Consider the following 52,294-nt stretch of genomic DNA (forward strand, 5'->3'; position numbering starts at 1 on the left):
CCGCCCCAGCGCTCCGACAGCAGCGGCACGATCACCGTCACCATGAAGGCGCCGATCTTGGCGAAGAACAGGCGGTAGCCGTTGGCGGACAAGGTCTCCTGCGGGTCCTTGGACAAGGCGCTGGGCAGCGAGATGTACGGAATGCCGACGCCCGCCGTCATGATGGTCATGATGATGTAGGTCGAATAGGCCCAAACCAGCTTGGCGCTGTAGCCCCAGTCCGGCGTGGTGAACACGAAGAACACGCTGAGGCCATACGGCACGGCCAACAGCAGCAGCCACGGACGGTAACGCCCCCAGCGGCTGGTAAAGCGGTCGGTGATCTGGCCCATGGTCAGGTCGGCCATCGCACCGACGAACTTCACCACGCCGAACATCATCGCCAGGTCGACCGTCTTCAGGCCGTAGATATCGGTGTAGAAGAAGGTGATGATCAACATCATCGACGAAATCACCACGTTCAGCGCCATGTCGCCGGCGCCAAAGCCCACTTTTTCCAGCAACGATAATTTTTGATTCGACATCGGATACTCCAACAGGTTGTCGTCCCCGCCTGCGCGGGGACGACGTCAACACAACAAGACGGGACCGTCGGGGCTTACATCTGCCAGCGCACGGCAGCCGAGACCGAACGTCCGATCTGCAGCGTACCGAAATTGGTCAACTGCGGCGTCCCAGCATTGCCGAAGTGGTAGTACTGCTGCTGCATTTCGTTGGTCAGATTGACACCACTGATATCGACCGACATCCTGTCGTTGATTTTATAGGAGACTTGCATGTCCACACTCTTTTCCGGATGACGCCAGATGCCAATCGGATTGGCAAACAAGGCCGCTTCGTTTCTGGCCAGGAAACCGGAGCGCCAGACATAGGACAAGCGCGCGCTGATCGGGCCCTTTTCGTAAGCCAGGGTGGCGTTGTAGGAGCTGTGCGACACGCCGAAGAACGGTGTCTCGAGCTGCGAGACAATGACGCCAGCATCATTGGCGTCAGGTACGTTCTGCGACGAGCTGAGTCGCGTATAGCTGCCCTGGATGCCCAGACCGTCCAGCAGGCTCGGCAGCCCCTTCGGGAAGTAGATCAAGCCGAGCTCGGCGCCTTTGATGTCGCCGTTGGAGGCGTTGACCGGCGAGTTGATGACGTAGTCATAGCCGTTCGTATGGTCGCCGCCCGAGGTCGAGTTGCGGTACGGGTCGTTCGCCGGATCGACGTGAACCTTGTGACGCAGACTCACGACCAAGCCGTCGATCTTGCGCTTGAACAGAGTGCCGTAGAGTGCGCTGTCTTTCTGGAAATACCACTCCCCCGTCAGATCGAGGTTGGTGGAGCGCGTCGGTTTCAGGTCAGGATTGCCGCCGCTGCCCGAGCCATAACCCACCTTCGACACGTCGTCGCCGAGTTGCAGGACAGGATTCAGATCACCGAAGTTAGGGCGGCGCAGGGTTTGACCATAGTTAAAGCGCATCACGACGTCCTTGGATGGGTCGTAAATCAGGGTCATGCTGGGCAGGAACTTGCTGGTCGACTTGCTGGCACCGGACGGCGTGACCGCCTTGGTGGTGGCGTCAACCTTATAGAAGTTCATGTCGGTATCGACCTTAACGTAGCGCATGCCGAAATTGCCGCGCAGGCGATGGCCGAACAGCTCGTTCTGGGTATTCCCCATCACGAACAGGTTCTTGGTCTTTTCATCGACGTCGAACGTCTTCTGCAGGCTCAGTTTGTCCGTGGTCAGGAAGTTCGCATCGGCCGAGTTATACAGCTTGCGCCACTCGTCGATATGGTCGCGGATGTAGTAGGCATTGGGCTCCACCCATGTGCGCGGAACGTCCGAGATGGCGGTGCCGAAGTTCGAGTTGGTGGAGGAATACGCCGAACCCAGCGAGGCCAGGTTGCGGCCCAGGAAGGCCGATTGGGTCCGGTTAGCCTCCGACGCCTTGCGGTCGTCGAAGCGCGCACCAAAGTGGATCGACTGCAGCGGCCCCCAGTCGGCATCGTAGACGCCCCCCAGACTGGCCGTCGCGGCGCTGCCCTTATTGCGGTTGGCGGTATCGTAGAACTGCGCAACATTCCACTTGGTCGGGTCGGTCAGGTCGGCATTGTTATTGAAACGGAACGCCGTGTTGTTGCCGCCGTCATTGAAGTCGACCGAAATAGACGGTGCGACGCGATCAATCCGGGTGGCAGTGAATTCCGAGTGGAAGGTGCTGGTCTGGTACGACAGATCACCTTCCAGCTTCAGCTTGTCGCTAATGTCCCATTTGCCGTTCAGGGCATAGACGTAGGAATCGGTTGCCGACGTGGTGTAGTCGCCGCTGTTGAAACCATAGACGTTATTGACGTTACGGCTCTTGATGATGTTCGTTCCCGGGAACGTCGTAATCGAGCTCGCAGGGTTGCTGCCGAGATCACCCCACCAGTCGACAAAGCTGAACAGCAGCTGGTTGAAGGACTTGTCACGATAGCCGTTGTACATCGATTCGAAGGTGTAGACCGAATCACTGTTCGGCTTCCACTGCAAGGCGATGTTGGCCGCAGGACGCTCCCGCTCGCCCTTAACGTCGCTCTGGAAAACGGCGTCGCGCGCCAGATAGTAAGGATAAGCCTTGCCGTTGAAATCCAGCGTCGAACCCGCTGCCGTCGGCAAGCCGGTATGGGTGCCAGGCGTCCAGATGTTGTTGTCGAAGATGCGCTGCAAGGGCGTGTAACCGGCGGGAACTTCGGCGGCGTTGGGGCTGGTAAACGGCACCATGGCGCCCGGCGTCACGCTTTCATTGCGGTATTTCGTCTTGACTTCCGACAGGTTGACCAGGGCGCCGACTTCGCCGATGCCGGTTTGCCAGCGGTTGCTGAACATGCCGCTGAGCTGCGGGTTGGCCTTTTTGGCGGGATCGAGATAGGTTTCACGCGCCGACAGCGAGATTTTCTGCCCCTTGAAATCGAACGGCCGCAGCGACTTCACGTCAACCTGGCCGGCAATGCCGGTTTCCAGCTGGCTGGCGTCGCGCGTCTTGTAGACGTCAATCTGGCGAACCAGGGTCGAGGGAATGTCCTGGAGCGCGACCTGCGCGCCGGACGCCGTGAAAATAGTGCGGCCGTTCCAGGTGGTCTGGACGTCGGGCAGGCCACGGATGGACAAGGTGCCGACTTCGCCGCCGGAGCGGTCGGTGACCTGGATGCCCGTCACCCGTTGCAGCGCTTCGACCACGTTGTTGTCGGGCAGCTTGCCAATGTCTTCGGCAACGATCGATTCCACGACCTGGTCGCTGGTGCGCTTGATCGCCAGGCTCTTGATCAGCGATGCCTTGACGCCCGTGACGACCACGGTCGCGGCCTCAGTCGGTTCGGTCGTTTCGGCAGCCGCTTGCGCCCACACCGAGGCGCTGCTGAGCAGGCCGGCCGCGGCCAGTGCGGCGACGCCGCTTTTCAGGACAAGGCGATGCTTCGCCTGGGACTCGACTGTCCCGGTCATTTGCTTGTTCATATGTCTCCAGTGTTATCTGTTTTATGGTTTTTGCAGCTACCTCGGAAATCATCTTATGGGCTGGTCAAAAAACAAACCAATCAATTTTTTCCGGTTTTTGATATCAAAAAAAGTATCGCCACAGGGGAAGAAAACCAAAAAAAAGCCCGCGCTCGGCGGGCTTCATGCATTTTTTGCATGGATTTACTGGAACGCGACCTCGGTGAAGCTGCGTAACTTGCGGCTGTGAAGCTTGTCCACGCCCAAGGCGCGCAGCAGCTCCAGCGCCCGGATGCCGATGCGCAGGTGTTGGTCGACCCGCTCGCGATAAAACTGGTTCGCCATGCCCGGCAACTTGATCTCACCATGCATCGGTTTGTCGCTCACACACAACAAAGTCCCGTACGGCACGCGGAAACGGAAGCCGTTGGCGGCGATGGTGGCGCTTTCCATGTCCAGCGCGATCGCCCTGCTCTGGCTGAAACGGCGCTCCGGCGTGCGCTGCGGCAGCAGCTCCCAGTTGCGGTTGTCGGTGCTGGCGACGGTACCGGTGCGCATCACGCGCTTGAGGTCGTGGCCGGTCAGCTGCGTGACCTCGGCCACGGCGGCCTCGATCGCCACCTGCACCTCGGCCAGCGGCGGGATCGGCACCCACAGCGGCAAGTCCTCGTCGAGCACGTGGTCTTCGCGCACATAGCCGTGCGCCAGCACGTAGTCGCCCAGCTGCTGGGTGTTGCGCAGGCCGGCGCAATGGCCCAGCATCAGCCAGGCATGCGGGCGCAGCACGGCGATGTGGTCGGTGATGGTCTTGGCGTTGGCCGGGCCGACGCCGATGTTGACCATCGAAATGCCGGTGCCGTCGGCGCGGATCAGGTGGTAGCCCGGCATCTGCGGCAGGCGCGGCAGCGGCGCGCCGTGCGCGTCGTTGGCCTGCACCGCCTGGCCGACGCGACGCGTGACCAGATTGCCCGGCTCGATGAAGGCGATGTAGTCGTCGCCCGGCGCGCCGGCGGCCTGGCCCATCAGCTCGTGGCCGAGCTTGACGAATTCGTCGATATAAAACTGGTAGTTGGTGAACAGCACAAACTTCTGGAAGTGCTCGCACGAGGTGCCGGTGTAGTGGCGCAGCCGTTGCAGCGAATAGTCCACGCGCGGCGCCGTGAACAGCGACAGCGGTTGCGCCTCGCCCGGCGGCGGCTCGTGGGTGCCGTTGGCGATGCCGTCGTCCATCGCGGCAAGGTTGGGCAGATCAAATACGTCGCGCATCAACAGGCGCCGCTCGGCGCTCATATTGCCTTCAATGTGTTCGTGCTCGGCGAACGAAAAATGGATAGGGATAGGCTGCGAACTGGTGCCCACCTCGATGCGCAGGTGATGGCTGCCGTGATTCTTCAACAGCAGCTTGAACTGTTGCTGGTAGTAGCGCGCGAACAGGTCGGGCCGGGTCAGCGTGGTTTCGTAGGTGCCGGGGCCGGCCACGAAGCCGAACGCCAGCGTCGAATCGGCGCGGGCCACGGTGTCGGTATGGACCCGCACGAACGGGTAGCAGCCGCGCACGTGCTCGCCGACGTCCTCGCCGGCGACAAAGCGTTTCATGGCGTCGCGCAGGTGGGCGACGTTGGCCTCGTAGATGGCCAACACCTGTTCATAAGCGGCAATCGGATCGTCAAATTGCATGGGGGCGATAAACGGACGGCTCGGTGACATGCGGCTCCTTCGTGACACAGGGGAAGATCCCATGATTCTTATTGTAAAGGCTGGCAGCGGAACTTGCATTCTTCCTCTATTGGAACGCACAGCCGTACCGTACAATGACACCCGCCAACACAAAATAAAGTATCAGCATGAATGACCCAGTAACGCCGCACATTCCACAATCGCATCCAGACATTCTTTACGGGAAACCGCAAAGCGAGTTGCTGCGCGAGGAAATCCTGGCGGACCTGCTGGAAGCTAGCGCCGCCCGCACCCCCGACCACACCGCGCTGATCTTCGGCGAGCGCCGTCTCAGCTATCGCGAATTGAACGCGCAGGCCGACCTGGTCGCCGCGCGCCTGATCGACGCCGGCGTGCAGCCGGGCCAGATCGTTGGCCTGTGGCTGCCGCGCGGGATCGAGCTGCTGGTGCTGCAGGCGGGCATCGCCAAGGCCGGCGCGGCCTGGCTGCCGGTCGACGAGGACATCCCGGTCGACCGCCTGCAAGTGTGCCTGGACGACGCCGACGGCGCCGGCGTGCTGACCTGCGCCGCCTTTGCGCCGCGCCTGGCCGACCTTGGCCGTCCCGTGTGGACCGCCGAAACGCTGCTGGCCGCCCCCGCCGCCGGCGCCAACTTGTCGCGCCGCGGCGCCGTCTCGCCCGACGTGCCGGCCTACGTCATCTACACTTCCGGCTCGACCGGCAAGCCGAAAGGCATCCTGATCACCCAGCGCAGCATCTGCCACTTCCTGCGCAGCGAGAACGCGGTGCTCGGCGTCACGGCCGACGACAAGGTGTACCAGGGCTTCTCGGTGGCCTTCGATATGTCGTTCGAAGAGATCTGGATCGCCTACCTGGTCGGCGCCACGCTGTGGATCGGCCCCAAGGAAATCAGCGGCGACCCGGAAACGCTGCCGCGCATGCTGGACCAGAACCAGGTCACCGTGCTGCACGCCGTGCCTACCCTGCTGGCGCTGTTCAATCAGGAAGTGCCCAGCCTGCGCCTGATCAACCTGGGCGGCGAGATGTGCCCGGAATCGCTGGTGGAGCGCTGGTCGCGCGCCGGCCGGCAAATGTTCAACACCTACGGCCCGACCGAGGCGACGGTGTCGGCCAGCCTGGCGCGCCTGCAGCCGGGCCATCCGGTCACCATCGGCACGCCGCTGCCCAACTACGGCCTGCTGGTGATCGACACCAACGCCATGCCGGCGCTGCGCCTGCTGCCGCGCGGCGAGATCGGTGAGCTGTGCATCACCGGCCCTGGCCTGGCGGCCGGCTACCTGGGCCGCCCCGACCTGACCGAGGAAAAATTCCTTGTCAATCCGTGGTCCAGCGGCCAGCACGACGCCCGCCTGTACCGCACCGGCGACCTGGCCCGCATCGACGCCGACGGCGAAGTGCAGTGCCTCGGCCGCGCCGACGACCAGGTAAAGATCCGCGGCTTCCGCGTGGAACTAGGCGAGATCGAAGCCGTGCTGGCGCAGCAGGAAGGCGTGGGCACCGTCGCCGTCCTGCTGCGCAAGGACGATGGCATCGACCAGTTGGTGGCCTACATCGTGCCCGAAGCCGGCGCTGTGCTGGACACAAAGTCCCTGCGCGCCAGCCTGGCCGCCAAGCTGCCGCCGTACATGGTTCCCGGTCGCTATGAAATGCAGGAAGCCATGCCGCGCCTGACCTCCGGCAAGATCGACCGCAAGGCGCTCAAGGCCATGCCGCTGAGCGCCCCGCCGGCCGGCGGCAACGAAGACTCCGACCTGCCCGAAACCCCGGCCGAGGTGGCGCTGTTCGCCGCGCTGGCCGCATTGTTCCCCGGCCAGCCGGTGCTGCGCCAGGCCGACTTCTTCACCGACCTCGGCGGCCACTCCTTCTTCGCCGCGCGCCTGGCCTCGGCCCTGCGCGCCGATCCACGCTACGCCCACATCACCGTGCGCGACATCTACCAGCAGCGCCAGATCGGCAAGATCGCCCTGGTGCTGGCCGACGCGCCCGCGGCGGCCGAGGTGGAAGCCGAATGGACGCCGCCCTCCTCGCTCAAGCGCTGGACCTGCGGTCTGGCGCAAGTGGTCGCGATGCCGGCGCTGGTGGCGCTGCGCATGGCACAGTGGCTGGCGCCGTTCTTCACCTACCACTTCTTCACCGGCGATCCGGGCGACTCGGTGGCGCGCGCGATCGCCGCCTCGGTGGGCGTGTTCCTGCTGGCGACCATCGGCGAATTCGGCATCGCCATCGCCGGCAAGTGGCTGATCGCCGGCCGCCTGAAAGCCGGCGACTATCCGCTGTGGGGCATCACCTACTACCGCTGGTGGCTGGCCGACCGGCTGGTGGAGGCGGCGCCGGCTTACCTGCTGAGCGGTTCCTCGCTCAGCGCCTGGTGGCTGCGCGCGCTGGGCGCCAAGGTGGGTAAGGATGTCATCATCGGCTCGATGACCTTGCGCTCGCCCGATCTGCTCAGCATCGGCGACAACGTCAGCATCGGCAACGCCGTCAATTTCGAGAACGCCCGCGTGCAGCGCGGCCGCCTGCTGCTGGGCCAGATCACGCTGGAAGACGACACCTGCGTCAGCTCCTTCGCCGTCCTGGAAGGCAATACGCATATCGAAGCGCTGGGCCATCTGGAAGGCCAATCGGCGCTCAGCGACGGCATGCGCGTGCCGGCCGGCCGCGTCTGGGCCGGCTCGCCGGCGCGCGACACCGGCGCCTTCGACACCACCCGCCTGCCGCCGCGCCCCCAGGTCAGCGCCGCGCGCCGCATGGGCGAAGGCGTGTTCTTCGTCTTCGGCATCCTGCTGATCGTCACGCTGTTCTTCATGCCGGTGTTCCCGAGCTTCGTGCTGATCGACTGGTTCGATGAACAGGGCTGGCTGCCGTGGATACAGGGCGACGACCTGCGCATCCAGCTGCTGCGCTACTTCCTGCTGGCCTTCCCCGCCAGTACGGTGCTGATCGTGCTGACGGCGTTGCTGTCGGCCGGCATCCGCTGGAGCGTGCTGCCACGCCTGCATCCGGGCCGCTCGGCCGTTCACAGCAACACCTACTGCGCCAAATGGCTGGTGAGCCAGATCCAGGAATCGAGCCTCAACGTCCTGCACGGCATTTACGCCACGGTGTTCGCGCCGTACTGGTATCGCCTGCTGGGCGCCAAGGTCGGCAAGGATGCGGAAATCTCCACCGCCCTGGGCGTGGTTCCGGACATGCTGACCCTGGGCGACGAAACCTTCATCGCCGACGCAGTGATGCTGGGCGACGAGGAAATCGACGGCGGCTGGATGATCATGAAGCCGACCGTGATTTCCAACCGCAGCTTTGTCGGCAACGGCGCCTACATCCCGGACGGCACCATCCTGCCGGAGAGTGTGCTGATCGGCGTGCACTCGCGCGCGCCGGACAACGACCAGATGAAGAGCGGCGACACCTGGCTCGGCTCCCCGCCGATCAACCTGCCCGCGCGCGAGCAGACCAGCGGCTACCCCGAGAACCTGACCTTCCATCCGTCGCCGATGCGCCGCCTGGGCCGCGGCCTGATCGAGGCGTTCCGCATCGTCGCGCCGCACGCGCTGGTGATCGCGGTGGGCTACACGCTGGTGCTGGCGGTGATGCCGGCAGCCGGCGCCGGCCGCTGGTCGGAAGTGACGTGGGACCTGACCCTGGCGGGCCTGGGCTACGGCATCGGCAATTACTTCTTCGTGGTGCTGTTGAAATGGCTGCTGATCGGCCGCTATCGCAAACAGTCGGAGCCGATGTGGACGCCGTTTGTCTGGCTGTCCGAAGGCGTGACCAATCTGTATGAGGGCATCGCCGTGCCGAACTTCATGCGCTACCTGCGCGGCACGCCGTGGCTGCCGCTGGCGTTCAATATGCTGGGTTCCAAAATCGGCAAGGGCGTCTACCTGGACACCACCGACATCACGGAATTCGACTGCGTCCACATCGGCGACCACAGCGAACTCAATGCGCTGACCTGCCCGCAGACCCATTTGTTCGAAGACCGCGTGATGAAGATCGACCATGTCACCATCGGCAAGGGCGTCTACATGGGGCCGCGCAGCGCGGTGCTGTACAGCGCCGTGCTCGGCGACAACGCCCGTCTCGGCGCGCTGACGCTGGTGATGAAGGGCGAGCAGATTCCCGCCAACGGTTACTGGGCAGGCTGCCCGGCGGCGCCGGCACGATGAGCGCGCTCATAGTCTCCCCCTGGCCCGGCCCCGTGCCGGCGCCGCAGGACGGCCTGTTCGTGATAGACGTTTCCACCAGCGTGGAGCGGCCACGCGCGCGCGAACAAATCCGTTCGGCGGCACGTGACGCGCTGGCCTCGGTGCTGGGCGTCGACGCCAATGAAATCCTCATCGACAGCACGCCCGGCCAGGTGCCGCGCATCACGCTGGCGGGCGCCGAATGCGCCATCGGCTGCTCATTCACCCACGAAGACGGCTACTCGCTGGCCGCCATCAACCTGAATGGCGCGGTCGGCGTCGATTTGATGCGGGTGGAGGAAGTCTTCGACTGGCAGGCGGTGGCGCGCGACTATTTGGGGCCGGAAGTCTGCGCCGAACTGGCCGCGACGCCCGCCGCCGAACACACGCTCGCCTTCGTTCTCGCCTGGACCAGGCACGAGGCCGTGCTCAAATACCATGGCGTTCAACTTGCCGAATGGTCGGATGAGATTGCGGCGCTGGCGGCACCCACGCGATCCACCCTGCTCCCAAATAATCTGGTGGTCTCACTGGCTTGCCAATCTTTGGACCCAACCAAGTGAACATCGCGATGACAGGCCTGCTGATGGCGCTGGCCGGAATAGCCAGCGCCGCCGACTGTGGCGCCGACAAACTGGGCACCGCCCGCACCCTCACGCTGAAACGCGAGGCCGCGCTATTCGGCGCCTCGCAGCACGCGCCGCTGCCGCTGAAAAAGGGCGAGGTCGTGCTGACCTTCGACGACGGCCCGGTGCCGGAAACCACACCGCTGGTATTGAAGGCATTGGCGGACCAATGCGCGCGAGCCACCTTCTTCATGGTCGGCGCCAATCTGGAGAAATCGCCTGAGCTGGCGCGGCGGGTTGTGGCGGAAGGCCATTCGGCCGGAGTGCACAGCCAGACGCACCCGCATCTGTCCGCGATGAGCGTGCCGGAGCAGCTGAACGACTTCCGTCAGGTGCAGGCAGCCTACCGGACTGTGTTCGGCAAGACCACGCCAGCCTATCGCTTCCCGTTTTTGGAGGAGACGCCCGCCATGCTGGGGGCGCTCAAGGAAGCCGGCATCACCGTGGTATCGATAGACCTCGGCATCAACGACTGGCTGCCGGAGGATACGACCGACATCCTGGTCCAGCGCCTCGTCAAAAGCCTGGACGCCACCGGCGGCGGCATCATCCTCATGCACGACGTGAACGTGCCGACAGCGCAGGCGCTGCCGGCGCTGCTCAAACTACTCAAACAGCGCAGCTACAGCGTGGTGCATCTGGAGTGGGATTAGGCCGCTGCGTCGAGGAAGAAGATGGCGGTGACTTTGGCCGGGGTCTTCTCGGTAGGCTTGTCGATCTGGACCTGGGCGCAGTCCTCGGCCACCAGGCTGCGCCAGTTGCCGACGCCGGCGGCGGAAAAGATGGTGTGCGCCTTGGAGCTCATGCTCATGTCGATCGCCAGGCGCGCATTGCGCTCGCCGGTCTTGGCGTAGTTCACGCCGCGCAGTTCGATGCCGAAGGCGGTCAGCCAAGGCTCCCACAGGCCCGATTCCACACCCTTGACGATGCGGTTCATCATTTCTTCAAGCGTCAGGCCCTTTTTCACCACGGCGCGCAGCAGCGCCAGCGACGGCGCATGGCGCGCATCGGTGCTCTGCTTGCCGGCGCCGCTCTCGCCGATCGCCTTGATTTCCTTGGAAAACCCCGCATCGCGCTCGGTGTAGTCGCGCATGCGCGAGTAAAACTCGGCGTTCAGGAAGGGATTCGCTACGCGGCCCGTAGGCGCGGGCGCTGCTTGTTTTTTGTTCGTCATGATCTGGCCTTAATGTGTAAGGCCGTAGTTTAACCGACTCGGAAGGCTTCGACGACAATCCTGGTCGCTTCGGCCAGGATCTCGCTGCGCGCCTTGTCGTCCTTGCCGGGCTGGGTGAGGTAGATCACCAGCACGATCGGCGCCCTGCCCGGTTGCCAGATCACGCCGATATCGTTGGTGCTGCCATAGTCGCCGGTGCCGGTCTTGTCGGCCACCAGGCTGCCGGACGGCACGCCGGCGCGGATGCGGGTGTCGCCGGTGGTATTCCCCAGCATCCAGTCCTTGAGCTGCTTGCGCTGCGCCACGCCCAGGCCGTCGCCCAGCAGCAGCTTGTGCAGCGACTCCGCCATCGAGGCTGGCGTGGTGGTGTCGCGCGGATCGCCGGGCAGCGCGGAGTTGAGCTCCGTTTCGATGCGGTCCAGCCGGAACTCCATGTCGCCTATCGAGCGCGCGTAGGCCGTCACTGCGGCCGGTCCGCCGATCTGCTGCATCAGCAGGTTGGCCGCCGTGTTGTCGCTGGTCTGGATGGTGGCTTCGCACAGCGCCGCCACCGTCATGCCTTTTCCGACATGTTTTTCGGTGACGGGCGAATACGTCACCAGGTCTTTTTTGGTGTAGCGCACGTGCCTCTTCAGCAGCGCCGGCTCCCTGGCCAGCACGGCGGCCGACAGCATCATCTTGAACGTGCTGCAGAACGGGAAGCGCTCGTCGGCGCGATGCAGCAACTGGCGGCCGTCGGCCGTATTCAGCGCGGCCACGCCCAGGCGGCCGCCCGATTCGCCCTCCAGCCTGGCCAGCAGCGACGCCGCCGAATGCGGCGCGGAGGCCGGGGCGGAATCGAGCAAATCGGCGGCGCGGGCGAAGGGAGCGGCGGCAAGCGCCAGGATCAGGGCACGGCGGGTGGCGAAAACAGTCATGGTGCGCGGGTATAAGTTAAGCAATGTTTTGCATATTACCAGCCGTTTCTTAAGCTCGTATTCAATTGAACGCACCCCATTTTGCGGCGGATGTAGACTCTTTGGATGGCCCCTCAAGTCCTCATCGTCGGCGCCGGCCCCACCGGCCTGGTACTCGCTATCCGCCTGGCGCGGCATGGGGTGGGCGTGCGCATCATCGACAAGAACAGCGGTCCTGGCCAGGCTTCACGCGCGATGGCGGTGCATGCGCGCACGCTGGAGTTCTATCGCCAGCTGGGCTTTGCCGACGTCGTCGTCAACCTCGGCATCAAGATCGAAGCCATCCACCTGCGCGAAGGCGGCGAAGACGTCGCCGAACTGCCGCTCAAGGATATCGGCGCCGGCCTCAGTCCCTATCCCTTCGTGCTGGCTTTCCCGCAGGACGACCACGAACGCTTCCTGGTCGAGCAGCTCAAGGCCATGGGCGTGGAGGTCGAATGGAACACCGAGCTCGAATCGTTCACGCAGGACGAATGGGGCGTGCGCGCCGTGCTGGAGCGCGACGGCGACCGCATCGCCTGCAGCAGCGCCTACCTGTGCGGCTGCGACGGCGCGCGCAGCCGCGTGCGCGAATCGCTGAAGTTCGATTTCAGCGGCGGCACCTACGAGCATTTGTACTACGTGGCCGACGTCAAAACCTCCGGCCCGGAGAATCGCGACCTGGTCGGCCATCTCGGCGCCAACACCTTTGCGCTGATGCTGCCGGTGCGCTCGCGCGGCATGCAGCGACTGATCGGCATCCTGCCGCCGCAAGCGGAAGCGCTGCCCGAGCCAAACTTTGAAGATGTCCGCCCGGTGCTGGAGCCGCTGCTGGGCATCAAGGTGGAACAGGTCAACTGGTTCTCCACGTATCGCGTGCATCACCGGGTGGCGTCGCAGTTCCGCTCCGATCGCTGCTTCCTGGGCGGCGACGCGGCCCACATCCACAGCCCCGCCGGCGGCCAGGGCATGAACACCGGCATCGGCGACGCCGTCAACCTGTCGTGGAAACTGGCCCAGGTGCTGCAAGGCCGCGCCGAGTCCACCTTGCTCGACACTTATCAGGCCGAGCGCATCGTCTTCGCGCGCAAACTGGTGGCCACCACCGACCGCGCCTTCCAGATGATCGTCTCGCAGGGCGCCGGCGGCCAGCTGCTGCGCGGCTGGCTGATGCCGCATGTGTTCCCGGTGCTGGCCGGCTTTGCGGCCGCGCGCCGCACGCTGTTCAAGACCTTGTCGCAGGTGCAGATCCATTATCCCGACAGCCATCTGAGCGCAGGCCGCGCCGGCGACGTGATCGGCGGCGACCGCCTGCCGTGGGTGCCGCAACCGGACGGCGAAGACAACTTCAGCGCGCTGCAAACGCTGGACTGGCAGCTGCATGTTTACGGCCAGCCATCGGCCTTGCTGGGCGCCGCCGCGCGCGAAGTGTCGCTGCCGCTGCATGTCTACCCGTGGAGCGATGCCGCCGACGACGCCGGCCTGCTGCGCGACGCCGCCTACCTGATCCGTCCCGACATGCACGTGGCGCTGGCCCTGCCGCGCCAGGAACTCGACACCCTGCGCAACCTGGTGGAACGCTATCACCTGCGCTTCGCCCCCGCCAAAACTGATTGACACGCTTCCCGCCGTCGGGCTAAGGTCGTCCTCGCACGAATTCTTAGCCCGCCCATAAAGGATGTCATGAACAATCAGCCCCAGAATTTCTCCCGCCGCGACCTGCTGCTGTCCGCCTTGTCCGCCACTGCCGTCAGCGCGTTGCCCGGCTTCGCACTGGCGCAGGCTGCGCCGGCCGACGCCCGGTTCTCCACGCTGCTGGATAACTTCGCCGACGAGATTCTGCGGCTGGCGCCGACCAGCGCCACCTCGCTGGGCATCGACAAGGGCGCGCGTGCCGGCCTGAAGGCGCAACTGGAAGATTTGTCCCCGGTCGGCGACGCCGCCTGGGCCGCGCAGGTCAAGTCCATGCTGGGCCGCCTGTCCGCGCTGGACCGCAACGCCCTCGGCGCCGAGGCGCAGATCCGATATGACACCGTGCGCTATGCCGCCACCGAAGGCGTCGCCGGTTTGCGCTTTTCCTTCGGTGGCGCCGCCAGCGGTTTCTTTGGCGGCACCGCGCCCTTCCCCGTCACGCAGCAGGACGGCGCGCTGACCCGCATTCCCGAATTCCTCGATTCGCAGCACCAGATCGCCAACGCCGCCGACGCCGAGGCCTATCTCGAACGTGTGGCCGGCATGGCGCGCATGCTGGACCAGGAAACCGCCCGCATCGTCGACCAGGCCGGGCAAGGCATCATGCCGCCGGACTTCATCGCCCGCACCGCCTTGGGCCAGTTGAAGGAATACCGCAAGACCGCCGTCGCCGCGCAAAAGCTGGTCACCTCGATCAGCGAACGCACCGGGAAGCTGGGCATCGCCGGCGACTGGAACGCGCGCGCCGCCAAGCTGGTGGAAGGCGCGGTCTATCCGGCGCTGGACCGGCAGATCGCCGCCTTCGCCAGGGCCACCGCCAAGGCAACCAGCGTCGCTGGCGTGCACCGCCTGCCGGATGGCGCCGCGTATTACGAATGGGCGCTCAAACTGGGCACCTCCACCAGCCATAGCGCCAGCGAGATCCACGCGATCGGACTGGAACAGAACAAGCAGCTGCAGGCGCGCATCCACGCCATCCTCAAGGCCCAGGGCATCACGCAAGGCACGGTGGGCGCGCGCTTGCAGGCGCTGGCCAAGGACCCCAAGCGCTTCTACGCAGACAACGACCAGGGCCGCGAACAGCTGATCGCATATTGCAATGAGCGCGTGAACGCCGTGCGCGCGCTGATGCCGAAGATCTCGCACATGGACTTGAAGGTGCCGCTGCAGATCAAGCGTGTGCCGGTCGATATCGAAGCCGGCGCCGCGCTGGGGTATATGAACTTTGCCTCGCTGGATGGTTCGCGTCCGGCGATCTACTACATCAACCTGAAGTCGACGACGCTGTGGCCGAAGTCCGAACTGGCCACGCTGACCGCGCACGAAGGCTTGCCGGGCCACGCTTTCCAGGGCGCCTATCTGGCCGAGCATCACGACGAGCTACCGTTGATTTCTTCGCTGATGGGCTTTAACGCCTTCGTCGAAGGTTGGGCGCTCTACGCCGAACAACTGGTCGACGAATTCGGCCTGTACGTCAACGATCCGTTCAGCCAGATCGGCTATCTGCAAGCGCAGCAGTTCCGCGCCTGCCGCCTGGTGGTCGATACCGGCATCCACGCGATGAAGTGGACGCGCCAGCAGGCGATCCGTTTCCTGGTCGAGAACACCGGGCGCGGCCTGCAGGCGATGACCAGCGAGATCGACCGCTATTGCGTGTCGCCGGGCCAAGCCTGCGGCTACAAGATGGGCCACAACGAAATCCTGCGCCAGCGCGAACGCGCCAAGGCCGCGCTGGGCGGCAAGTTCGACCTGGCCGGCTTCAACGACGCGCTGTTGCAAAGCTGCGGCGTGCCGCTGACGGTGCTGCCGACGGTGGTGGACCGCTACATCAACGACGTGAAGAAGACTTGAGTTGCAATAGCTCAGATTGGGTGTCGCACATAAAGGCGGTGGGGGATCGGCAAACAGGCTGTGTTTGATCATCGAAACCAAGTCGGAAGCGGTTAGTCAACATCATGCCCGAACTGACTTGATTTTTCGAAATGCCCCCCTAGTCATCAATAACGACCCGCCTCAATTTACTTGAACGATCACCTGACCGCTGGAAAGATGAACTGCTACTGCTACTGCTACTGCTACTGCTACTGCTACTGCTACTGCTACTGCTACTGCTACTGCTACTGCTACTGCTACTGCTACTGCTGCTACTCGATGCCATTGTCGGGCGTGGCGTTTGGGTGCGTATGGTCGCAGGCGAGTCGGCTGTTCCAAAATTCCGAAGAGCGACCGCTTTGTGGTCGGTATAAACAGGTCGGGTTTCCGAGCCCAGGACTCTTGTCTCAAAAAGAAAACGATTACGCCTTACAAAAATACGATCCAATCTGCTCTCCTTTTGGCCGTAGGTGGTTCCGGCGTTCAGAGGGACTTCGTCAAAATAAGCTGTGACCGGTGGGGTCTTATATAGGTTGAAGTCACCGATGACGACATCAACGCCCGATCCCATGCATGCAGGCATCACCACTTTAAAATATGCTAGCGCCAGGGGTTGAGCCTCATGGTCGACTTTAGCGCTGGGACCTGGAGCGTGCAATACCGCCACTCTGACTTTAAAGGATCCACAGGCTACGTCAACCACCAAAGGTGTACGAATTCGCCCCGCATCAAAAACCGGAACCGTTTTCTCGGGGCGCTCGCCACGAAGGTCGTGTGTCGCTCGTGCAGCATCAGCGTTCATGGAATTTTTACGAAGAATGCCCCGTCTTTCCTGCCGAAAGTCGCGTTCAAGACTTGCCGAAACCCTTGACGTAAAATCGGATGCAGTACTGGAAGAGCTTGAACTCGACGCTTCCGATTCGTCATCCACGGATGCCATAGGGATAGCTAGTTTAGTGTACTCCGTCACCGTCAGGCCCGCGCCTCCATAAATACACACCACATTTTCCTGCGTATGGCTGTTACCTCCGAGGTTGAAGCACTGGAATGAATGCTGCTTGTCGATGGCGTTCCTGATTTTTATTGCCACTTGTTCAGGAGCGCCCTTATTTTCAAGAATGAAAAAAACAAAGGGAGTTTGAGTCTGATTGTAGATCTGTGTCGCGATGTCTTGCGCATTTTCCTCAGTGATCTTTGTACGAGGTTTATTTTCCTCACCTGTGTTACGTTGCAGATTCCAACAGATAATGTTCATGGAGATTTCCCTAAGAGGCGCTTCAGGGTCGGGCTTCAGGGCTCCAGGGTCAGTTCCGGCAAAGTACTATTTGGCGCGTTGCCGGAACTGACCCCATTGCTTCGGGAACTGCCCCCATTGCTTTCGTAGTAGATCTGGCTGCTATATCGCCGTATTTAGGATTTCTATTTTATTACGGCGATATGCTCGCAACGCTGCCGGCACTACGCTCAGCGGCAACCCCGCATGGATGACGATTAACCACCATAGGCTATTGGTCGAAGCATAGGCAATCGTAAAAACGAACGCAGACGCAATCGAGGCAGTCAACTGTTTGGCAGATTGGTAGCCATGGCCTATTCCATAAGCAAAAGCAGAGACTGTGACAGCAATTGGCAAACCAACGCAGGACGTTAGAAACAGCAAAATGAAACCACGGTAGAGGACTTCCCATCCGGCCGTCATGAGCGTCATGCTGACGACAAAGGCTGCGGTTTCGGCAGCTGTATGCGGCCATGGGAAGGGCGAGTCCAATAGCTTGCGCTCGTTCTTGGCACGGGTCTCCGCCGTGTAACGATGCTCAATAATGCTCCCGGCGACGAAAAGCCCCCCCAACAGCAGCGCAGAAAAGCCCAGGCCCCACGCACCTGCGTTCGACAGGGGCATATCAAACCCGATGTCGCGAACGGTGTAACCCGCTTGCCATGAGCCAATCAAAAGAACTCCCAGCATCACCAAAACAGGCCAGCTCATGGACCAATAACGAAGCATTTGTGCTCGAGGCGGCTTATCTTTCTTCGGGTATAGACTGCGCCACATGTTGAGCGATGGACCGATGATTAACAGGTATGTCGCAAGCAAAATATTCAGCATAGTCAGATTCCGCCCAAGTAGGCGGCAAGCAGACCATCGGAACTTTCGATCCTTAAGACGTCCATGATCGATTCCAGCTCAGCGCCGAAATGTTCGCGCCCTTCGGTGTCCTCGTTCTCAACCAAACATAGTGACCGCTGGAACTCGGCAAGAACCCAGAGCTTTGACGGGTTGGCTTGAACTCCATCGATCAATCGACCAAGCAAGTCATTGAGAACAGTTGACAGACGTTGCTTCTCTTCAGCTGTGTTTTCTCCTGGAAGAGAACCAAACTTTTCTACCATTTTAAGGATGTGTAGCTTTGTCACCGTCGATTCATCAATCTCGATGGGTGCGTCAATGACTTCGACAAGGGGGTCATAATTCATATGAGAATTTCAATTTAATTTGGTGAATGGCGGATCTTGGCCGGCAGCAGCATAACATTTTGCCATGATGAAAAGCTCACAGATTCCCACGCACCTCGCGGGTATAATTATCTTTTTGCCACTGCTGATACCAGCGAGGACACTATGACAGAGAAGACATTGAATTCCAAGGTTGATGCCTACGTCAGCAAGCCCGGCCAATGGCAAGACGCCTACAAAAAGCTGCGCACCATCGCCCTCGACTGCGACCTGAGCGAGGACTTCAAATGGGGCCATCCCTGCTATACGCTCAACGACCAGAACATCGTGCTGATCCACGGCTTCAAGGAATACTGCGCGCTGCTGTTCTTCAAAGGCGCGCTGATGCAGGACCCCAAGGGCATCCTGATCCAGCAAACCGAGAACGTGCAGGCGGGGCGCCAGATCCGCTTCACCAGCGCCGAAGAAATCGCCAAGATGGCGTCGACCTTGAAGGCCTACATCCGCGAAGCCATCAAGGTGGAACAGTCCGGCGCGCAAGTGGAATTCAAGAAGACCGCTGAATTCGCCATGCCGGAAGAATTCCTGAACAGGCTGGAAGAATCGCCCGAACTGCAAGAAGCCTTCGCCGCCCTGACGCCGGGCCGGCAACGCGGCTACCTGCTCCACTTCTCCTCGGCCAAGCAAGCCAAGACCCGCGAGGCGAGAGTGAACAAATGTATTCCGCACATCCTCAAAGGAAAAGGCTTGGACGACTAGGTCCTGCCCCGTCATCGAACCGCCAGCGCATACCCGGCATTTCCCTTGGGGATGTTGTAGACGCCAAAGTCGCAGCTGAACACGCTCCACGCATCGCCGGGACTGGCCGCATTGGTGGACGAGGTCCAATAGTACTGGAACGTCGCGAAATTGGAAAAGCTGGCGGGCTGGGAAGCGATGCCCGCCGCAGAGCTGTTGAACGACTCGTTGAAATAGTCCGCCATATTGCCCTGCGCGCGATCGGCCAGGCTCTGCATTTCCTTCCGGTTCGGCATTCTCCACGCGCCCGCGACGGAACCATCCGTCAGGCCGCACTGGCCGCTGGCAAGCGTGCTGATCGTGCCGAGAGCCGCCGCCCAGCTCTGTTGGATGCAATCCGCTTTCTTCAACCAGACCAGGCCGGTGGCCGTGTCCGTTACCGTGCCGTTGCCATTGTCGCGCATGCGTGGCGCGGGTAGCGGCGCGCCCTTCTCCAGCGAGCCGTCGTCGCCGCTGGCGTAGAAAACGTAGAACCCCGTCGCCAGCAGCCTGGCCGCTCCTGTGCTCGTACCCTTGACCGCCCATACCGCGTTCGTCGAAGTCGCCTTGATGTTGAGATTGGAGCTGGCGGTGTCGTTGATGTGGCGCCCGTCCAGCATGCGGATCGCCCATGCGTTCGACGATCCGCCCTGTCCACCGTAGTAGCTGGTCGAGGTCCAATAGATGCCGGTCGACACGGACGTGAACGGGTTGCCGGTCGTTAGCGCCGGATTGCTGGCGGAGACGTCGACCAGGCTTTCAAGCTCCACCAGGTTGGGCAAGCGCCAATCGCCGGCCTTGGAACCATCCGTCAATCCGCACGCTCCGCTCGCCAACTGGTTGGCCTCCGTCAGCGCGTTCGCCCACAGCGCCGCATTTAAGCAACCTGCGTTTTTCAACCAGACCAGCCCGGTCAAGTTGTCGCTGACCGTGCCGTCTTGATTGTCGGTGTAACGCCTGCCCGGAAAGACCACGCCTTTTTTCAGCGCCCCATCGTCGCCGGCAACGTAGCTGCTCGCTTGCCCGGTCGATGCGACACTCGCCGGCGGATTGCTGCCGTCGTAGGCATTGAAGTTTGCACCCGTGATGGAATTATTAACCGTCGAATTCAAATTAACGACGTTGAACATGATGCCGGAACCGCCATTGGGATTCGAAAACGAACCGTTGTATTCAGCCCGCGTCACGGCGGCGCCGCTATTGACGTACCAACTCTTTCCCGATGGGTCCCACACATAGCCGAGCCGGTCGCCCGACACGTTCGCGGCCATGAACGGATTGAACGCGTATCCGGCCTTCGATGCGGAGAACTGGTAATTGATCTTGCAGGACAAGGTGCAGGACGTCTCCAGGCCGCTAACGCTGTAATTCCCGTTGGCGTCGGTGGCGACGGTTGCGACGACTCGGTTGGTATTGGTCTGGAACACCGTCACGGCGGCGCCGGCCAGCGGCGCGCCCTTGAACATGACCGTGCCGGAGGCGGTGTTCGTCGGCACAGGAACAAAGGGCTGGGTGTTGCCCCCTGAACCGCCGCCGCCCCCACCGCAAGCGTTGATCAGGCTAGCGCCAAGCACAACAAGCAGCAAACGGATGCGCCCCATTGTTTTCTCCTTCTTTTTTCCTAGTCTAGTCCGCTTCCGGAGCCGACGCCACTTCAAGATGCTAAACTCTTGCCTCTACGCGGGGAACTTTTAATAGATTCGGATGAAAACCATAGCCATCATCGGCGGCGGCGTCACCGGCGTCACCACTGCCTACGCGCTTGCCAGAAGAGGCTACGCCGTCACGCTGCTGGAGCGCCATCGCTACGCCGCGATGGAAACCTCGTTCGCCAACGGCGGCCAGCTGTCCGCCTCCAACGCCGAAGCCTGGAACCACCGCAGCACCATCATCAAAGGCCTGAAGTGGATGCTGAAGAACGATGCGCCGCTGCTGGTCAGTCCGAAACCCAGCTGGCATAAGCTGTCCTGGTTCGCCGAGTTCGTCGCCGCCCTGCCCCACTACCGCGACAACACCATCGCCACCACCAGGCTGGCCGTGGCCGCGCGCGAGCATCTGTTCAGCTGGGCCGCGCAGGAAGGCATAGACTTCAACCACAAGCGCGCGGGCATCCTGCACATCCATCGCGACCGCGCCGATTTCGAACACGCGGCCGAGGTATCCAGGCTGCTGGCGCAAGGCGGCCTGCCACGGCGCGCCGTCACACCAGAGGAGATGCGCGCCCTCGAACCCACGCTGACCGGCCAGTTCTACGGCGGCCACTACACCGAAAGCGACAGCTCCGGCGACATCCACAAATTCACCGCCGGCCTGGCGCAAGCGGCGCAGCGGCTGGGCGTGGACCTGCGCTTCGAGCAGCACGTGAGCAAAGTGCGCGCCGACGCCAGCGGCGCCTTCATCACCACCACCCAAGACGGCGCCGACGATACCCAGCGCTACGATGCGATGGTGGTCTGCGCCGGCACCGCCAGCCGCGAACTGGCTGCCATGCTGGGCGACCGCGTCAACGTCTATCCGGTCAAGGGCTATTCGATCACCGTGCACCTGAACGACGCCGCCAGCCAGGCCGCAGCACCCAACGTCAGCCTGGTCGACGATGCCACCAAACTGGTCGCCAGCCGCCTGGGCACGGACCGCCTGCGCGTGGCCGGCACGGCGGAGTTCAACGGCTACAACCGCGACATCCGCGCCGACCGCATCGCGCCGCTGCACAATTGGGTGCAACAATGCTTCCCTGGCATCTGCACGCGCGACGTCACGCCGTGGGCCGGCCTGCGTCCGATGATGCCGAACCTGATGCCGCGCGTGGGCCGCGGCAAGGCGCCCACCGTGTTCTACAACACCGGCCACGGCCACCTGGGCTGGACTTTATCGGCCGCCACGGCCGACATCATCGCCGACACGGTGCTGGCCGCAGTGGGCGCTGCAACGCCATCCGTTAGACTACGTACCGCGCAGGGCTTGAAAATGGCGTAAACTGCCACTATATTCAGCCTGTTCCTACAAGGAGATCTGACATGACGGCAAAATCTTTCGCACGTATGACCCTGCTGGCCGGCGCTTTGGCGCTGGCGATGCCGGCGTTTGCGGCCGAACCTACGATACACGATGTTTATGTAGCCGCAGAAGCAGGCAAGTACAGCGACGCCCAGGCACTGATGGACCAGGTCCTGAAGGCCCACCCGAACAGCGCCACCGCGCACTTCGTGGAGGCCGAGCTGCTGGCCAAGCAAGGCAAGTTCGCCGCCGCACAGGGCGAACTGGCGACGGCCGAACGGCTGTCGCCCGGCTTGCCGAAGGTCAATCCAGGCGCGCTGGCCAAGCTGCGCACGCTGCTGGCCGACGGCCAGAAACCGAAAGCCAATTACTCGCAGCAGCAGCCGGCCCGCAGCAACGCCGGCTACAGCAACGGCAACTACGGCGCACCGCAGAGCAGCGGCATCCCCTGGGGCACCATCCTGATCCTCGGTGGCGGCCTGATCGGCTTTATCTGGCTGGCGACGCGCTTCATGTCGCGCCGTAACGCGCAGCCGAACGACGGCTACAACAATCCTGCCGGCTTCAACCCTGGCGGCGCACCGGCGCCCGGCTATGCGCCAGGCGCCTATCCGCAGCAGGGTTATCCGCAGCCGGGCTACGGCCAGCCGCAACAAGGTAGCGGTATGGGCTCGCGCATCATGGGCGGCCTGGCGACCGGCGCCGCGGTAGGCGCGGGTATCGTCGCGGGTGAAGCGCTGGCGCGCCAGTTCACCGGCGGCAACCACGATTCGGGCAACAGCAGCCAACCGCGCAACGACATCGTCTATGACGATCCGTCCCGCGACGAACTGCTGCGCCGCGATGACATGGGCGGCAACGACTTCGGCGTTAGCGGCGGCTGGGACGATTCCGGCAGCGGCGGCGGTGGCGGCGACAGCGGCGGCGGTGGCGGTGGCGACTGGGATTAATCCCGGCTCACCTCCCACTTCACGGGGCGCGGCGTTCGCCCGCCCCGGCAGCTTCCATCGCAAGATCCCAATACGGCGGATCGCCGAAATACTCCTTCAAATGACGTATCAGCAGCTGGGCCTTGGCCTGGTTGGAACGGCCCGGCATGTGCACGGCGTGCACGGCGGACTCGTATGGATCGCGCCTGCCCGATGCGGCGCCGCGCACCACCGGCGCCATCGGGAACACCGGCACCAGCTGGCCGGCGACGATGGCGTCGCTCACCAGCCAGTTCGCCAGATGCACCAGTCCCGCACCACCGATGGCCGCGTGCAGCAGCGAATCGGTGTCGTCGCAGCGCAGCTTGCCCTTGACGGCCAGCGGCTGGTTCTGGTTCACCCCATCGAAGCGCCACCAGCCGCGCGGCGCCGAGCGCCCGGTCACGGTCAGGCATTGGTGGTTGAGCAGGTCCAGCGGCGTTTGCGGCCAGCCGTGGCGTTCCAGATAGGCCGGGCTGGCGCTGACCACGCGGTGCTGGATCGCCAGCCGGGTCGCCACCAGGCCGCTGTCGGGCAGCACGCCTGCGCGCACCGCCACATCGACCCGGCGCGCGGACAGGTCGACGATATCGTCGCTGACATGCAGCTCCACCTCCAGCAGCGGACAGTGCCGCAGGAATTCGGCGATGGCCGGCGCCACGTGCAGGCGTCCGAAGGCGGCGGGCGCGGTCACCGTCAGCAGGCCGCGCGGCTCGCTGTCAAGCTCCTGCACGGCGGCCTTGCCTTCGGCCAGTTCGGCCAGGATGTTGCGCGCGCGCGGCAGGAAGCGTTCGCCGGCGTCGGTCAACAGCATCTGCCGCGAGCCGCGCAGCAGCAGGCGCGCCCCAACATCGGCCTCCAGCGCGTCCAGCTTGCGCGATACCGAAGACACCGCCATCTTCAGCTCCGCCGCCGCGCGGGACAGACTGCCGTGCTCCACCACCGCCAACAGGCACTTCAGGCAATCGATCATTTCACTTCCTCTCTTTGCAATTCACGCAAATATCATTTGCATTTTTGTATATTGTGCCATTTTTTGCAAAGATGCATACTATGTTTAGTAAATTCATTAACGAGGACTTTTATGCAACTCTTACAAAAACTCAGCCCGCTTGCCGCCGCCCTGGCTTTCACCTTCAGCGCCCCCGCCATGGCCGCCGCGCCACTGGCCGGCACCAATGCGCCCGGCTTCTTCCGCATCATGCTGGGCGATTTTGAAGTGACCGCGATCAGCGACGGCACCGTCGACCTGCCGATGAACAAGCTGCTGCAGCAGCCCGCAGCCAAGACCGACCAGGAACTGGCCCGCGCCTACTTGGGCAACCCGGTGGAGACCTCGGTCACCGGCTACCTGGTCAACACCGGCGCCAAGCTGGTGCTGATCGACGCGGGCGCCGGCAACCTGTTCGGCCCGACGCTGGGCAAGCTGCTGGCCAACCTGAAAGCCTCGGGCTACCAGCCGGAGCAAGTTGACGAAGTGCTGATCACCCATATGCACCCTGACCACGTGGGCGGCCTTGCGGCCAACGGCCAGGCGGCCTTCCCCAACGCCACCATCCGCGCCGACAAGCACGACACCGACTTCTGGCTCAGCCAGGCCAATATGGACCAGGCGCCGGCCGACAGCAAGGGATTCTTCCAGGGCGCGATGACGTCGCTGGCGCCCTACGTCGCCAATCAGCACCTGCAGCCCTTCAATGGCGCCAGCGAGATCACGCCGGGCATCCGCGCCGTCGCCAGCTATGGCCACACGCCGGGCCACATCAGCTACATGGTGGAAAGCAAAGGCAAGAAGTTGGTGGTGATGGGTGACCTGATCCACGCCGGCGCCGTCCAGTTCGACCACCCGGAAGTGACCATCGGCTTCGACACCGATCCGAAGACCGCCGCCCAAGCCCGCAAACAAGTCTTCACGGCGGCAGCCAAGGATAGCGAACTGATAGGCGCGGCCCACCTGCCCTTCCCTGGCCTGGGCCACTTGCGCAGCACCGGCAAGGCTTACCAGTGGGTGCCGGCAAATTACACCCAGCTGCGTTAAACTGGCCGACATGGAAACCCGTGACATCTCTCGCCCCATCAGCGTGCTGGTGGTTGATGACCATCCCTTGCTGCGCACGGGTTTGGGCGAAGCCATCGCCAGCCAGGACGACATGCGCCTGGTCGGTGAGGCCAGCAACGGCCGCGAGGCCGTCGAACAGCACGAGGCCCTGCGGCCCGATGTCACCATCATGGACATCGTCATGCCGGAGATGTGCGGCGTCACCGCGCTGCAGGCGATACGGCGCGCGCATCCCGGCGCACGCGTCGTCATGCTGACCACCTACAAGGGCGACGTGCAGATCCTGCGCGCCGTGCAGGCCGGCGCCGCGGGCTTTTTGTTGAAGAGTACCTTGCGCAAGGAATTGCTCGATACGATACGCGGCGTGCACCAGGGGCAGCGCCGCATCCCGCCGGAGATCGCGATGGAACTGGCCCAGCACATGGGCCAGGGCCCGTTAAGCGCGCGTGAAACGGAAGTGTTGAGTCATGCCGCCAATGGCCATTCCAACCGGCGCATCGCCGAACGGCTGTCGATATCGGAAGAGACGGTGAAGGCGCACATGAAGAACGTGCTGTCCAAGCTGGCCGCGAACGATCGCACCCATGCGGTGACGATCGCCCTCAAGCGCGGCATCATGTCGATCTAGTCGCTGGCCGCGCTGGCCAGCCAGATCAGCAGCACGCATGGCAGCAGCAGGCCGTTAAAGCCGGCCTGCATGAACGCCAGCGCGCCGCTGATGCACCCCACGGCAAACGCCAGCACCGGCCAGGCCAGCTTCTTCAGGCGCCCGCGCGCGTCGGCGTCGCCGCGCAGCGTGTCCACCAGATCGATCACCAATTGGGTCACGTTGCCGGTCATGACGGTGGTGGCGGCCGCCTTCCCCAGCAGCAGTTTGCCGTAGGCGTTTTGCACCGCCATCGCGCCCGCGCACAGCATGCCGGTCAACAAGGTCAGCGGCGCATTGGGTGCGTCGATGGGCGCGCCCACCCAGGCGCTGGCGACGCTGCCCACCATCAGCAAGGCCTGGAGCAAAAAGCTGTTGCGCAGCTGGCGGCCGCCGGTGCGCTCCCAGTGCAGTATCAGCAAACGCGCCAGCGCCACGAACAGCACGAACACCGGGAACACCAGCAGCTTAAGCAGGATGTCCGGCGACGGCCGCGCGATGGCCCTGCCGATCAGCACGAAGTTGCCGGTGACGTGGGCCGTGAACAGGCCAAACAGTCCGACGAAGCCCAGCGTGTCGACATAGCCGGCCAGGAAACCCAGCGCCATGCTTTGTTTGGTCTCGCCACGCTCCATCAGCTCTCCTTTTGAATGTCGTGCCACGCCACCAGCAGAAAGGCGCCGGCCAGGCCCAGGTGTTCATAGAAACCGTTGGCCGCCATGAAGCGTTCCGGCCCGGCCATTTCCCAGTAGCGGTTGGCGACGAAGGTGGCCATCAGCGTGAACGCGGCCAGGTAGCCGGCGCCCAGCCAGCGGTAGTAGCCGCACAAGATCATCAGCGAGGCGCCCAGTTCGCCGGCGATCACCAGCGCGGCCATCGGGCCGGCCGGCGACAGGCCGAAGTGCCGCATCTCGCCGATGGCCGAAGGGAAATCCAGCAGCTTGTTGATGCCGCCTTGCAGATAAGCGGCACAGATCAGCAGCAGGAAGATCCAGCGCAGCCACGGTGCGCGCAAAGGCTGAAGCAGCGCCGCCATCACACCGCCCAGCAGGCGCAACCCAGCGCGCCCCAGAAGCTCTTCAAGTCCGACGTCGGCAGCTTGCTGGCCCACGCGCCGGCATGCTGGTGGCCGTGGACGTTGCACTGGTTGGCGCAACCGCAGGCGGCCTGCTGCTGGCGCAGTTGCTGCTGCTCGCGCTTGCGCTGTTCCAGTTCCTTCAGCGCGGCACGGTTGTTGCCAATCTGTTCGCCCCAGCCGGCATAGCCGCCGAAGCGGCGCACCGGCGACCAATCCGGCATGGCCGGCGGCGGCGGCTCGTCGTGGCTGGCGAATTCACCGGCCGCGTAGACGATCTTGCCGCCGACGATGGTCAGGCGCGACGTCATGTCGGCGATCTCGCTTTCGGCGCAGGCGTAGAAGTCCTTGTCGGGCACGATCAGGTCGGCCAGCTGGCCCGCTTCGATGCGGCCCTTCTTGCCCACTTCGTTGGAGAACCAGGTGGTGTTCTCGGTCCACATGCGCAGCGCCGTTTCGCGGTCCAGGCAATTGGCGCGCGGGTACATCTGCATGCCGCCCACGGTCTTGCCGGTGATGAGCCACGCCAGCGACACCCATGGATTGTACGAGGCCACGCGCGTGGCGTCGGTGCCGGCCGAGACCTTCACGCCGGCCTCCAGGATTTTCTTGACCGGCGGCGTGGCCTCGGCCGCGCCGTGGCCGTAGCGCTCGACGAAGTACTCGCCCTGGTAGGCCATGCGGTGCTGCACGGCGACGCCGCCGCCCAGCGCGGCGATGCGGTCGATCGACTGGTCGGAGATGGTTTCGGCGTGGTCGAAGAACCAGTTCAAACCCGCCAGCGGAATGTCCTGGTTGACGCGCTCGAACACGTCGAGCGCGCGGCTGATGGTTTCATCGTAGGTGGCGTGCATGCGCCACGGCCAGCGGTTCTGCGCCAGCACGCGCACCACGCCTTCCAGGTCGTCCTCCATCGTCTCCGGCATGTCCGGGCGCGGCTGGCGGAAGTCCTCGAAGTCGGCCGCCGAAAAGGTCAGCATCTCGCCGGCGCCGTTGTGGCGGAAGTAGTCGTCGCCCTGCTGGTACTTGACGCTTTGCGTCCAGTTCAGGAAGTCTTCCTTCTCCTGCGTGGGCTTTTGCGTGAACAGGTTGTAGGCCAGGCGTATCGTCAGCTGTTTTGCGTCCGACAGCTGCTGGATCACCTGGTAGTCCTCGGGATAGTTCTGGAAGCCGCCGCCGGCGTCGATGGCGCCGGTCACGCCTAGGCGATTCAGTTCGCGCATGAAGTGACGGGTCGAGTTGACCTGGTATTCCAGCGGCAGCTTGGGCCCCTTCGACAGCGTCTGGTACAGGATGGCAGCATTCGGTTTGGCCAGCAGCAGGCCGGTGGGATTGCCGGCGCCGTCGCGCAGGATCTGGCCGCCGTGCGGTTCCGGCGTGTCTTTGGTGTAGCCGACGGCGCGCAAGGCGGCGCCGTTGAGCAGCGCGCGGTCGTACAGGTGCAGGATGAACACCGGCGTGTCCGGCGCCACCGCGTTCAGTTCATCGATGGTCGGCAGGCGCTTCTCGGCGAATTGATGTTCGGTGAAGCCGCCGACTACGCGCACCCATTGCGGCGCGGGCGTGATCGCCACCTGCGCCTTCAGCATGGCCATCGCGTCGGCCAGGCTGCGCACGCCGTCCCAGCGCAGCTCCAGGTTGAAATTCAGGCCGCCGCGGATGATGTGGCAGTGGTTGTCGATCAGGCCGGGCAGCGCGCGCTTGCCTTGCAGGTCGATCACCTTGGTGCGCGGGCCGGCCAGCGCCAGGATCTCGTTGGCGCGGCCGACGTGGGTGAAGCGGCCGTCCTTGATGGCCACCGCCTCGGCGTGCGGATTGCTGCGATCGAGGGTGGTGAACAGGCCGCGGTGCAGGATCAGGTCCGGACTCATTATGCGTTCCCTTTGGTTTCGTCATTCGTTTGCGCGGATGGCAGTTGGCCGAAGCAATGCGGCTTGACCTGCTGCTCGATCCACGAGACCTGCTTGGCCGCCGGCTGCCACCACTGGCGCAGCAGCGGCGGCAGCTGCTCGCCGAGCAGGATGCCCAGCAGGCCGACCAGCGCAATTACCGGCGGCGCCGGCGAGCGCACGTTCAGGAAGCCATAGATTAATCCAACCAGCAGGCCGACGGCCAGCGACACGATATACATTTTCGACATGGGGAATTCCTCGGATAAGGGGTGACGCTACATGTCCATAGTTTAGAGGCGCGCAGCGAGTTTGCCATCACCGTTAATGATCCTCGTTCGCTCACTCTTTTGGGGTAGGTGCGCCGCAATAACCCTTTCTAGGTAGCCTCCCGCCCCCTTATCGGGGCGTGGCAAAAACGTTCAACCAGTTTAATCTTCTGCCGCAGGACAGCAAACGAATTCAATGTCATTTATTCGGGGGGGAATTGAGATGCGACTGGATGCCAGAAACTGGCCACACACCGCAATGGGCGGCAACCTCGCCAACCACGACGCCAAGGTGCGCGTACTGATCGAACACAGCGACGCCATCGTCAACGCCGGCCTGGCCGCGCTGCTCGGCGCCGAGAGCGACATGCAACTCGCGCAGCCGCAGCTGACGCAGGCCGACGTCATCATCCTCGACCACAAGGGCGCGCTGGAGCACATGCGCCAACGGGCCAACGCGCCCCACCACAATGAAGCGCCGCCGCGCGTGCTGATCGTCACGCAGCTGGAGCGCGAATGGGAAGTGCGTACCGCGATGATGGCCGGCGTGCACGGCTACCTGCTGCAAAGCTGCGCCGCCGACCAGCTGCCGGCGGCGGTGCGCGCGCTCAGCCGCGGCCTGCGCTACCTGAGCGCGGACCTGAGCCGCTGCGTGGCCGATAGCTTCACCCGCGTCGGCCTGACCAACCGCGAGACGGACGTGCTGCAACTGCTGGCGCAAGGCCAGTGCAACAAGTCGATTGCGCGCGAACTGGGTATCGGCGTCGGCACCGTCAAGACCCACGTCAAGGGCCTGTTCGACAAGCTCGGCGCCACCGCCCGCACGCACGCGGTGGTGCTGGCCACCCGGCGCGGGCTGGTGGGCGACGGCGTCATTGATTTGTAGTAACTCAGGCTTGAGCTGACAGCCGCAGACAGATGATTTAAAGTCGTGTTTTCTTTCGCCAGCGTGTCGATTCCGGATGCCGTCATCCGTCGTAGGGATGTAGCACCGAGTGTCCATTCCACCTTAACCAAGGAAACGCCATGAAAAAACAGATCATCCTCAACCTGCCCGTGAAGGACCTGGACAAATCCAGGGCCTTCTTTTCCGCGCTCGGCTTCTCCTTCGATCCCCGCTTCAGCGGCGAACAGGCGGCGTTCATGAACATCGTCGACGACACCATCCAGGCCATGTTGACGACCGAGCCCTTTTTCAAATCGCTGATCGACAAGCCGCTGGCGAACGCAAAGGAAGCCAATGAACTCGTCATTTGCCTGACCTGCGAAAGCCGGGAAGAGGTGGACAGCCTGATCGCCAAGGCGGTTGCCGCCGGTGGCCGCACGCCACATCCGCCCGAGGACCATGGCTTCATGTACGACCAGGGCTTCGAGGATATCGACGGCCACCTGTGGAACCTGGTCTGGTCGGCGCCGGAAGCCTAGTGAGATAGTCATTGGCGAACTTCGCATAAGCCCTGTAAAATCAGGGCATGCATGCACATACACTCTCCGTAGGCACCTCACATCGCCAGACGCGCATCCAGCGCGTCCTGATGCTGTTCGTGCTGGTGTTCCTGTCGCTGCAACTGATCGGGGCGAGCTCGCACAAGCATGCCTACACCGACAGCCAAAACGATTGCGCTGCTTGCGTAATCGCGCACATGCCGGCCGGTGTTCCGCCGCCGGCATTGGCGGTGGCGCCGGTGGCGATGCTGGTCAGCCTGCCCGCCCTCGTCCCGCAGCGATCCATCCGGGCCCGCCGGATCGACTTCCTCATCCCTCCCTCGCACGCGCCGCCCGGCGTTGCCGCTATCTCCTTCTGATTCGTTTTTTTTACTACGTTTAACACGGTCGCACCTTTGCGCCCCGTGCGCGTAGCCGCGCGCCTGCCCGACACGATCGCGCAGGCCGGAGGCTAGCCACGCCTGAACATTCAAGGATTTACCATGCAACGCACGCCACAACTCCGCACCCTTCCACTGCTTATCGCCGCCTTCTGCGCCCACCACGCCAGCGCCGACGACAGCCCGATGCAGCAAGTGGAAGTAACCGCCGCCCACTTGAAGAGCGCGCGCATCGACCTGTCGCCGAACGTCGGCACCACCGTCTATTCCATCGACCGCCACATGATCGAACAGCTGGGGCGCGGCGACAACACGCCGTTCAATGAAGTGCTGCTGCGCCTTCCGGGCGTGAGCCAGGATTCGAAAGGCTCCGGCTCCATCCACGTGCGCGACGACCACGCCAATGTGCAGTACCGCGTCAACGGCGTGCAGCTGCCGGAGAGTATCACCGGCTTCGGCCAGTCGATCGACACCCGCTTCGTCCAGCAGACCGACTTCATCACCGGCGCGCTGCCGGCCCAATTCGGCCTGCGCACGTCGGGCATCGTCGACATCCAGACCAAGGAGGGCACGGTCAAATCGGGCGGCCGCGTCGGCATGCTGGTGGGCGGCAACGACTACGTCGAACCGAGCGCGGAATTTTTCGGCACGCGGGGCGCCTTCAACTACTACCTGTCCGGCAGCTACCTGTCGAACGCGCTGGGCATCGAGAATCCGCTGCCGACCCGCAGCGCGCTGCACGACCGCACCAAACAAAGCAAATCCTTCGGCGCCCTCTCCTGGTTCCTGGACGAGCAAACCCGCCTGGGCCTGATGTTCGGCACCTACAACGGCCGCTTCCAGATTCCGAACAACCCGGACCAGGCACCGGGCTTCTCGCTCACCGGCCAAAGCGACACCGCCGCCGGCGCCAGCAAGCTGCCGTCGTCGCAGCTGGACGAGCGCCAGCGCGAGGTGAACCGCTTCCTGGTGCTGTCGCTGCAAAAGAGCCTGGGCGACCTGAATTACCAGGTGTCGGCCTTTCACCAGTATTCGGAACTGCACTACACGCCGGATGCGCTGGGTGATTTGATCTACAACGGCGTGGCTTCCAACACGCTGCGCTCCAACTCCGCCAGCGGCGCCCAGCTCGACGCCAGCTATAAACTGAACGACAGCCACACCGTGCGCGCCGGCCTGGCCTACTCGCGACAGACCACCCACAGCGACAACACGGTCGCCGTGTTCGATACCGACGACAGCGGCGCCCAGGCCGGCACCGATCCGCGCACCATCATCGATAACAGCAGCAAGACCGGCAAGCTGTCCAGCTTCTACCTGCAGGATGAATGGCATATCGCCGCGCCGCTGACGCTGAACTACGGCCTGCGCTTCGACAAGGTATCGGCCTTCGTCGAGGAACAGCAATGGAGTCCGCGCGTCAACCTGGCCTACCAGCTCGCCAAGGGCACGGCGCTGCATGCCGGCTACTCGCGCTACTTCACGCCACCGCCGCAGGAGCTGGCCGCGCAATCGAGCATCGACAAATACGCTGGCACCACCAATGCGCCGCAGGTGGCGCTGTCGGACAACGTCAAGGCCGAGCGCACCAACTACTACGACATCGGCTTGAGCCACCAGGTCAACGAACAGCTGACCGTGACAGCCGACGCCTACTACAAAAAAATCCGCAACATGCTGGATGAAGGCCAGTTCGGCCAGGCACTGATACTGTCGCCGTTCAACTACGACCGTGGCTACGCCAAGGGCCTGGAGCTGTCGGCCGTGTACAACCACGCCAACTGGGGCGGCTTCCTCAACCTGACCACACAGCAGGCCAAGGGCCAGAACATCGTCTCCGGCCAGTCGCTGTTCGGGCCGGACGAACTGGCCTACATCGCCAACCACTACATCTACGTCGACCACGACCAGACCTACACGGTATCGGGCGGCGCCCACTACCACTGGGGCGCGACGCAGCTGAACGGCGATGTCTTGTACGGCAGCGGCTTGCGCATGACGCCCGACGGCGCCGCGCCGAACTCCGGCACGCTGCCGCACTACACCACGGTCAACCTGTCCCTGACGCACAACTGGAAGAATACAGCGGTCGGCAATGTCGAAGGCCGCCTGGCGCTGGTCAACGCCTTCGACAAATCCTATCTGCTGCGCGACGGTTCCGGCGTAGGCGTGGGCGCGCCGCAATACGGTGCTCGCCGCACGCTTTACGCTGGAATTTCGGTCGGATTCTGATTTTAGTTAGGAGTCCTTGTTAAATCGGAATCCCTGTGTATAATGCACAGCATGGACACCAAACCTAACAAGCCGTGGCAGGATACGCCGGACGTTTCAGCGCGTATCATCACCTCTATCGGACGCATCGCCAGTGTGATGCGCTCCGGTATGTGGGAGTTCGCCACGTCCGAAAACCTGAATCCGGCGCAGGCCGAGATCCTTCAACTGCTGCAAGGCCGCAAGCAGGGTGTACGCCTGTCCTGGCTGGCGTCGCAGCTGTCGATCAGCGCGGCCAGCGCCAGCGATTCGGTGTCGGCCCTGGTGTCCAAGGGTTTGCTGTACAAGGCCAGGGCGGAGGACGACGGCCGCGCCACCGCGCTGTTCCTCACCGATGAAGGCGTCGCCACGGCGGCCCGCATCGGCAGCGCCTTGAGCTTTGCCGAAGATGCCGCCGCCGCCCTGCCCGCCGCCCAGCAGACCGAATTGCTGACCGGCCTGTTCAAGCTGATCGCGCAGCTGCAAAAGACCGAGCGCTTTCCCGAAATGCGGGCCTGCCTGTCGTGCCAGTATTTTGAGGCCAACCGCCATCCCGGCAAGCCGGCCCCGCATCACTGCGCCCTGGTGAACGCGCCGCTTTCGGTGGCGCTGCTGCGCATGGACTGTCCGGAACAGGTGCCGGCCGATCCCGCCACGCGCCGGCGCAACTGGAAGGTGTTTGCCTGATTTTTTTTGACCATATTAGTTAGGACTCCTACTTTTTAACCGCAGTACTCATTAACCCTTGAAAGGAAATACCATGAACCGCATCCCCCTCGTCACCCCTGCCGACACCACCGGCGAACGCCAACAGCTGCTGGCGCAAATCCAGGACGCGTTCGGCGCCACGCCGAATATGTTCAAGGCCGTCGCCAATTCGACCGCCGCGCTGAAAAGCATGTGGGGCGCGTTCGGCGCGTTGAGCGGCGGCGTGATCAACGCCAAGCTGGGCGAACAGATCGCCGTCGCCATCGCCGACCGCAATGCCTGCGACTACTGCCTGGCCGCGCACACTGTCCTTGGCCGCAACGCCGGCGCCACCGCTGAAGAAATGAGCGCCGCGCAGGCCGCCCAGTCGACCGATCCGAAGACCGCCGCCGCGCTGCGCTTCGCCGTCGCCGTCGTCAGCAACCGCGCACAGATCGACAACGAGGAAGTGGAAGCGCTGCGCATCGCCGGCTACAACGACGAGGCCATCGTCGAGATCATGGCCCACATCGCGCTGAACCTGTTCACCAACTACGTCAACGTCGCCTTCAAGGTGCCGGTCGACTTCCCTGCTGTGAAACTGCGCGCCAAATAAAGGAGCAACCATGCATGCTATCGCCCCCGAACTCCAGGTTGCGGCCTGGCTGAACACCTCGCAGCCGCTGTCGCTAGGCCAGCTGCGCGGCAAGGTCGTCGCGGTCTACGCCTTCCAGATGTTGTGCCCCGGTTGCGTTTCGCACGGCATCCCGCAGGCCAAGACGATACGCAGCACTTTCGACGAGCAGGACGTCGCCGTGATCGGACTGCATTCCGTGTTCGAGCATCACGACGTCATGACGGCGAAGGCGCTGGAAGCCTTTGTGCACGAGTACCGCATCCAGTTTCCGGTGGCGATAGACCAGCCGGCGCCACGCGGCGCCGTTCCGCTGACGATGGAACAGTACCGGCTGCGCGGGACGCCGACGCTGCTGCTGATCGATCGCCAGGGGCGGCTGCGGCTGAACCACTTCGGCCGCGCCGACGACATGCAAGTCGGCGCGGTGATCGGCCGCCTGCTGGCCGAACCGTTGGCGCAGCAGGAAGTGCACTGCGACGATACCGCCTGTAGCATCCGGTAGTACCCGGCTGACGGCGCTTTCGCACAGGGGATACAGGAACGCATAATCCGCAACCATCGGAGAATCCACATGCATTTCTTGAATATCCTGACCATCACGACGCCGGCGGCTTTGCTGCAGGACGGCGGCGCGATCGATTGGCCAGGCCTGGCGCTGGTCGCGCTGCTGGTCGGCCTGGCATGGAGACTGGGGCGCCGTGCCTGAGCTGCTGGAATTCGACCGCCACGCCCTGATGGCCGGCCAGCTATGGCGACTATGGACCGGGCACCTGGTCCACTACTCGATGCGACACTCACTGATCGACTTCGCCGTGGTGCTGGCCGCCGCCGTGATCGTGGTGCACCTGAGCGCATCCACGTCCGCCGGCATGCGGCGCCTGCTGGCCGCGCTCGGCCTGGGCGCGCCGTTCATCTCGCTGGGCATGCTGGCGGTGGCGCCGCACTGCCTGTACTACCGCGGCGCATCCGGCATCGCCGCCATGCTGGTGGTGATGGCCGGCGGCGCCTTGTGGCCACGCGCCGCCCGCTCCACGCGCGCCGCTTTGCTGCTGATGGCCGCCACGCTGCTGGCCAAGATCTGTGCCGAAGCCGCCGGCGCCGTCCACGGCTGGTCCGAGCTGCCGGCCGACGTGATGGTCGCTTGGCAAGCGCACATGCTGGGCATGGTCGCTGGCGCGGTCGCGCTCATGGCCGCCAAGCCCCGGCTGCAACTGGATTAACTACCAATGCAAATCTGACCTGTTTGTGTTTCACAAGCCTCAACATTGCCGTTAATTCTTGTGTATCTTGCATGAATATAGGCATAATCGTTTGGACTTAAACGACCCCGGCCCGAAGTGAATCCTATCGTCTTCGCCATTCCCGTTTTCATGCTGACCATCCTGCTCGAAGCATGGATAGCGCACCGCCGTGGACTGGCCGCCTACGATACCGCCGACGCCCTCACCAGCCTGCACCTCGGCATGGTGAGCCAGGTGGTCGGCCTGTTCGTCAAGCTGGCGATGCTGGGCATTTACACCGCCGTCTACGAACACTGGCGCTTTGCCTCGCTGCCCGCCAACAGCCTGTGGGTGTGGCTGGGCGCATTGCTGGCCTACGATTTCTGCTACTACTGGACGCATCGACTGGGCCACGAGGTCGGCGTGATGTGGGCCGCGCACGTGGTGCACCACTCCTCCGAGTTCTACAACCTTTCCACCGCGCTGCGCCAGACGTCCAGCGGCTGGGTGCTGGGCTGGCTGTTCTACCTGCCGATGGCACTGGCCGGCGTGCCGCCGCTGGTGCTGGCCGGCGTCGGCCTGATCGACCTGCTGTACCAGTACTGGGTGCATACCGAGATGGTCGGCCGCCTCGGGTGGCTGGACCGGGTGTTCGTTACGCCGTCCAACCACCGCGTGCACCACGGCCAGAACGACTACTGCATCGACCGTAACTACGGCGGCATCCTGATCCTGTTCGATCGCCTGTTCGGCACCTACGCCGAGGAACGCGACGACGAACGCATCGTCTACGGCGTGCGCACGCCGCTGCGCAGCCTCAATCCGGCGTGGGCCAACCTGCACTACTATGCCGATTTGTGGCGCGCCTCGCACAGTGTTCGCGGCTGGCGCAACAAGCTTTATGTCTGGTTCGGGCCACCCGGCGGCTGGACCGGCGAGCCGCTCGGCCACTTCGACGCCACCCAATTCACGCACTACCGCCCCACCACGCCGCCGGCCGCCGCCCTCTACGCGATGCTGCAATTCGCCCTGCTGGTGCCGTGCGTATCGCACCTGATCGCGATCGCGCCGTCGCTGGCGCTGCCGGAGTTGCTGCTGTATGCGGGCGTGGTGGTGGTCAGCACGCTGTCGCTGGGGGCGTTGTTGGAAAGCCGCCCGTGGGCGCAACGCGCGGAACAGGCGCGCGCGCTGGGATTGGGGCTGGCGTTCGCGCTGCTGCCGCAATGGTTTGGTTACGTAGCGCCGATGGTTTTAAAAGTGACGATCCTGGTCGTCATGATGATCGCTGTAGTTTGGCGGGACAAGAATATAAAAACTTTCCAATGGAGGACGACATGAGCATCCCTGCCCGCACCGTAATTTCCGCCAGCCTGGCCGCAGCCTTCTTCGTGCCCCCCGCGTGGGCCGCCGACGAGATTCCATCGGTGGTGGTCACCGCGCAGTCCCGCAAGCAGTTCGTGCAGGACGTGCCGATGACCATCCAGGTGCTGACCGCCAAGGACCTCGACGCCATCGGCGCCAAGGACCTGGGCGATTTGAACGGCTACGTACCCGGCCTGGTGGTCGATGCCAACGAACCGACCCAGCCCGGCTTCGGCATACGCGGCGTGCAGACTGGCGACTTCGGCATCGCCACCGATTCGCCGGTCGGCATCTATGTCGACGGCGTCTACACCGGCAAGACCGGCGGCGCGCTGATGAACTTCATCGACGTCCAGCGCATCGAAGTGGTCAAAGGGCCGCAAGGCACGCTGTTCGGCCGTAACAGTGCGGCCGGCGCCATCGCCATCAGCACCAATGAGCCGGGCAAGGAACTCGACGCCGCCGGCCATATGAAACTGGGCAAATACGGCCGCGCCAACGCCGACCTGATGATGAACCTCCCGATCACCGACAGCTTCGCAGCGCGCCTGGTGGCGGTACGCTCGGGCAGCGAAGGCTGGGTCGACAACACCGCCACCGGCAAGAAGTCCGGCGGCGACAAGGACTGGGCCACCCGCCTGACGCTGCGCAAGGACTTCGACGCCGCCAAGCTGGTGTTCGCGTGGGAGCACGAGAACATGGAGCAGTACGGCCGCCCTGCTTTCGGCGTCATCAAGGACCCACGGCTGCCGCTGGGCGGCTACACCGGCGTCTATGACGCGGCCTACACCGCCAACTTCGTCGATCCCTTCAAGGCGCCGCTGCAAAACGACGACCAGGGCAGCGAAGGACGGATGTTCGACGGCGCCACGCTGCGCTTCGAAACGCCGCTGGCCGGCATGACCTTCAACTCCACCACCGCCTACCGCCGCTTCAGCACTCACAACGTGACCGACAACGACGGCGGCGCCCGTCCCGACCTTTACCTCACCACGCTGGACGCCAAGCGCGCCCACAGCTTCCAGCAGGAGTTCAAGCTGTCCGGTAAAACCGATAAGCTGGACTGGATCGCTGGCCTGAGCTTCTACCACAACAACGAGCACCAGGACGCCGGCGCCTTCGTCACCACCGGCACGCTGGACACCCTGAGCCAGTTCGCCGGCGGCCAGCCGAATTTCGCCATGCTGTTCGGCGGCCTTGGCGCGGCGGGCTTGCCGGGCATCGGCCCGAACACGGTGTTCAGCTGGGACGAAACGCACTACAGCGACGTCAAGACCAAGTCGGTCTCGATCTACGGCGACACCATCTGGCACCTGACGCCGTCCACCAACGTCACCGCCGGCCTGCGCTACACGCAGGACAAAAAACAGATGACCTGGTTCGTGCCGGGCCGCGTGTCGCCGCAGCTGGACAACTTCCTCAACAGCTTCGGCCCGTTGGCGGGGCTGGACGCATCGGCCTTCCCATCCAACGTGATCTTCAGCACGGCGGCGCAGCTGGCGTCGTCGCCCGTGACGCGCGAGAAGGACTGGAACGACTGGAGCCCGCGCCTGGTGCTGGACCACAAGCTGAACAAGGACACGCTGCTGTTCACCTCCCTGGCGCGCGGCTACCAGGCCGGCGGCTTCAACATCTTCACGCCGCCGAATCCGGCCGCGCCGGCCAACACCGGCAAGGACCCGAGCTTCGCACCCGAAAAGATGACCAACTTCGAAGCCGGCGTGAAGATGGCCTTCCCCGAGCTGCGCGCCACCGTCAACGCCTCGCTGTTCGCCTACAAGTTCAAGAACCTGCAGGACATCCAGCTGTACAGCGTGGGCACGGTGCCGACCTATAACGTGGTGTCCAGCGACCAAAAGGCGCACGGCCTGGACCTCGATGGCCGCATGCGCATCACGCCGCGCGTGACGGTGTTCGGCGCCCTGGAATACATCGAACAGAGCTACACCCGCTACCAGCGCCTGGACGCCGCCGGCAACGTCACGCTGGACCTGGGCGGCCAGCCGGTCGGCACGCCGCGCATGACGGCGATGGCGGGGGTGAACCTCAACTGGGAAACGCTGGGAGGCCGCAGCAGCCTGAATTTCCAGGGCACGCATTCGACCGCGCAGCGCTGCAACAGCGACACCGCCAAGCTCCAGTGCCTGAGCACCGCGCAGCTGAAAACCGGCGCGGCCACCAGCAAGTTCGACCTGCGCCTGGGCTGGGACAGCCCGAGTTCGCGCTACGGCGTGGCCCTGTTGGTCAACAATGTGTTCGACCAGCGCTACGTCACCAACCTGGGCGGACAAACGGAGCAGTATGGCGCGCCATACGCCTACCTCACGCCGCCGCGCATGATCGCGGTGGAATTCCGGGCCAGCCTGTAGATGGGCAGGAAGTTCAAGCTCGCCGCCGCAGCAGCCCTGGTGCTGGTGGGCGGCGCCGTGCTGACACTGGTGCTGCATCCGCCGGAGCTGCTGCGCGTGGGCGCCAGCTACGGCGCCAAGATGGTGTGTTCGAACGTGTTCATCGCCGGCCGCGATGCGCAGGCCGTGCTGGCCGACGACGTGCAGGCGCCCGGCCATCCCCTCCTCAAGCTGCTGCAGGTGCGGGTCGACCACGAACAAAAACTGGTGCGCGCCGACCTGCTGGGATTTGTCGGCAAGGGCCTGGCCGTGTACCGGCCCGGCACCGGTTGCGCCGTGGTGCCGGACAACGACGTCGCGCAGGCTGCGCAGCACCAGTTCTCGCCGCTGAAGATCTGGGCGCCGTCCGCCAACGTGGCGTGGCCAACCGGCTCGCAAGCGGAGCCCCTGCCTGCGGTACAAGCCTTGCTGGCGCAGGATGCGCTGGCCGGCCCCGGCATGCGCGGCATGGCCGTGATCCACCGTGGGCGGCTGGTGGCGCAGCGATACGGCGCCGGCTTCCACGCCGACACCCCGCTGCTGGGCTGGTCGATGACCAAGACCGTCAGCGCGGCGCTGGTCGGCATCCTGATCGCCGACGGCAAACTGACGCCGCAGCAAAGCGGCTTCTGGCCGGACGCCAACGATCCGCGCGCCGCCATCACGCTGGCGCAATTGATGGCGATGAGCAGCGGCCTGCAATTCAACGAAGGCTATGGCGACGTTTCCGACGTCACGCGCATGCTGTACCTGGAGCCGGACATGGCGGCCTACGCCGCCGCCCGGCCGCTGGCGCAGAAACCCGGCAGCGCCTTCAACTACTCCAGCGGCACCACGCTGCTGCTGTCGCGGATCTGGCAACGCGCGGCGGCCGGCGCCAAAGCGGCGCCGACATCGGCCGCCGTGCTGTCGCTGCCGCATACGCGCCTGTTCGAGCCCCTGGGCATGAGCAGCGCCGTGATGGAGGCGGACGCGCGCGGCAATCTGGTCGGCTCAAGCTATGTGTATGCGACCACGCAGGACTGGGCGCGCTTCGGCCAGTTCCTGCTGCAGGACGGCATCTGGCAAGGCAAGCGCCTGCTGCCGGAAGGCTTCGTGGCCAACATGCGGGAGGTGGCGCCGGCGTCCGGCGGCCGGTATGGACAGGGACAGCTATGGCGCTGGGGGCCGAGCGGCGCCACGCCGGAAGGACAGGACCCGGACCCGCCGTTCAAGCTTCCGGCCGATACCTACTGGCTGGAAGGCCATGACGGTCAGACCATCGCCATCGTGCCGTCGAAGCAGCTGGTGCTGGTGCGACTGGGACTGACGCCGCATCGCCTGAACTATCAACCGCAGGCGTTGCTGGCCGCCGTGATCAAGGCGCTGGAATGACGGCGGCTGGCGCCATTCCCTACGGCCTGCTGCGCCACCAGGGCGCGATGCTCGGCGCCACCGCCAGGATGCTGCTGCAAGCGGCAGGCCGCGCCCTGCTGGCGCCCCAGGGTCCGCGCACGACGGGTACGCCTTCGGTGCCCAGGCGCCTCATCGCCGCGCCGCCGGCGCAACTGGTCGAACACTACATACGCTGGTGCGGCGCGGCCGGCCGCTATGACAGCGAACTGCCGCCGCACATGGTGTCGCAATGGAGCTTGCCACTGGTGAGCGAACTTTTGATGCGGCTGCCCTACCGCCTCACCGGCATCATCAACCAGGGCGTATCGATGACGGTGCATGGCCCGCTGCCGCGCGACACACCGTTGATGCTGAGCGCCTCGGTCGAACAGGTCGCGCATGCGGACGGCTGGGCCAGGATCATCGTGATGGTCGTTACCGGCACGGCGCAGCAAGCGTGCCTGGTCGAGACGCGGCTGCACATGCGCGTGCGCGTGCCGGGCGCGCGTTCGGCCCGCAACACGCCGGCCCGGCCGCCCGATCCCGCCTGGCGGACCGCCGGCACCTGGCGCGCCGACGCCAGCGACGGCCTGCGTTTCTCGCTGCTGACCGGCGACTTCAATCCAATCCACTGGTGCGGGCCGCTGGCGCGCCGCTCCATCTTCGGTTGCAAGGTGCTGCATGGATTCGGCAGCCTGGCGCGCAGCTACGAAATGCTGGCGCCCGGCAGCTTCACCGAGATCGACGTGCGCTTCCTGCGGCCGGTGACGCTGCCCGGCCAGGCGTTGTCGGTGCAACTGGCGCCACAGGCCGAAGCCGACGGCTGGCGCGCGCTGCGCCTGGCCGGCGACGAGGACACCGTCCATCTGGCAGGACGGCTACGCTGACGTTGCATGCCGCCGCCGGCCGGGGTATCGCACCATTTTAAGTACGTTAATCAGGCCAGGTATAACTGCTTAACGACCGCAGAAATTCAACGAGGTCGCTCTTTTCACCTGCCGTCAGGATCAACGGCCTCCCAGCCTCCACGCTTCTGTAATACAGTTCCTGCTCGACCGCATCGTCGAGTGTCGGTACGCTGCCATCATGCATATACGGCGCGGTGTGCGCCACGTTACGCAAGCTGGGCGTGCGAAATTTTCCAATGTCGGCAGGATTATATGTGACGACAAACCGGCCCAGTTCGGCGATTTCTTCATCGCGCAATATGGTTTGACCGAGCTGATTCGCGTTCGTTTTATTATTCATCAACTTGCGGGTGATCTCGGCAAGGCGTGAAGCGATTGGGCGCAATCCTACGCTAAGACTATGAAATCGATTGTCGGTGAAAAGCGCATTGGAGTTGCTTATGACATGACATGTTGTGCAGCGGGCAGCGCCTTGAAAGATAGCAAGCCCACGTACAGCAGCATCCGATATCGCCAATCTTTCCCCACCAAAAAAATACCGGTCAAACGGCGCATCGCCAGCTACTAATGTGCGCTCGAAGCAGGCCAGCGCCTGTCTAACATGCTGGTCGGTGATGCCATTCTCCGCGATCGGAAAGGCATTCTGAAACGCCGCCACATAGTCTGCGTCCTGTCTCACAACGTCCAACAATGCCTGAACATCCTGGAGACCGTGCTCTCGAGGGTTGAACAGTGGATCGAGAGCCTGTGCTTCCAAGTCGGCGCGGCGGCCATCCCAAAATTGCGTCTGATTGAAGGCGACGTTCAACAGACTGGGCGTATTGCGCGTACCCAAGCGCCCATCTATTCCTTTCGAGACTCGTAGCCCATCGGCATAGCCGCGCTCGGGTTGGTGGCAACTGGCGCAACTGATCGCACCATTACGGCTCATGCGTTTGTCAAAAAAGAGCTCTCTCCCCAAGGCGACTTTCGCGGGTGAAAGGGGATTATCTATCGGCATTGTCAGTTCAGGTAATCCTGTGACTCCAGGCACGTCTTGCGCAGCCAATTGCCAAGGCAGCCACAACAGTTCGAGAAATACTACACAGGCGATGCTATGGCGCCGCAATCTGGCACGCATGGTGATCATCACAGCCTCATTTCGAAAGTTTATGGTTACGCCAGTGTACCGACGGCGACACCAATTCCGGCGCCCACTGAGTTTGATGGAGGTCATTAAACTTGCCACCAGTAAATTACGCCCCTATAAAAGTACCTACACTTACATCAGCAAATGTATTTTGGAAACATTCCTGATGGCTGGGTTTACTTGGAGAGAGGCATGCAAAAATTCCTCAAAGCTCTGGCAAAGTGCGTTGGAGTAGTCGCTGTGCTCTCCCTCAGCGCTGCCGTGTTTCCAACGCGCGCCGCAGATGGCGATCCGATCATCTATGACTACGATGAACTTGGACGCCTCGTCGGACTCACCGACACAACCGGCAACAGCGCCACATATCGTTATGATGCGGCAGGAAATATCGTATCCATTATTCGCAGCTCTCCTACGCAGCCGGTCATCACGGGAAACACGCCAGGTACGGGTTCCGAAGGAACACCGGTGACCATTTCCGGCAGCGGATTCGCCGTCGGAACAGACCAGAACAAGGTCCGGTTCAACCAGACCATCGCCACTGTCATCGCGGCCACTCGGAACCAAATCAAGACCAGCGTGCCGACCGGCGCGACAACCGGCCCAATCAGCGTCGAGACGCCAACCGGAACCGCCATCAGTCCTACAGCATTCACCGTCCGCCCCTCCCGGGCGCCGGCCATCACGGGCTTCACGCCCATCGTCGGCGCCGCTGGCACGACTGTGACCATCAACGGCGCCAATTTTGATTGGGCAGTCAGCAAAGTCACATTTAACCGGCATGGGGCAACTACGCGTTCGATCACAACAGATAACATCGTGGCCACGGTCCCGGCAAATGCCGCGTCGGGACCGATCACGATCGCGACCGACTACGGGGCAGCGATCAGCGATGGCGATTTTTTCATTCCGCCTGCGCCGTTTGGCGTATCGGATATTCAGGCGACGGGTCGCATGACCATCGGCTCTAGCAAGACGGTAACAATAAGCGTCGCTGGCAAGAAGGGCTTGATCTTGTTCGACGGGACCGCCGGGCAAGTGGTCTCCTTGTCGTTGAGTGCCGTGACGCTGACTGGCGGCACCGTGTCGATCTTGTCGCCCGACGGTACCGCCTTGGCGCAGGTGCCTCCCAGGTTCACCAGCTTTATCGACGCGACAGTCCTGCCCACGACGGGCACGTACACAATATTGATTAACCCATCGGCCAGTACGACGGGTAGTCTCACCATGACACTGGACGCCGTACCGGAAGTGCTTGGCAACATCGCCTTAGGTGGGCCGGCGGTGACAGTGGTGACCGCCAAGCCGGGCCAGAATTCCAGGCTTACTTTCGAGGCGACGGCGGGCCAGCGCTTCAGTGTCAATCTTTCCGGCATCGCCTTGACTGGCGGCGACTATGTTGACGTATTTATCCTCAAACCGGGCGGCAGCGTGCTGGCATCTTCCGCCTACGTTTCTTCGTCTGGCAAGTTTATCGATGTGCAGACAGCCCCTGTGACTGGCATATATGCCATTCAGTTCAATCCACAAGCGCTGGCGGTAGGAAAAATGAGTGCGCAACTGTTCGACGTCGGGCAAGATCCGGCGGCTACGGTCGCAATCGGCGGGCCAGCGGTGACGGTGGCTACCACGGTACCGGGGCAGAACGCCAGCCTCACCTTCACCGCGACGGCGGGCCAACGCTTCAGCATGAACTTTTCCGGTGTTTCCTTGTCCGCCAAGAGCGCGCTCCTGGGCGTGAAGGTTCTCAACCCAGATGGCATCGCGTTGATCCCGTCCACAACGATTAGTGCGTCCGGTGCGTTTATAGATGTGCAGACGGCCCCGGTGACAGGGACTTACACGATCAAACTCGATCCGAACGCCATGACCATTGGGACGGCGACTGTCCAGTTGTTTGACGTAGTGTCGGATGTCACCGCCGCAATCTCGATAGGCGGCCCAGCAGCGACGGTAGCTACCACGGTGCCTGGACAGAACGCCAGCCTCACCTTCACCGCGACGGCGGGCCAACGCTTCAGCATAAACTTTTCCGGTGTTGCATTGTCTGGCAAGAGCGCGCTCCTGGGCGTGAAGGTTCTCAATCCAGATGGCACCGCACTGATCCCGTCCACAACGATTGGTGCGTCCGGTGGGTTTATAGATGTGCAGACGGCCTCGGTGACAGGGACTTACACGATCAAACTCGATCCGAACGCGATGACCATTGGCAAGGCGACCGTGCAGTTGTTTGACGATGCGCCAGATCCCACTGCCGCAATCTCGATTGGCGGCCCAGCGGTGACGGTGGCGACCACGGTGCCGGGACAGAACGCCAGCCTCACCTTCACCGCCACGGCTGGCCAACGCTTCAGCATGAACTTTTCCAGTGTTTCCTTGTCCGGCAGCGGCGGAATCCTGGGGCTGAAGATTCTCGCCCCGGACGGCACCGCGCTGATTCCATCCACAACGATTAGTGCGGCCGGTGCGTTTATAGATGTGCAGACGGCCCCGGTGCCAGGGACTTACACGATCAAACTCGATCCGAACACGATGACCATTGGAACGGTGACCGTGCAGGTGTTTGACGTTGTGTCGGATGTCACCGCCGCAATCTCGATAGGCGGCCCCGCAGCGACGGTAGCTACCACAGTGCCTGGACAGAACGCCAGCCTCGCCTTCACAGCGACGGCTGGCCAACGCTTCAGCATGAATTTTTCCGGTGTTGCCTTGTCTGGCAAGAGCGCGCTCCTGGGCGTGAAGGTTCTCAACCCAGATGGCACCGCGCTGATTCCGCCCACAACGATTGGTGCGCCCGGTGTGTTTATTGATGTGCAGACAGCCTCGGTGACTGGGACTTACACGATCAAACTCGATCCGAACGCGATGACCATTGGCAAGGCGACCGTGCAATTGTTTGACGATGCGTCAATTCCCACTGCAGCAATCTCGATCGGTGGCCCGGCGGTGACGGTGGCGACCACGACGCCGGGACAGAACGCTAACCTGACTTTCAATGGTGTTGCCGGTCAATCGGTCACCATCAGAATTATAGGCACGACGCTGGGTTGCCAATCCATCGGGCTAGGTCAACCGGATGGGAGGTCACTGTATTCCCATTTTTACTGCGGATCTCTGTTCACCCTCCCGCTGCAAACATTACCTGTTGCCGGTACATACACCATTAGCGTCGAGCCATATGGCGCAAGCACGGGAAAAACCAGCGTCAGCCTGACCAGCCCGTGAGGAAAACCGTCATTTTAAGAATGTTTTGGCACCCACCATCTAACCGCTTATTGCGGATCAGGAAAATCATCATGCAAAAGAGAATGCTAAAAGCAGGACAACGGTTGTGGTCTTGTATGCGCGGTGAGACACATAGGATTTGTCAATTACGCAGTAGTTTGAAATGGCTCTTGAGTATTCTGGCTTTATGGCTCGGCATGGCGAATCTAGCGCTGCCCGGCGACGTCACATCGCCCTCTGTCGCGCCTGGTTCGATGAAGGATATCCTCATGCCAGGCCCGGCAACACATGCGGGCCAAAGCGCAACGCAATTATCTGACGGGAACTGGCTGCTGCTCGGCGGACGCGACGGGGACGACAACGCCGGCCGCAGTGCGGTGCTATTTAACAGCAAGACTGCGACAAGGACGGCGTTGAATGCAAGGCTGGCCCAGGGGCGCAGCGAACATAGCGCGACCCTGCTCGCCGACGGCACGGTACTGGTGCTGGGAGGGATAGACTCCGCCGACGCAGTGCTCAACATCGCCGAGCGGTTCAATCCCGCGACCGGCCAGTTTACCGCGCTGGGGGATCTTGGCCTTATCGCGCGCGCGGGGCACACCGCGACGGTGCTGACGGACGCCAGCGTTTTGATCAGCGGGGGATGGGACCAGCACGGCCACCTTGTGGCTGAGAGTGAAATTTACCGGCCCGACACGAGAAAAATAGAGCATTTCAACATCAAATTGAACACCGCCAGAACGAACCATCTGGCGGCGCTGCTGCCGAGCGCGAACGTCCTGCTATGGGGGGGATTGGATGGCGACCGCAAAAGGCTCGATGACTCCGAGGAGTTCGAGTATTCCCGGCTGGGCTTCAATCCAGTCACCGCAGAGGCCGCAGCCGAACTGAGCCGGTCCCTGCTGCCCTCCGGCACGCCACGCGTCAAGGACAGCCGTCCGGCGGCTGAGTCGCATTACGCTAGGGTCGACGAAGCGCTGATGGTGCGTTTTTCCCAGCGCATGGCCGTGGATACGCTCGGAAATGCCACTGTCACGCTGATCGGTCCGAATGGCACGGTGCCTGTCACTGTGGTGCCCGTTGAAAAAGGCCTATTGTTGTTCGTCACGCCGCAACAGGACCTGCTGCCATCAAGCCGATACACACTTTTCATCAGCGGCGCACGCGACGATCATGGTCAACCCTTGCCATTCACCGCGGTCGGTTTTGACACAATGCAACTTGCCGCGCCAGCCACGCCTGGACATGCGACCGGCGACATCACGGCTGAGGTAGCACCAGTCGATTCGACAGCGGCGCCGGAAAACGCCGGGCCCGCCCCGTCCCGCATCGAAATGCGATCCGCACGGAGCCTGCTTGGCGGCACGGAGCGGCAAGCGATCGCCAGCGCCGCAGCGATGGGCGGCAGCGAAGCTTGGCTGCCCAACGCTTCGCACTTCAAAGGCGACTGGCGCGCCAATCGCCGTAGCAGTCCACTGCAGGCGCTGCCGCCGTTGCAGGCAGCAAGCGGTGAAACCGCGCTGTCTGGCCAAGTCCTTACGTTGAATGGGCTTGCGTTGGAAAACGCTATCCTGACGATAGGCGGACAATCAACACGCAGCGATGCGACGGGACGGTTTCTGTTGACGAATCTGACGCCAGGCATGCAAGTGTTGTCCATCGATGGTCCCGGTTCGGGGCCCAGGAACGCCCATTATGGCTACTACCAGACGCGTGTCGATATCAAGCGCCAGCAAACCAACGTGCTGGGCTACACAATTTGGAGCGCCCGACTCGATCCGGCTGGCGACATGGCGCTGCCGTCACCGACGCCGGGCGGCATGGTGGCTAGTTCGCCCCGCATCCCTGGATTGGAGTTGCATATTCCCGCAGGCACGGTCATCAGAGACCACAATGGGAAGATCGTCACAAAGATCAACATGACGGCCATCCCCACCGATCGCCCGCCATTTCCAATTCCCGGCGTCGGCGTGCCGGTTTATTTCACGATCCAGCCGGGCGGTGCCACCCTGGCCAGCGCCACCGGACGTATGCAGGGCGCGCAATTGATTTATCCTAACTTCAGCGCTGCGGCGCCTGGAACCAGAATTGATTTTTGGAACTATGACACGCAGGCCAAAGGGTGGTACGTCTATGGCCAGGGAACGGTCACGCCCGACGGCAAGCAAGTGATGCCGGACGCCGGCGTGGCGATCTACGAGTTCACCGGAGCGATGGTTTCCCTGCCCAGCAACGCACCGAAAGAAGGGCCGCCGCCCGGCGGCTGTGGTGGCAGTGCTGGGGGCGCCGTTGGCAGCGACGACTGCAACGGCGACCCGAACCAGCCAGCGCCGCCGGACGGGTGCGCTGGCGATCCGGTCGACTGCGCCACCGGCCTGTTCCTTGATGCCAGCACAGACCTTGTCGTTGCCGACGTCGTGCCACTGATAGTCAAACGCAGCTACCGTCCGCGCGACCCCGCGTCCCGATCCTTCGGAATCGGGACTAATCTGTCCTATGATTTCTACCTGGTCGGAGACACATACCCGTATACATACCAGGATTTGATCCTACCCGATGGCGGACGCGTGCACTATGTCCGTACCTCGCCCGGCACCGGATATTTAAACGCCGTCTACGAGCATGTTTCGACGCCGACGAAGTACTTGGGATCAACGATTCGATTTACGACAGGAGGACCGTGGCAGTTGCAGCTGAAAGATGGCAGCGTGTTTTTATTCCCGGAGGCCGAAAAGAACCCCTTCGCTAGGAAAGGCGCAGTGACAGAAATTCGCGATCGCTATGGGAATACCACCAAACTGGCTCGTGACCCCTTTGGCAGGCTGACGCGCGTCACGTCACCAAGCGGCCGCTCGCTGCAATTCGTCTACGACACGGTCGGTCGCATCGTAGAAGCGGGTGATAACATCGGCCGCGTCGTGAGCTATGAATATGACCCGGGCGGACATCTGGTCAAGGCGGTCGATCCTGATGGAAATTTCAAGGCCTACACATACGACACAAACCATAACATGCTGACCGTCCGAGACAAACGCGGCAATATAATGGTCGCCAATGTCTACGACGTTAACAACCGCGTCAGCAAGCAAACCTACGCGGACGGAAGCACGAACCTGTTCAGCTACGGGCTGGATACCGCAGGCAAGGTCGCGCGCACAGACGTCACTGATGAGCGTGGCATCGTCACCCGCATGCTGTTCAACGCACAAGGATATACGACTTCGGTGACACGGGCCTACGGATTACCGGAGCAGCAAACGGTCGCCATCGAACGCGACCCGGCCACCAACCTGATGCTGTCGCGCACCGACAATCTAGGGCGCAAGACCAGCTACGCCTACGATGCCGCAGGCAACCTGTTGGCGCGGACGGCGCTGTCGGGAAGCGTCGATGCGGCAACGACGACCATGAGCTACACGTCCGATTTTAATCGCCTGTCGAGTGTCACGGACTTCCTCAGTCAGCAGACGACAATGCTGTACGACTTGCGCGGCAACCTGATCGAGACACGGGACGCCAACGGCAACGTCGTCAGGCAAGACTTCAACTCCGCCGGCCAGCTTACCAAGATCACCGACGGCCTCGGCAGGAGCAGCAGCCTGGACTACGACCTGTTCGACCTGGCGAGCGTGACGGATTCCTTGGGTGGCATCGTCCAGTTCCGCACCGACGGTGCCGGACGCGTCCGAAACATCATCGATGCGCTTGGCAACCAGTCGGGCTATGAGGTCGACGTGCAGGACCGCTTGACGCGCAGTACCGATCCGCATGGCGGAGCGACAGCCCTGGACTTCGACGCCAACGGCAACACGACCGGCCTGACCGACCCGAAGGGCAACTGGCACCAGTTCAGCTTCGACGAGCGCAATGCCCCCACCAGCAATCTTAATCCGCTGGGGCAAGCCGAAGCCTACGCCTACGATGCCAAGCACAACCTGATTCAAAAAACCGACAGGAAAGGACAGATCACGCGCTATGCCTACGATGCGCTGGACCGCCTGATCAGCACCACCTATGCGGATGGAAGCACAGTCAGCAACATCTACGATCCGGGCAACCGAATCGTTCTGATGAAAGACTCGGCAAGTGGAGATATTTCGTTCGACTACGATCTGCGTGATCGGGTTACCCAAGTCAGCACGTCCAAAGGTAAAGTGGCCTACACCTATGATGTCAATGGCCGCCGCGCGAGCATGAGCGTGGCAGGCTTGCCGACGCTGCACTACGACTACGATCCGGGGGGACGTTTGACGCGTATCAAGCAGGACGCCGGTGCAGCCAACAATCGTATCGCTCAAAGCATCAGCTTTGCCTATGATGCGGCAAACCGGCGCATACGCACCGTCTATACCAACGGCATTATTCGTAGCGACAGCTATGACGATGCGGGGCAGTTGACCTCCATTACCTATACCAAGGCCGACGGCAGTATGCTGGGCGACCTTTTGTATTCCTACGACAAGGGCGGACGTCGCACTCAAGTAGCCGGCAGCCTGGCACGCACCGCTCTGCCCGAGGCCTTGGAGACGACCACGGTCGATGCGGCCAACCGCCTGATCACCGTTGGTTCGCAAACACTCGGCTACGATGCCAATGGCAATCTGCTTGACGATGGCCATCAGATATATATCTGGAATGCGCGCAACCAGCTGATACAGATCAAGAGCGCTGGCGGCCAAGTAGTGGCAAGCTTCAGTTATGACGCGTTGGGCCGGCGCCAGACGAAAACAGTCAATGGCATTGCCACCGGCTATGTTTACGACGGCGTGAACGTACTTCAGGAGTTGGTCGGATTGGGTACCGACAACAGCAAGCCTTCTGATGTGCGCGCGGGTTACGTAAGTGGAGGAATCGATGAAGTATTCGCTCAATTTGTCGGTACCGGTGCGAGTGCTAAAATCAGCGCATATCTGACCGATGCACTAGGCTCGACGATTCGACTCGTGGACGCCGCAGGTGACAAGGTCGTCGACTATACCTACGACCCATATGGCAAGAGCGTAGCTGACGCTGAAGTCCACAACCCCTTCCAGTACACGGGGCGGGAAAATGACGGGACGGGCTTATATTACTATCGGGCGCGCTATTACGCCCCCGCATTTGGTCGTTTCATTTCTAGTGACCCGATTGGCCTGTCTGGTGGCGCCAATACATATAGATATGTAGGAGATAACCCGTTAGCTCTGACAGATCCTTGGGGCCTATCCCCCGGCACCCCTTATGCCAGCCAAGTTGAAGCAGCAAGACAAGCAACGAATGATGTAATTGTCCAGTCCATTTTGCAGAACCAAGAATACGGCGGCATGATATACAAGAATCGAGATGGAACATATTCGTACACTCCACCCAGAAATGGCGGATCGGACGCAGTCGACCCGGGAGGCCCTCAGGCATGCCCAGCGGGGAAGATTCCCAAAGCATATTACCATACCCATGGTGCGTACGACCGGAACTATGATAGCGAAAACTTCTCCCCAGCTGACATTAACTACGCAAATAGAAATAATATAGATGGTTATGTTGGAACACCAAATTCCAACTTTAAATATTACAATCACACAACGGGCAGGCAATCAGTCTTGGCTCCGGTAGGGAGTATTCCATGATAAGAAATATTTCGCAAAAAATATTAATTAATTACATTTTTATAATTCTTATTATGGCACTCCTCCCCCCATCTTGGGCTACGCAAGAAGATATTATTTCTTGCCCATGTGGAGAATCCCCTCTCACTTCTAAAAACGGAGCCGTGTTGAATGAAGAAACCGCAAAAAAAATAGCCGAAGCCATCCTGATTCCAATTTACGGAAAAAACGCTATTGAGAAACAAAAACCATTCTCTGTTTCACTGAAAAACGATACTTGGGTCATATCTGGATACTTGCCAGAAGATATGTTAGGCGGGACATTTTTGATTATTATTTGCAAACAAGACGGCCGAATTATTAAAATAACACATGGAAGATAATTAAATACTTGCTGCACCAAATTGGGCTTATAAATATGACAATTGGAAAGTGACGAGATGATTGAGTATGGAATCGTATAAATTTCTTCTACCTGCTCAATTATTGAAATACAAATGTGAGGCCTCTCCCCAGTCGCCGCGATATCAACCCCAACAACTCGACTTCCCGGTTTCTGTCCTGTTGAGCACCAATGATTTCAGGGATTTTCTATCCGTTATTAAAGCGTCTGTAAACATGGCAATTGGGCTTTTGTGAGATGCGGCCTAATTTCGTTCGATCGCGTCAACTATAACTCGTAAAGGGGAAGTAACATGAATACAGGAAAAAACGTTTTATTCTTTATTCTGAAATCATTTGCGTTTACCGTGGTGTGGTTTCTTACATGGAGTTTGATTCTTCATCCAATATTTTCGGCTCAATGCCGTTCCGTGTGGAATTTGACATCGGGTAACATGTCGGTTACATCCACTTTCTGAGTTCACGAGTCCCCGATGAGTATTGGCGTCGAAACCCTGTTCACCACCGCGCTGGGCCTGCAA

At 62.4% G+C, this 52,294-nt stretch carries 41 protein-coding genes (1 of these 41 running past the window's edge); 26 read left to right on the forward strand and 15 right to left on the reverse strand.

Going from position 1 to position 52,294, the window contains the following annotated elements; translation table 11 throughout:
• From KVP70_RS02695 to KVP70_RS02705, 3 genes are all read right to left on the reverse strand, one after another.
• A protein-coding gene (locus KVP70_RS02695) for an MFS transporter (protein ID WP_217940442.1) crosses the window boundary here: on the reverse strand, positions 1-524 show its 5' end (the start). It extends 829 nt beyond the left edge of the window; 524 of the gene's 1,353 nt are visible here — the first part of the coding sequence; the start codon lies at positions 522-524; the stop codon falls past the left edge of the window.
• A gap of 74 nt (positions 525-598) precedes the next feature.
• Positions 599-3,484, reverse strand: coding sequence for a TonB-dependent receptor (locus tag KVP70_RS02700; protein ID WP_217940443.1), 2,886 nt, complete (start codon positions 3,482-3,484; stop codon positions 599-601).
• A 183-nt stretch (positions 3,485-3,667) separates the two neighbouring features.
• Positions 3,668-5,170 (reverse strand): AMP nucleosidase, encoded by a 1,503-nt coding sequence (locus KVP70_RS02705; protein ID WP_217940444.1) that lies wholly within the window; start codon positions 5,168-5,170, stop codon positions 3,668-3,670.
• Positions 5,171-5,307: 137 nt separating this feature from the next.
• Here KVP70_RS02705 and KVP70_RS02710 point away from each other — a divergent pair, with 137 nt between their 5' ends.
• From KVP70_RS02710 to KVP70_RS02720, 3 genes are read left to right on the forward strand one after another with little or no spacing between them, the layout of a single operon-like run.
• Positions 5,308-9,330, forward strand: coding sequence for a Pls/PosA family non-ribosomal peptide synthetase (locus KVP70_RS02710; RefSeq protein WP_217940445.1), 4,023 nt, complete (start codon positions 5,308-5,310; stop codon positions 9,328-9,330).
• Positions 9,327-9,911: a 4'-phosphopantetheinyl transferase family protein gene (locus tag KVP70_RS02715; protein WP_217940446.1), complete on the forward strand. Its 585-nt coding sequence runs from the start codon at positions 9,327-9,329 to the stop codon at positions 9,909-9,911. The genes KVP70_RS02710 and KVP70_RS02715 overlap by 4 nt, the downstream gene beginning before the upstream one ends.
• Positions 9,908-10,627, forward strand: coding sequence for a polysaccharide deacetylase family protein (locus KVP70_RS02720; RefSeq protein WP_217940447.1), 720 nt, complete (start codon positions 9,908-9,910; stop codon positions 10,625-10,627). The genes KVP70_RS02715 and KVP70_RS02720 overlap by 4 nt, the downstream gene beginning before the upstream one ends.
• On the opposite strand, the gene KVP70_RS02725 is transcribed toward KVP70_RS02720, so the two are convergent.
• Together KVP70_RS02725 and bla are read right to left on the reverse strand one after the other, a co-directional pair.
• On the reverse strand, positions 10,624-11,148 hold the full coding sequence (locus tag KVP70_RS02725) for a hypothetical protein (protein ID WP_217940448.1): 525 nt from the start codon (positions 11,146-11,148) through the stop codon (positions 10,624-10,626). The two genes, KVP70_RS02720 and KVP70_RS02725, sit on opposite strands and share 4 nt — an antisense overlap.
• Positions 11,149-11,177: 29 nt before the next feature.
• The gene (gene bla, locus KVP70_RS02730; protein ID WP_217940449.1) at positions 11,178-12,065 is read right to left on the reverse strand and encodes a class A beta-lactamase; all 888 of its coding nucleotides are present in this window, start codon (positions 12,063-12,065) and stop codon (positions 11,178-11,180) included.
• Between the two features lie 105 nt (positions 12,066-12,170).
• Between bla and KVP70_RS02735 the strand changes: the two genes are divergently transcribed.
• Together KVP70_RS02735 and KVP70_RS02740 are read left to right on the forward strand one after the other, a co-directional pair.
• The gene (locus KVP70_RS02735) at positions 12,171-13,700 is read left to right on the forward strand and encodes an FAD-dependent monooxygenase (RefSeq protein WP_217940450.1); all 1,530 of its coding nucleotides are present in this window, start codon (positions 12,171-12,173) and stop codon (positions 13,698-13,700) included.
• 66 nt (positions 13,701-13,766) lie between these two features.
• Positions 13,767-15,626: a DUF885 domain-containing protein gene (locus tag KVP70_RS02740; RefSeq protein WP_217940451.1), complete on the forward strand. Its 1,860-nt coding sequence runs from the start codon at positions 13,767-13,769 to the stop codon at positions 15,624-15,626.
• Between the two features lie 139 nt (positions 15,627-15,765).
• On the opposite strand, the gene KVP70_RS02745 is transcribed toward KVP70_RS02740, so the two are convergent.
• The 3 genes from KVP70_RS02745 to KVP70_RS02755 all read right to left on the reverse strand — a co-directional run bounded on the left by KVP70_RS02745 (position 15,766) and on the right by KVP70_RS02755 (position 18,122).
• Entirely contained in the window at positions 15,766-16,902 is a 1,137-nt protein-coding gene (locus KVP70_RS02745) for an endonuclease/exonuclease/phosphatase family protein (protein ID WP_217940452.1), read from the reverse strand.
• A 141-nt stretch (positions 16,903-17,043) separates the two neighbouring features.
• Positions 17,044-17,754 carry a CPBP family intramembrane glutamic endopeptidase gene (locus KVP70_RS02750; RefSeq protein ID WP_217940453.1) on the reverse strand — a complete coding sequence of 237 codons (711 nt, stop codon included), beginning with the start codon at positions 17,752-17,754 and terminating at the stop codon, positions 17,044-17,046.
• Between the two features lie 2 nt (positions 17,755-17,756).
• Positions 17,757-18,122: a DUF4844 domain-containing protein gene (locus KVP70_RS02755; RefSeq protein WP_217940454.1), complete on the reverse strand. Its 366-nt coding sequence runs from the start codon at positions 18,120-18,122 to the stop codon at positions 17,757-17,759.
• A 144-nt stretch (positions 18,123-18,266) separates the two neighbouring features.
• Between KVP70_RS02755 and KVP70_RS02760 the strand changes: the two genes are divergently transcribed.
• A complete protein-coding gene (locus tag KVP70_RS02760; RefSeq protein WP_217940455.1) occupies positions 18,267-18,860 on the forward strand; it encodes a YdeI/OmpD-associated family protein in 594 nt (197 codons plus the stop codon).
• Between the two features lie 11 nt (positions 18,861-18,871).
• Here KVP70_RS02760 and KVP70_RS02765 read toward each other — a convergent pair whose 3' ends face one another.
• Positions 18,872-20,479 (reverse strand): Lcl domain-containing protein, encoded by a 1,608-nt coding sequence (locus KVP70_RS02765; RefSeq protein ID WP_217940456.1) that lies wholly within the window; start codon positions 20,477-20,479, stop codon positions 18,872-18,874.
• Between the two features lie 103 nt (positions 20,480-20,582).
• Between KVP70_RS02765 and KVP70_RS02770 the strand changes: the two genes are divergently transcribed.
• Together KVP70_RS02770 and KVP70_RS02775 are read left to right on the forward strand one after the other, a co-directional pair.
• A complete protein-coding gene (locus KVP70_RS02770) occupies positions 20,583-21,854 on the forward strand; it encodes a D-amino acid dehydrogenase (protein WP_217940457.1) in 1,272 nt (423 codons plus the stop codon).
• Positions 21,855-21,895: 41 nt separating this feature from the next.
• The gene (locus KVP70_RS02775; RefSeq protein ID WP_217940458.1) at positions 21,896-22,825 is read left to right on the forward strand and encodes a tetratricopeptide repeat protein; all 930 of its coding nucleotides are present in this window, start codon (positions 21,896-21,898) and stop codon (positions 22,823-22,825) included.
• 19 nt (positions 22,826-22,844) lie between these two features.
• Here KVP70_RS02775 and KVP70_RS02780 read toward each other — a convergent pair whose 3' ends face one another.
• On the reverse strand, positions 22,845-23,816 hold the full coding sequence (locus KVP70_RS02780; protein ID WP_217940459.1) for a LysR family transcriptional regulator: 972 nt from the start codon (positions 23,814-23,816) through the stop codon (positions 22,845-22,847).
• 111 nt (positions 23,817-23,927) lie between these two features.
• On the opposite strand from KVP70_RS02780, the gene KVP70_RS02785 reads away from it, so the two are divergent.
• Together KVP70_RS02785 and KVP70_RS02790 are read left to right on the forward strand one after the other, a co-directional pair.
• Positions 23,928-24,881, forward strand: a complete 954-nt coding sequence (locus KVP70_RS02785; RefSeq protein ID WP_217940460.1) for an MBL fold metallo-hydrolase — start codon at positions 23,928-23,930, stop codon at positions 24,879-24,881.
• Positions 24,882-24,891: 10 nt separating this feature from the next.
• Positions 24,892-25,530 carry a response regulator gene (locus tag KVP70_RS02790; protein ID WP_217940461.1) on the forward strand — a complete coding sequence of 213 codons (639 nt, stop codon included), beginning with the start codon at positions 24,892-24,894 and terminating at the stop codon, positions 25,528-25,530.
• Here KVP70_RS02790 and KVP70_RS02795 read toward each other — a convergent pair.
• The 4 genes from KVP70_RS02795 to KVP70_RS02810 are packed head-to-tail and all read right to left on the reverse strand — an operon-like array spanning position 25,527 to position 28,763.
• A complete protein-coding gene (locus KVP70_RS02795; protein WP_217940462.1) occupies positions 25,527-26,183 on the reverse strand; it encodes a YoaK family protein in 657 nt (218 codons plus the stop codon). The genes KVP70_RS02790 and KVP70_RS02795 overlap by 4 nt on opposite strands.
• A complete protein-coding gene (locus tag KVP70_RS02800) occupies positions 26,183-26,584 on the reverse strand; it encodes a DoxX family protein (RefSeq protein ID WP_217940463.1) in 402 nt (133 codons plus the stop codon). The genes KVP70_RS02795 and KVP70_RS02800 overlap by 1 nt, the downstream gene beginning before the upstream one ends.
• On the reverse strand, positions 26,584-28,494 hold the full coding sequence (locus KVP70_RS02805) for an amidohydrolase (RefSeq protein ID WP_217940464.1): 1,911 nt from the start codon (positions 28,492-28,494) through the stop codon (positions 26,584-26,586). The genes KVP70_RS02800 and KVP70_RS02805 overlap by 1 nt, the downstream gene beginning before the upstream one ends.
• Positions 28,494-28,763, reverse strand: a complete 270-nt coding sequence (locus tag KVP70_RS02810; RefSeq protein ID WP_217940465.1) for a DUF1427 family protein — start codon at positions 28,761-28,763, stop codon at positions 28,494-28,496. The genes KVP70_RS02805 and KVP70_RS02810 overlap by 1 nt, the downstream gene beginning before the upstream one ends.
• A 277-nt stretch (positions 28,764-29,040) precedes the next feature.
• Here KVP70_RS02810 and KVP70_RS02815 point away from each other — a divergent pair, with 277 nt between their 5' ends.
• The 13 genes from KVP70_RS02815 to KVP70_RS02870 all read left to right on the forward strand — a co-directional run bounded on the left by KVP70_RS02815 (position 29,041) and on the right by KVP70_RS02870 (position 41,411).
• Entirely contained in the window at positions 29,041-29,667 is a 627-nt protein-coding gene (locus KVP70_RS02815) for a response regulator transcription factor (protein ID WP_229224535.1), read from the forward strand.
• 140 nt (positions 29,668-29,807) lie between these two features.
• Positions 29,808-30,206 (forward strand): VOC family protein, encoded by a 399-nt coding sequence (locus KVP70_RS02820; RefSeq protein WP_217940467.1) that lies wholly within the window; start codon positions 29,808-29,810, stop codon positions 30,204-30,206.
• A gap of 110 nt (positions 30,207-30,316) precedes the next feature.
• A complete protein-coding gene (locus KVP70_RS02825; RefSeq protein WP_217940468.1) occupies positions 30,317-30,586 on the forward strand; it encodes a hypothetical protein in 270 nt (89 codons plus the stop codon).
• 123 nt (positions 30,587-30,709) lie between these two features.
• A complete protein-coding gene (locus tag KVP70_RS02830) occupies positions 30,710-32,839 on the forward strand; it encodes a TonB-dependent receptor (RefSeq protein WP_217940469.1) in 2,130 nt (709 codons plus the stop codon).
• A 51-nt stretch (positions 32,840-32,890) separates the two neighbouring features.
• Positions 32,891-33,544 (forward strand): MarR family transcriptional regulator, encoded by a 654-nt coding sequence (locus KVP70_RS02835; RefSeq protein ID WP_217940470.1) that lies wholly within the window; start codon positions 32,891-32,893, stop codon positions 33,542-33,544.
• 73 nt (positions 33,545-33,617) lie between these two features.
• Positions 33,618-34,160 (forward strand): carboxymuconolactone decarboxylase family protein, encoded by a 543-nt coding sequence (locus KVP70_RS02840; RefSeq protein ID WP_217940471.1) that lies wholly within the window; start codon positions 33,618-33,620, stop codon positions 34,158-34,160.
• Between the two features lie 10 nt (positions 34,161-34,170).
• Positions 34,171-34,683, forward strand: coding sequence for a redoxin domain-containing protein (locus KVP70_RS02845; RefSeq protein WP_217940472.1), 513 nt, complete (start codon positions 34,171-34,173; stop codon positions 34,681-34,683).
• A gap of 69 nt (positions 34,684-34,752) precedes the next feature.
• Positions 34,753-34,887, forward strand: a complete 135-nt coding sequence (locus KVP70_RS34585; protein ID WP_255575718.1) for a hypothetical protein — start codon at positions 34,753-34,755, stop codon at positions 34,885-34,887.
• A complete protein-coding gene (locus tag KVP70_RS02850; RefSeq protein WP_217940473.1) occupies positions 34,880-35,401 on the forward strand; it encodes a rhomboid family intramembrane serine protease in 522 nt (173 codons plus the stop codon). The genes KVP70_RS34585 and KVP70_RS02850 overlap by 8 nt, the downstream gene beginning before the upstream one ends.
• A gap of 117 nt (positions 35,402-35,518) precedes the next feature.
• Positions 35,519-36,739 (forward strand): sterol desaturase family protein, encoded by a 1,221-nt coding sequence (locus tag KVP70_RS02855; RefSeq protein ID WP_262311673.1) that lies wholly within the window; start codon positions 35,519-35,521, stop codon positions 36,737-36,739.
• Positions 36,736-39,132 (forward strand): TonB-dependent receptor, encoded by a 2,397-nt coding sequence (locus tag KVP70_RS02860; protein ID WP_229224536.1) that lies wholly within the window; start codon positions 36,736-36,738, stop codon positions 39,130-39,132. Before KVP70_RS02855 ends, KVP70_RS02860 begins: the two co-directional genes overlap by 4 nt.
• Positions 39,133-40,524 (forward strand): serine hydrolase domain-containing protein, encoded by a 1,392-nt coding sequence (locus KVP70_RS02865; RefSeq protein ID WP_217940475.1) that lies wholly within the window; start codon positions 39,133-39,135, stop codon positions 40,522-40,524.
• A complete protein-coding gene (locus KVP70_RS02870; protein ID WP_217940476.1) occupies positions 40,521-41,411 on the forward strand; it encodes a MaoC/PaaZ C-terminal domain-containing protein in 891 nt (296 codons plus the stop codon). The genes KVP70_RS02865 and KVP70_RS02870 overlap by 4 nt, the downstream gene beginning before the upstream one ends.
• A gap of 46 nt (positions 41,412-41,457) precedes the next feature.
• Here KVP70_RS02870 and KVP70_RS02875 read toward each other — a convergent pair whose 3' ends face one another.
• Positions 41,458-42,561, reverse strand: coding sequence for a cytochrome-c peroxidase (locus KVP70_RS02875; RefSeq protein ID WP_217940477.1), 1,104 nt, complete (start codon positions 42,559-42,561; stop codon positions 41,458-41,460).
• Positions 42,562-42,753: 192 nt separating this feature from the next.
• Between KVP70_RS02875 and KVP70_RS02880 the strand changes: the two genes are divergently transcribed.
• Genes KVP70_RS02880 through KVP70_RS02890 form a run of 3 tightly spaced genes read left to right on the forward strand, consistent with a single transcriptional unit; the run spans position 42,754 to position 51,754 of the window.
• Complete coding sequence (locus KVP70_RS02880) at positions 42,754-45,786, forward strand: beta strand repeat-containing protein (protein WP_217940478.1); 3,033 nt, start codon at positions 42,754-42,756, stop codon at positions 45,784-45,786.
• Entirely contained in the window at positions 45,783-51,392 is a 5,610-nt protein-coding gene (locus KVP70_RS02885; protein ID WP_217940479.1) for a DUF4329 domain-containing protein, read from the forward strand. The genes KVP70_RS02880 and KVP70_RS02885 overlap by 4 nt, the downstream gene beginning before the upstream one ends.
• Positions 51,389-51,754 (forward strand): YbbC/YhhH family protein, encoded by a 366-nt coding sequence (locus KVP70_RS02890; protein WP_217940480.1) that lies wholly within the window; start codon positions 51,389-51,391, stop codon positions 51,752-51,754. Before KVP70_RS02885 ends, KVP70_RS02890 begins: the two co-directional genes overlap by 4 nt.
• The last annotated feature ends 540 nt before the right edge of the window (positions 51,755-52,294 follow it).

It is taken from the genome of Duganella violaceipulchra (assembly GCF_019166075.1).
Taxonomy (GTDB): Bacteria; Pseudomonadota; Gammaproteobacteria; order Burkholderiales; family Burkholderiaceae_D; genus Rugamonas; species Rugamonas violaceipulchra.

Bases quoted from the DNA above. Each gene is read 5' to 3' on its own strand.
- KVP70_RS02700 (WP_217940443.1), bottom strand. From the start codon at position 3,484: ATGAACAAGCAAATGACCGGGACAGTCGAGTCCCAGGCGAAGCATCGC.
- KVP70_RS02705 (WP_217940444.1), bottom strand. From the start codon at position 5,170: ATGTCACCGAGCCGTCCGTTTATCGCCCCCATGCAATTTGACGATCCG.
- KVP70_RS02710 (WP_217940445.1), top strand. From the start codon at position 5,308: ATGAATGACCCAGTAACGCCGCACATTCCACAATCGCATCCAGACATT.
- KVP70_RS02715 (WP_217940446.1), top strand. From the start codon at position 9,327: ATGAGCGCGCTCATAGTCTCCCCCTGGCCCGGCCCCGTGCCGGCGCCG.
- KVP70_RS02725 (WP_217940448.1), bottom strand. From the start codon at position 11,148: ATGACGAACAAAAAACAAGCAGCGCCCGCGCCTACGGGCCGCGTAGCG.
- bla (WP_217940449.1), bottom strand. From the start codon at position 12,065: ATGACTGTTTTCGCCACCCGCCGTGCCCTGATCCTGGCGCTTGCCGCC.
- KVP70_RS02735 (WP_217940450.1), top strand. From the start codon at position 12,171: ATGGCCCCTCAAGTCCTCATCGTCGGCGCCGGCCCCACCGGCCTGGTA.
- KVP70_RS02740 (WP_217940451.1), top strand. From the start codon at position 13,767: ATGAACAATCAGCCCCAGAATTTCTCCCGCCGCGACCTGCTGCTGTCC.
- KVP70_RS02745 (WP_217940452.1), bottom strand. From the start codon at position 16,902: ATGAACATTATCTGTTGGAATCTGCAACGTAACACAGGTGAGGAAAAT.
- KVP70_RS02750 (WP_217940453.1), bottom strand. From the start codon at position 17,754: ATGCTGAATATTTTGCTTGCGACATACCTGTTAATCATCGGTCCATCG.
- KVP70_RS02755 (WP_217940454.1), bottom strand. From the start codon at position 18,122: ATGAATTATGACCCCCTTGTCGAAGTCATTGACGCACCCATCGAGATT.
- KVP70_RS02760 (WP_217940455.1), top strand. From the start codon at position 18,267: ATGACAGAGAAGACATTGAATTCCAAGGTTGATGCCTACGTCAGCAAG.
- KVP70_RS02765 (WP_217940456.1), bottom strand. From the start codon at position 20,479: ATGGGGCGCATCCGTTTGCTGCTTGTTGTGCTTGGCGCTAGCCTGATC.
- KVP70_RS02770 (WP_217940457.1), top strand. From the start codon at position 20,583: ATGAAAACCATAGCCATCATCGGCGGCGGCGTCACCGGCGTCACCACT.
- KVP70_RS02775 (WP_217940458.1), top strand. From the start codon at position 21,896: ATGACGGCAAAATCTTTCGCACGTATGACCCTGCTGGCCGGCGCTTTG.
- KVP70_RS02780 (WP_217940459.1), bottom strand. From the start codon at position 23,816: ATGATCGATTGCCTGAAGTGCCTGTTGGCGGTGGTGGAGCACGGCAGT.
- KVP70_RS02785 (WP_217940460.1), top strand. From the start codon at position 23,928: ATGCAACTCTTACAAAAACTCAGCCCGCTTGCCGCCGCCCTGGCTTTC.
- KVP70_RS02790 (WP_217940461.1), top strand. From the start codon at position 24,892: ATGGAAACCCGTGACATCTCTCGCCCCATCAGCGTGCTGGTGGTTGAT.
- KVP70_RS02795 (WP_217940462.1), bottom strand. From the start codon at position 26,183: ATGGAGCGTGGCGAGACCAAACAAAGCATGGCGCTGGGTTTCCTGGCC.
- KVP70_RS02800 (WP_217940463.1), bottom strand. From the start codon at position 26,584: ATGGCGGCGCTGCTTCAGCCTTTGCGCGCACCGTGGCTGCGCTGGATC.
- KVP70_RS02805 (WP_217940464.1), bottom strand. From the start codon at position 28,494: ATGAGTCCGGACCTGATCCTGCACCGCGGCCTGTTCACCACCCTCGAT.
- KVP70_RS02810 (WP_217940465.1), bottom strand. From the start codon at position 28,763: ATGTCGAAAATGTATATCGTGTCGCTGGCCGTCGGCCTGCTGGTTGGA.
- KVP70_RS02815 (WP_229224535.1), top strand. From the start codon at position 29,041: ATGGGCGGCAACCTCGCCAACCACGACGCCAAGGTGCGCGTACTGATC.
- KVP70_RS02820 (WP_217940467.1), top strand. From the start codon at position 29,808: ATGAAAAAACAGATCATCCTCAACCTGCCCGTGAAGGACCTGGACAAA.
- KVP70_RS02825 (WP_217940468.1), top strand. From the start codon at position 30,317: ATGCTGTTCGTGCTGGTGTTCCTGTCGCTGCAACTGATCGGGGCGAGC.
- KVP70_RS02830 (WP_217940469.1), top strand. From the start codon at position 30,710: ATGCAACGCACGCCACAACTCCGCACCCTTCCACTGCTTATCGCCGCC.
- KVP70_RS02835 (WP_217940470.1), top strand. From the start codon at position 32,891: ATGGACACCAAACCTAACAAGCCGTGGCAGGATACGCCGGACGTTTCA.
- KVP70_RS02840 (WP_217940471.1), top strand. From the start codon at position 33,618: ATGAACCGCATCCCCCTCGTCACCCCTGCCGACACCACCGGCGAACGC.
- KVP70_RS02845 (WP_217940472.1), top strand. From the start codon at position 34,171: ATGCATGCTATCGCCCCCGAACTCCAGGTTGCGGCCTGGCTGAACACC.
- KVP70_RS34585 (WP_255575718.1), top strand. From the start codon at position 34,753: ATGCATTTCTTGAATATCCTGACCATCACGACGCCGGCGGCTTTGCTG.
- KVP70_RS02860 (WP_229224536.1), top strand. From the start codon at position 36,736: ATGAGCATCCCTGCCCGCACCGTAATTTCCGCCAGCCTGGCCGCAGCC.
- KVP70_RS02865 (WP_217940475.1), top strand. From the start codon at position 39,133: ATGGGCAGGAAGTTCAAGCTCGCCGCCGCAGCAGCCCTGGTGCTGGTG.
- KVP70_RS02870 (WP_217940476.1), top strand. From the start codon at position 40,521: ATGACGGCGGCTGGCGCCATTCCCTACGGCCTGCTGCGCCACCAGGGC.
- KVP70_RS02875 (WP_217940477.1), bottom strand. From the start codon at position 42,561: ATGATCACCATGCGTGCCAGATTGCGGCGCCATAGCATCGCCTGTGTA.
- KVP70_RS02880 (WP_217940478.1), top strand. From the start codon at position 42,754: ATGCAAAAATTCCTCAAAGCTCTGGCAAAGTGCGTTGGAGTAGTCGCT.
- KVP70_RS02890 (WP_217940480.1), top strand. From the start codon at position 51,389: ATGATAAGAAATATTTCGCAAAAAATATTAATTAATTACATTTTTATA.